52 protein-coding genes (1 of these 52 running past the window's edge) are annotated in these 56198 nt (G+C 68.2%); 28 read left to right on the forward strand and 24 right to left on the reverse strand.

Annotation, left to right across the window (positions count from 1 at the left end):
* The 4 genes from purL to V6M56_RS03315 form a co-directional block, all read right to left on the reverse strand.
* Nucleotides 1-1922, reverse strand: a 1922-nt coding sequence (purL, locus tag V6M56_RS03300; protein WP_332681191.1) for a phosphoribosylformylglycinamidine synthase subunit PurL, incomplete at its 3' end; no start/stop codon positions are given.
* Between the two features lie 95 nt (nt 1923-2017).
* On the reverse strand, nt 2018-2455 hold the full coding sequence (locus V6M56_RS03305; protein WP_332681192.1) for an acyl-CoA thioesterase: 438 nt from the start codon (nt 2453-2455) through the stop codon (nt 2018-2020).
* Nucleotides 2452-3366 carry a methyltransferase domain-containing protein gene (locus V6M56_RS03310; RefSeq protein ID WP_332681194.1) on the reverse strand — a complete coding sequence of 305 codons (915 nt, stop codon included), beginning with the start codon at nt 3364-3366 and terminating at the stop codon, nt 2452-2454. Before V6M56_RS03310 ends, V6M56_RS03305 begins: the two co-directional genes overlap by 4 nt.
* 16 nt (nt 3367-3382) lie before the next feature.
* On the reverse strand, nt 3383-5239 hold the full coding sequence (locus V6M56_RS03315; protein ID WP_332681195.1) for a M3 family oligoendopeptidase: 1857 nt from the start codon (nt 5237-5239) through the stop codon (nt 3383-3385).
* 238 nt (nt 5240-5477) lie between these two features.
* On the opposite strand from V6M56_RS03315, the gene V6M56_RS03320 reads away from it, so the two are divergent.
* The 5 genes from V6M56_RS03320 to V6M56_RS03340 all read left to right on the forward strand — a co-directional run bounded on the left by V6M56_RS03320 (nt 5478) and on the right by V6M56_RS03340 (nt 15427).
* Nucleotides 5478-6968 (forward strand): sigma-54-dependent transcriptional regulator, encoded by a 1491-nt coding sequence (locus V6M56_RS03320; protein ID WP_332681197.1) that lies wholly within the window; start codon nt 5478-5480, stop codon nt 6966-6968.
* A gap of 136 nt (nt 6969-7104) precedes the next feature.
* Nucleotides 7105-9003 (forward strand): L,D-transpeptidase scaffold domain-containing protein, encoded by a 1899-nt coding sequence (locus tag V6M56_RS03325; protein ID WP_332681199.1) that lies wholly within the window; start codon nt 7105-7107, stop codon nt 9001-9003.
* A 181-nt stretch (nt 9004-9184) separates the two neighbouring features.
* Nucleotides 9185-10972, forward strand: a complete 1788-nt coding sequence (locus tag V6M56_RS03330; protein WP_332681201.1) for a peptidoglycan L,D-endopeptidase MepK — start codon at nt 9185-9187, stop codon at nt 10970-10972.
* A gap of 141 nt (nt 10973-11113) precedes the next feature.
* Nucleotides 11114-12274: an efflux RND transporter periplasmic adaptor subunit gene (locus V6M56_RS03335; RefSeq protein WP_442881069.1), complete on the forward strand. Its 1161-nt coding sequence runs from the start codon at nt 11114-11116 to the stop codon at nt 12272-12274.
* A gap of 3 nt (nt 12275-12277) precedes the next feature.
* Complete coding sequence (locus V6M56_RS03340) at nt 12278-15427, forward strand: efflux RND transporter permease subunit (protein ID WP_332681205.1); 3150 nt, start codon at nt 12278-12280, stop codon at nt 15425-15427.
* An 84-nt stretch (nt 15428-15511) separates the two neighbouring features.
* Here V6M56_RS03340 and V6M56_RS03345 read toward each other — a convergent pair whose 3' ends face one another.
* Nucleotides 15512-16120 (reverse strand): glutathione S-transferase family protein, encoded by a 609-nt coding sequence (locus V6M56_RS03345; protein ID WP_332681207.1) that lies wholly within the window; start codon nt 16118-16120, stop codon nt 15512-15514.
* A 137-nt stretch (nt 16121-16257) separates the two neighbouring features.
* Nucleotides 16258-17247: a LysR family transcriptional regulator gene (locus V6M56_RS03350; RefSeq protein ID WP_332681209.1), complete on the reverse strand. Its 990-nt coding sequence runs from the start codon at nt 17245-17247 to the stop codon at nt 16258-16260.
* A 113-nt stretch (nt 17248-17360) separates the two neighbouring features.
* Between V6M56_RS03350 and V6M56_RS03355 the strand changes: the two genes are divergently transcribed.
* The gene (locus V6M56_RS03355) at nt 17361-17966 is read left to right on the forward strand and encodes an FMN-dependent NADH-azoreductase (RefSeq protein ID WP_332681210.1); all 606 of its coding nucleotides are present in this window, start codon (nt 17361-17363) and stop codon (nt 17964-17966) included.
* Between the two features lie 82 nt (nt 17967-18048).
* Here V6M56_RS03355 and V6M56_RS03360 read toward each other — a convergent pair whose 3' ends face one another.
* Entirely contained in the window at nt 18049-18291 is a 243-nt protein-coding gene (locus V6M56_RS03360) for a DUF2312 domain-containing protein (protein WP_152011935.1), read from the reverse strand.
* Nucleotides 18292-18370: 79 nt separating this feature from the next.
* A complete protein-coding gene (locus tag V6M56_RS03365; RefSeq protein ID WP_332681220.1) occupies nt 18371-19144 on the reverse strand; it encodes an N-formylglutamate amidohydrolase in 774 nt (257 codons plus the stop codon).
* A gap of 164 nt (nt 19145-19308) precedes the next feature.
* On the opposite strand from V6M56_RS03365, the gene V6M56_RS03370 reads away from it, so the two are divergent.
* From V6M56_RS03370 to V6M56_RS03390, 5 genes are all read left to right on the forward strand, one after another.
* Complete coding sequence (locus V6M56_RS03370) at nt 19309-20592, forward strand: glycerate kinase type-2 family protein (RefSeq protein ID WP_442881070.1); 1284 nt, start codon at nt 19309-19311, stop codon at nt 20590-20592.
* A gap of 13 nt (nt 20593-20605) precedes the next feature.
* The gene (locus V6M56_RS03375; protein WP_332681222.1) at nt 20606-21058 is read left to right on the forward strand and encodes a DUF1036 domain-containing protein; all 453 of its coding nucleotides are present in this window, start codon (nt 20606-20608) and stop codon (nt 21056-21058) included.
* A 129-nt stretch (nt 21059-21187) separates the two neighbouring features.
* The gene (gene pyk / locus V6M56_RS03380; RefSeq protein ID WP_332681224.1) at nt 21188-22627 is read left to right on the forward strand and encodes a pyruvate kinase; all 1440 of its coding nucleotides are present in this window, start codon (nt 21188-21190) and stop codon (nt 22625-22627) included.
* Nucleotides 22628-22799: 172 nt separating this feature from the next.
* Nucleotides 22800-24104 (forward strand): nicotinate phosphoribosyltransferase, encoded by a 1305-nt coding sequence (gene pncB, locus V6M56_RS03385; protein ID WP_332681226.1) that lies wholly within the window; start codon nt 22800-22802, stop codon nt 24102-24104.
* A gap of 36 nt (nt 24105-24140) precedes the next feature.
* The gene (locus V6M56_RS03390; protein WP_332681228.1) at nt 24141-24677 is read left to right on the forward strand and encodes a hypothetical protein; all 537 of its coding nucleotides are present in this window, start codon (nt 24141-24143) and stop codon (nt 24675-24677) included.
* A 142-nt stretch (nt 24678-24819) separates the two neighbouring features.
* Here the strand turns inward: V6M56_RS03390 and V6M56_RS03395 are convergent, their stop codons facing one another.
* The 5 genes from V6M56_RS03395 to ykgO form a co-directional block, all read right to left on the reverse strand.
* Nucleotides 24820-25548: an RES family NAD+ phosphorylase gene (locus V6M56_RS03395; RefSeq protein ID WP_442881071.1), complete on the reverse strand. Its 729-nt coding sequence runs from the start codon at nt 25546-25548 to the stop codon at nt 24820-24822.
* Complete coding sequence (locus V6M56_RS03400; protein WP_332681233.1) at nt 25542-25955, reverse strand: MbcA/ParS/Xre antitoxin family protein; 414 nt, start codon at nt 25953-25955, stop codon at nt 25542-25544. The genes V6M56_RS03395 and V6M56_RS03400 overlap by 7 nt, the downstream gene beginning before the upstream one ends.
* 73 nt (nt 25956-26028) lie before the next feature.
* Nucleotides 26029-26985, reverse strand: coding sequence for an alpha/beta fold hydrolase (locus V6M56_RS03405; RefSeq protein WP_332681234.1), 957 nt, complete (start codon nt 26983-26985; stop codon nt 26029-26031).
* 48 nt (nt 26986-27033) lie between these two features.
* The gene (locus tag V6M56_RS03410) at nt 27034-27681 is read right to left on the reverse strand and encodes a tetratricopeptide repeat protein (RefSeq protein ID WP_332681235.1); all 648 of its coding nucleotides are present in this window, start codon (nt 27679-27681) and stop codon (nt 27034-27036) included.
* Nucleotides 27682-27847: 166 nt separating this feature from the next.
* Nucleotides 27848-27973 carry a type B 50S ribosomal protein L36 gene (ykgO, locus tag V6M56_RS03415; RefSeq protein WP_038363015.1) on the reverse strand — a complete coding sequence of 42 codons (126 nt, stop codon included), beginning with the start codon at nt 27971-27973 and terminating at the stop codon, nt 27848-27850.
* A 414-nt stretch (nt 27974-28387) separates the two neighbouring features.
* Here ykgO and V6M56_RS03420 point away from each other — a divergent pair, with 414 nt between their 5' ends.
* Both V6M56_RS03420 and V6M56_RS03425 read left to right on the forward strand, forming a co-directional pair.
* Nucleotides 28388-29308, forward strand: a complete 921-nt coding sequence (locus V6M56_RS03420) for a tellurite resistance TerB family protein (RefSeq protein ID WP_332681260.1) — start codon at nt 28388-28390, stop codon at nt 29306-29308.
* Between the two features lie 150 nt (nt 29309-29458).
* The gene (locus tag V6M56_RS03425; RefSeq protein ID WP_332681309.1) at nt 29459-30691 is read left to right on the forward strand and encodes an MFS transporter; all 1233 of its coding nucleotides are present in this window, start codon (nt 29459-29461) and stop codon (nt 30689-30691) included.
* Here V6M56_RS03425 and V6M56_RS03430 read toward each other — a convergent pair.
* Nucleotides 30675-31016: an NIPSNAP family protein gene (locus tag V6M56_RS03430; protein WP_332681261.1), complete on the reverse strand. Its 342-nt coding sequence runs from the start codon at nt 31014-31016 to the stop codon at nt 30675-30677. The genes V6M56_RS03425 and V6M56_RS03430 overlap by 17 nt on opposite strands.
* The gene (locus V6M56_RS03435; RefSeq protein WP_332681262.1) at nt 31013-32197 is read right to left on the reverse strand and encodes a pyridoxal phosphate-dependent aminotransferase; all 1185 of its coding nucleotides are present in this window, start codon (nt 32195-32197) and stop codon (nt 31013-31015) included. Before V6M56_RS03435 ends, V6M56_RS03430 begins: the two co-directional genes overlap by 4 nt.
* Before the next feature lie 362 nt (nt 32198-32559).
* On the opposite strand from V6M56_RS03435, the gene V6M56_RS03440 reads away from it, so the two are divergent.
* The 8 genes from V6M56_RS03440 (at nt 32560) to denD (V6M56_RS03475) (ending at nt 39966) form a co-directional block, all read left to right on the forward strand.
* Complete coding sequence (locus tag V6M56_RS03440; RefSeq protein ID WP_332681264.1) at nt 32560-34440, forward strand: IlvD/Edd family dehydratase; 1881 nt, start codon at nt 32560-32562, stop codon at nt 34438-34440.
* 334 nt (nt 34441-34774) lie between these two features.
* The gene (locus V6M56_RS03445) at nt 34775-35614 is read left to right on the forward strand and encodes an isocitrate lyase/PEP mutase family protein (RefSeq protein WP_332681266.1); all 840 of its coding nucleotides are present in this window, start codon (nt 34775-34777) and stop codon (nt 35612-35614) included.
* Complete coding sequence (locus tag V6M56_RS03450) at nt 35611-35937, forward strand: hypothetical protein (RefSeq protein ID WP_332681267.1); 327 nt, start codon at nt 35611-35613, stop codon at nt 35935-35937. The genes V6M56_RS03445 and V6M56_RS03450 overlap by 4 nt, the downstream gene beginning before the upstream one ends.
* Nucleotides 35934-36611 carry a GNAT family N-acetyltransferase gene (locus V6M56_RS03455; protein ID WP_332681270.1) on the forward strand — a complete coding sequence of 226 codons (678 nt, stop codon included), beginning with the start codon at nt 35934-35936 and terminating at the stop codon, nt 36609-36611. The genes V6M56_RS03450 and V6M56_RS03455 overlap by 4 nt, the downstream gene beginning before the upstream one ends.
* Nucleotide 36612: 1 nt before the next feature.
* Nucleotides 36613-37059, forward strand: coding sequence for a GNAT family N-acetyltransferase (locus V6M56_RS03460; protein ID WP_332681272.1), 447 nt, complete (start codon nt 36613-36615; stop codon nt 37057-37059).
* Nucleotides 37060-37087: 28 nt separating this feature from the next.
* Entirely contained in the window at nt 37088-37834 is a 747-nt protein-coding gene (locus tag V6M56_RS03465; RefSeq protein WP_332681275.1) for an SDR family oxidoreductase, read from the forward strand.
* Between the two features lie 129 nt (nt 37835-37963).
* Nucleotides 37964-38956 carry a D-erythronate dehydrogenase gene (gene denD / locus V6M56_RS03470; protein WP_332681277.1) on the forward strand — a complete coding sequence of 331 codons (993 nt, stop codon included), beginning with the start codon at nt 37964-37966 and terminating at the stop codon, nt 38954-38956.
* 26 nt (nt 38957-38982) lie between these two features.
* Entirely contained in the window at nt 38983-39966 is a 984-nt protein-coding gene (gene denD / locus V6M56_RS03475) for a D-erythronate dehydrogenase (RefSeq protein ID WP_332681279.1), read from the forward strand.
* Nucleotides 39967-40122: 156 nt separating this feature from the next.
* On the opposite strand, the gene V6M56_RS03480 is transcribed toward denD (V6M56_RS03475), so the two are convergent.
* From V6M56_RS03480 to V6M56_RS03490, 3 genes are all read right to left on the reverse strand, one after another.
* Nucleotides 40123-40920 carry an AprI/Inh family metalloprotease inhibitor gene (locus V6M56_RS03480; protein ID WP_332681281.1) on the reverse strand — a complete coding sequence of 266 codons (798 nt, stop codon included), beginning with the start codon at nt 40918-40920 and terminating at the stop codon, nt 40123-40125.
* Between the two features lie 20 nt (nt 40921-40940).
* On the reverse strand, nt 40941-41915 hold the full coding sequence (locus tag V6M56_RS03485; RefSeq protein WP_332681283.1) for a 2-hydroxyacid dehydrogenase: 975 nt from the start codon (nt 41913-41915) through the stop codon (nt 40941-40943).
* Between the two features lie 210 nt (nt 41916-42125).
* Nucleotides 42126-42848, reverse strand: coding sequence for a FadR/GntR family transcriptional regulator (locus tag V6M56_RS03490; protein ID WP_332681284.1), 723 nt, complete (start codon nt 42846-42848; stop codon nt 42126-42128).
* Between the two features lie 281 nt (nt 42849-43129).
* Between V6M56_RS03490 and V6M56_RS03495 the strand changes: the two genes are divergently transcribed.
* From V6M56_RS03495 to V6M56_RS03515, 5 genes are all read left to right on the forward strand, one after another.
* Nucleotides 43130-44182: an ABC transporter ATP-binding protein gene (locus tag V6M56_RS03495; protein ID WP_332681286.1), complete on the forward strand. Its 1053-nt coding sequence runs from the start codon at nt 43130-43132 to the stop codon at nt 44180-44182.
* Nucleotides 44183-44285: 103 nt separating this feature from the next.
* Entirely contained in the window at nt 44286-45593 is a 1308-nt protein-coding gene (locus V6M56_RS03500) for an ABC transporter substrate-binding protein (RefSeq protein WP_332681287.1), read from the forward strand.
* A 58-nt stretch (nt 45594-45651) separates the two neighbouring features.
* Nucleotides 45652-46605 carry a carbohydrate ABC transporter permease gene (locus V6M56_RS03505; RefSeq protein ID WP_332681289.1) on the forward strand — a complete coding sequence of 318 codons (954 nt, stop codon included), beginning with the start codon at nt 45652-45654 and terminating at the stop codon, nt 46603-46605.
* Nucleotides 46598-47500: a carbohydrate ABC transporter permease gene (locus V6M56_RS03510; RefSeq protein ID WP_332681290.1), complete on the forward strand. Its 903-nt coding sequence runs from the start codon at nt 46598-46600 to the stop codon at nt 47498-47500. The genes V6M56_RS03505 and V6M56_RS03510 overlap by 8 nt, the downstream gene beginning before the upstream one ends.
* Nucleotides 47501-47555: 55 nt before the next feature.
* Nucleotides 47556-48446, forward strand: coding sequence for an NAD(P)-dependent oxidoreductase (locus V6M56_RS03515; RefSeq protein ID WP_332681291.1), 891 nt, complete (start codon nt 47556-47558; stop codon nt 48444-48446).
* Between the two features lie 7 nt (nt 48447-48453).
* Here the strand turns inward: V6M56_RS03515 and V6M56_RS03520 are convergent, their stop codons facing one another.
* Nucleotides 48454-49455, reverse strand: a complete 1002-nt coding sequence (locus V6M56_RS03520) for a LacI family DNA-binding transcriptional regulator (protein WP_332681292.1) — start codon at nt 49453-49455, stop codon at nt 48454-48456.
* Between the two features lie 197 nt (nt 49456-49652).
* Between V6M56_RS03520 and V6M56_RS03525 the strand changes: the two genes are divergently transcribed.
* Entirely contained in the window at nt 49653-50564 is a 912-nt protein-coding gene (locus V6M56_RS03525; protein WP_332681294.1) for an NAD(P)-dependent oxidoreductase, read from the forward strand.
* 26 nt (nt 50565-50590) lie between these two features.
* Here the strand turns inward: V6M56_RS03525 and V6M56_RS03530 are convergent, their stop codons facing one another.
* From V6M56_RS03530 to V6M56_RS03550, 5 genes are all read right to left on the reverse strand, one after another.
* Complete coding sequence (locus V6M56_RS03530; protein ID WP_332681295.1) at nt 50591-51451, reverse strand: DMT family transporter; 861 nt, start codon at nt 51449-51451, stop codon at nt 50591-50593.
* Between the two features lie 213 nt (nt 51452-51664).
* A complete protein-coding gene (locus tag V6M56_RS03535) occupies nt 51665-52138 on the reverse strand; it encodes a MarR family winged helix-turn-helix transcriptional regulator (protein ID WP_332681297.1) in 474 nt (157 codons plus the stop codon).
* Nucleotides 52139-52231: 93 nt separating this feature from the next.
* Complete coding sequence (locus V6M56_RS03540; RefSeq protein ID WP_332681299.1) at nt 52232-52813, reverse strand: NAD(P)H-dependent oxidoreductase; 582 nt, start codon at nt 52811-52813, stop codon at nt 52232-52234.
* A 2-nt stretch (nt 52814-52815) separates the two neighbouring features.
* Entirely contained in the window at nt 52816-54240 is a 1425-nt protein-coding gene (locus V6M56_RS03545; RefSeq protein WP_332681300.1) for an FAD-binding oxidoreductase, read from the reverse strand.
* Nucleotides 54237-55565 carry a cytosine deaminase gene (locus tag V6M56_RS03550; RefSeq protein ID WP_332681303.1) on the reverse strand — a complete coding sequence of 443 codons (1329 nt, stop codon included), beginning with the start codon at nt 55563-55565 and terminating at the stop codon, nt 54237-54239. Before V6M56_RS03550 ends, V6M56_RS03545 begins: the two co-directional genes overlap by 4 nt.
* Before the next feature lie 168 nt (nt 55566-55733).
* Here V6M56_RS03550 and folD point away from each other — a divergent pair, with 168 nt between their 5' ends.
* A protein-coding gene (gene folD / locus V6M56_RS03555) for a bifunctional methylenetetrahydrofolate dehydrogenase/methenyltetrahydrofolate cyclohydrolase FolD (protein ID WP_332681304.1) crosses the window boundary here: on the forward strand, nt 55734-56198 show its 5' portion. Its footprint extends 396 nt past the window's final position; 465 of the gene's 861 nt are visible here — the first part of the coding sequence; its start codon is at nt 55734-55736; its stop codon lies off the right edge, out of view.

A 56198-nucleotide genomic window follows, 5' to 3' on the forward strand; every position in this document is an offset into this window, starting at 1 on the left:
TCGGCCAGCGCCACGGCCAGCCCGCCATCGGAAAGATCGTGGCAGGCTGAAACCCGCCCGGCCGTGATCAGGCCGCGCACGAACTCGCCATTGCGGCGCTCGACGGCAAGATCGACCGGCGGCGGCGCGCCCTCCTCGCGGCCGCAGATCGTCGCGAGATAGGCGCTCTGGCCGAGCCAGCCGGCCGTCGCGCCGATCAGGACGATCGCCTCGCCCTCGGCCTTGAAGCCGATCGTCGCGTGCTTGGTCACATCGGCGAGCACGCCGACGCCGCCGATGGTCGGGGTCGGCAGGATCGAGACGCCGTTGGTCTCGTTGTAGAGCGAGACATTGCCGGAGACGACGGGGAAGTCGAGCGCCCGGCAGGCCTCGCCGATGCCCTGGATGCAGCCGACGAGCTGGCCCATCACCTCGGGCCGCTCCGGATTGCCGAAGTTCAGGTTGTCGGTGACGGCGAGCGGCAATGCCCCGACCGCGGAAAGGTTGCGCCAGGCTTCGGCGACGGCCTGCTTGCCGCCCTCGAAGGGATCGGCCTCGCAATAGCGCGGGTTGACGTCGGCGGTCATGGCGAGGCCCTTCGGCCCGTCCTCGATGCGCACGATGCCGGCATCGCCACCCGGCGTCACCGCCGAATTGCCGAGGATCAGGGTGTCATACTGCTCCCAGATCCAGCGCTTCGAGCAGAGATCGGGCGAGCCGACCAGCTTGAGCAGGGCCTCGCCATTCGGCATCGGCTGGGTCACGCTTGCCGCAGCGAGCACCGGCCGCGCCGGCGTCTCGATCCAGGGCCGGTCATATTCGGGAGCCTCGTCACCGAGCTCCTTGATCGGCAGATCAGCCATCGTCTCGCCCTGGTGCTTGACGACGAATCGCAGGCTGTCGGTGGTCTTGCCGACCACGGCGAAGTCGAGCCCCCATTTCCTGAAGATCGCCTCGGCCGGCTCCTCATGGCCGGGCTTGATCACCATGAGCATGCGCTCCTGGCTCTCCGAGAGCATCATCTCATAGGCGCTCATCTGCTCCTCGCGGCAGGGCACCGCGTCGAGATCGAGCTCGACGCCGAGATCGCCCTTGGCGCCCATCTCGACCGCCGAGCAGGTCAGGCCGGCTGCGCCCATGTCCTGGATCGCATCGACATGGCCGGCGGCCATGATCTCGAGGCAGGCCTCGAGCAGCAGCTTCTCGGCGAAGGGGTCGCCGACCTGCACGGTCGGGCGCCGCTCCTCGCCGCCTTCGCCGAAGGCGGCCGAGGCCATGGTCGCGCCATGGATGCCATCGCGGCCGGTCTTGGAGCCGAGATAGACGATCGCCTTCCCGACGCCCGAGGCCTTGGCGTAGAAGATCTCGTCGGTGCGGGCGAGGCCGACGGCCATAGCGTTGACCAGGTTGTTGCCGTCATAGCGCCGGTGGAAGCCGGTGGCGCCGCCGACATTGGGCACGCCGAAGGAATTGCCGTAGCCGCCGATGCCGGCGACGACGCCAGAGACCAGATGGCGGGTCTTGGGATGGCTCGGATCCCCGAAACGCAGCGCGTCGAGCACCGCGATCGGCCGCGCCCCCATGGTGAAGACGTCGCGCAGGATGCCGCCGACCCCGGTGGTCGCGCCCTGATAGGGCTCGATGAAGGACGGGTGGTTGTGGCTCTCCATCTTGAAGACCACCGCGAGCCCGTCGCCGATGTCGATCACGCCGGCATTCTCGCCGGGCCCCTGGATCACCCAGGGCGCCTTGGTCGGCAGCGTCTTCAGATGAATCTTGGAGGATTTGTACGAGCAGTGCTCGTTCCACATCGCCGAGACGATGCCGAGCTCGGTGACCGTCGGCTCGCGCCCGATCAGATGCAGGAAGCGCTGGTACTCGTCGGGCTTGAGCCCGTGCTCGGCGACCAGTTGGGGGGTGATCTTGATGTCGTTGGGAATCACGCGACCTGTTCCTGACGGAAGGGGCGAGCGGAGCGCTCATTCAGGGCGGGGCATAGCCCGAAGCCGGCGGAGAGACAACGTTTGCAGCCGAGCTTTCAGAGTTGGAGCGCCGCCATCGCCGCGCGCAGCCCCTCGGGGATCGGCACCGGCTTCTGCGCGCCGCGCTCGACATAGACATGGGTGAACAGCCCCTGCGCCGCCGTCGCCTCGCAGCCCTGCCTGAAGATGCCGATCCGGTAGGTCACCGAGGAGCGGCCGAGCCTTTCGACCGCCAGCGCGCCCTCGACGACTTCAGGGAAGGCGACGCTCTCGAAATAATCGCAACGCGTGCCGACCACGAGGCCGACGATCCGGCTTTCGGCGATATCGAGGAAACCCTGCTCGATCAGCCAGGCGTTCACCACCGTGTCGAACCAGTTGTAATAGATCACATTGTTGACGTGACCGAAGACGTCGTTGTCGGCCCAGCGCGTCGGGATCGCCCGGAAGCGCCGGAAATCGGCCCGCCGCAAGCGTACCGGCTTGTCGCTCATCGCTCCCCCTCCCCGCCCGTCTTTTCGCCGCCCGGCTTCTCGCCGGTGCCGATCTCCGGCACGCCGAGCGCATCCGCCAGCCTGGCCTTGGCCGAGCCCGGCCGCAGCGGCTTCTGCTGGCTCTCATGCGGCGCCCAGCCCGAGAGCCAGACGATCTCGAAGGTCGCCCGCAGGCGTCCATCCGGATCGGAAAAGCGCTCGGCATAGAGTTCGGCGGCACGCAGCAGCACCGAACGCCGCAGCGGCTTGCGGCTGCGCTCCAGCAGCGCATTCGCCCAGCCCATGGCGCGCAGGTCGCGCAGGAGCGCGAAGAGATCGCCATAGCGCACCGTCACGCTCTCGCTGTCGACGACCGGCAAGGCGAAGCCGGCCCGCTGCAGCAGGCTGCCGAGATCGCGCAGATCGGCGAAGGGCGCGACGCGCGGGCTTGCGCCGCCGGTCGCCTCGACCTCGGCGGAAAGCAGCACCTGGCGCAGCTCGGTCAGGCTCTGCCCGGCGAGCAGGCAGCCGATGAAGAGCCCGTCCGGCCGCAGGCTGCGCCGGATCTGGACGAGCGCGCCCGGCAGGTCGTTGACCGCGTGCAGGCTGAGCAGCGAGGCGGCGAGATCGAGGGAAGCGGCCGCGAATGGCAGGGCTTCGAGATCGCCGATGAGATCGGCCGCCGAGCCGCCTCCTGCATCCGGGTTCTCGGCGAGGCGCAGCACGGCCTCTGCCTTGCCCCGCAGCGCCGGCGCCGCCAGCGGCAGGGCCGAGCCGAGATCGGCCGCCAGCCCGAAGCGCCGCAGCACCGCCGAAAGCCGCTCCTCGAGATCGCCGGCGCAGCGCGCCAGCAGGAAATCGGGATAGCCCGCCGCGAGCGCCCGGCCGAGGCGACGGCGATAGAGTGCGCGGTCGAAGACGAGAGAGCTCATCCGCGCGCTCCTGGCTCTATTCCATCCCTTCGAGCTCGACGATCAGCCCTTCGATCATCCGGAGGCCGATCTGCCAGAAAGCCGGGTCGCGGGCGTCGAGCCCGAAGGGCTTCAGCAGCTCGGAATGGTGCTTGGTGCCGCCGGCCGAGAGCAACGCGAAATAGCGCTCCTGAAAGCCCTGCGCCGAGTTCTGGTAGACGCCGTAGAGCGAGTTCACCAGGCAGTCGCCGAAGGCATAGGCGTAGACGTAGAAGGGCGAGTGGATGAAGTGCGGGATATAGCTCCAGAAGGTCTCGTAGCCCGGCCCGAGCCTGATCGCCGGCCCGAGGCTCTCGGTCTGGACGCTCATCCAGAGCTCGCACAGGTCCTCCGCCGTCAGTTCGCCCGAGCGACGCGCCTCATGGACCTTGCGCTCGAAGGAGTAGAAGGCGATCTGGCGCACGACCGTGTTGATCATGTCCTCGACCTTGGCGGCGAGCATCGCCTTGCGCTGCTTGCGATCGACCGTCCCGTTCAGCAGCTTGCGGAAGGTCAGCATCTCGCCGAAGACGCTCGCGGTCTCCGCCAGCGTCAGCGGCGTCGGCGCCATCAGCGCCCCGTTTGGCCCGGCCAGCACCTGATGGACGCCATGGCCGAGCTCATGGGCGAGGGTCATCACGTCACGCGGCTTGCCCTGATAGTTGACCAGCACATAAGGGTGCGCGGAAGGCACGGTGGGATGAGCAAACGCGCCCGGCGCCTTGCCCGGCCGCGCCGGCGCGTCGATCCATTGCTCGTCGAAGAAGCGCCTGGCGATGCCGGCCATCTCCGGCGAGAAGTCGCCATAGGCACCGAGCACCGTGTCGCGCGCCTCGCTCCAGGGAATCGTCCGCTGCTCGACCTGCGGCAGCGGCGCGTTGCGGTCCCAGTAGTCCAGCACCTCCTGGCCGAACCAGCGCGCCTTCAGCCGGTAATAGCGATGCGACAGGCGCGGATAGGCCTCGCGCACCGCCGCCACCAGCGCATCGACCACCTCGCGCTCGACCCGGTTCGCCAGGTGCCGCGAATCGGCGACATCCTCGAACTTGCGCCAGCGGTCGGAGATCTCCTTGTCCTTGGCGAGCGTGTTGGTGATCAGGCCGAAGGTGCGCAGATGCTGGCGGAACACCGTCCCCAGCGCCTCCGCCGCCTGCTGGCGAACGGCACCGTCGGCATCCTGCAGCTTGTTCAGCGTCAGCTCGAGCGTCAACTCCTCGCCGCCGACCTGAAAGCGCAGCGAGGCGATGGTCTCGTCGAAGAGCCGGTTCCAGGCGCCGTGCCCGGTCACCGACTTCTCATGGAACAGCTCCTCGATCCGGTCCTCGAGCTGGTGCGGCTTGTCCTTGGCCAGATCCTCGATCCAGGGCTTCCAATGGCTGAGCGGCGGCTGCGCCGCAGCGGCGGCCAGTACCGCCGCGTCGATCCGATTGAGCTCGAGGCCGAAGAACAGCAGCTCCGTCGAGATCGCCGTGACGCGGTCCTGCGTGTCGCCATAGAACTTGGCGCGCTGCGGGTCGGTGGTGTCGCCGGAATAGACGAGGCCGGCATAGGACATGATCTTGCCGACCAGGTCCTCGAGCTTCTCATAGGCCGCGACCGCCTCGGCCAGCACGACGCTGGCGTCGCCGCGCTCGGCGAGCGCCGCGAGCTTGCCGCGATAGAGCGCCGCGAAACCGCGCGCCTCGGCCAGCGCCCGCTCCAGATCGGCGGCGAACTCGGCTGAATCCGTCGCCGGATAGAGATGCGCCAGGTTCCACTCCGGCAGCGCGCCGAGCGCCTTGTCGGCCTTGGCGGCGCTGCCGGCAGCGCTCCTTGCGACCCTGGCGGCGATCGTCCCGTCGAGAGCGGTCGTCATGTCAAAGGCACCTTTCTGGCGAAACCGTTCCACCCCATATGCGCGGACAAGGCCGCGCGATCAACGCCGCGTCGGCAAAGCGGAGCCTGCCGGCACGGAATTGCGCGGCCATGACGGCGCCGCAGCTCTGCACCGCGCCGGCCGCCTTAAGCGCGGCTTAACCCTTGTCCCCGACAGTGACCCGAAACGGAACAGTGCTTCCGTTCAATTGCTCAACTGCCTGGCCTGCCGAGGGTTCATGTCCGCCACCATCCTCGTCGTCGACGACGATCCCGTACAGCGCCGGCTGCTCGACGCGATGCTCAAGCGCTTCGGCTACGAGGTGCTGACCGCCGAGGGCGGTGAGCAGGCGCTCGCTCTGCTCGGCGACGAATCGCAGCGCGTCGACTGCCTGGTGCTCGATCTGGTGATGCCGGGCCGCGACGGCATGGCGGTGCTCGCCGCCCTGCGCGAGCGCGGCGTCGCGACGCCGGTGATCGTGCAGACCGCGAACGGCTCGATCGAGACCGTGGTTTCGGCGATGCGGGCCGGTGCCGTCGATTTCGTGGTCAAGCCGGTCGGCGCCGAGCGCCTGCAGGTCTCGCTCAAGAATGCGCTGAAGCTCGGCGCGCTCGAGCACGAGATCCGCTACATGAAGCGGCGCTCGGCCGGCCAGCTCGGCTTCCGCGACCTCGCCAGCAAGAGCCCCGATATGGGCCGTGTCGTGCGCCTGGCCGAACGTGCCGCCAAATCGAACATTCCCGTCCTGGTGGAAGGCGAATCCGGCGTCGGCAAGGAGGTGCTCGCCCGTGCCATCCAGGGTTCGAGCGACCGCCGCGGCAAGCCCTTCGTCACCGTCAATTGCGGCGCGATCCCGCACAACCTCGTCGAATCGATCCTGTTCGGCCATGAGAAGGGCGCCTTCACCGGCGCGACCGAGCGCCATATCGGCAAGTTCGTCGAGGCCAATGGCGGCACGCTCTTTCTCGACGAGGTCGGCGAATTGCCGCTCGATGCCCAGGTCAAGCTGCTGCGCGCCCTCCAGGAGGGCGAGGTCGATCCCGTCGGCGGCAGGAAATCGGTCCGCGTCGACATCCGCATCATCTCGGCGACCAACAAGAGCCTGCTGGATCAGGTCAAGCAGGGCGAGTTCCGCGAGGACCTGTATTACCGGCTCAACGTCTTCCCGATCACGCTGCCGCCATTGCGCCAGCGCCGCGAGGACGTCGCCGACCTCGCCCGCGGCTTCCTCGCCCGCTTCGCCGCCGAGGAAGGCAAGAAGCTGCGCGGCATCGGCGCCGAGGCGCTCGGCCTGCTCGGCGACTATGACTGGCCGGGCAATGTCCGCCAGCTCGAGAACGCCATGTTCCGCGCCGTGGTGCTCGCCGATGGCGACGAACTCACCGTCGCCGAATTCCCGCAGATCGCCGCACAGATGGATGGCTTCGACGTCCGCATCCCGCCGGCCCCGGCCCCGCTTTCCGGCGAGCGGCGCGAGGAGGCGCCGCCGCGCATCGTCCAGGTGCCGGTGCGCGATCCCAACGCGCTCGACCTCGTCGCCGGCTCCGACATGCGCACGCTCGACGAGCTCGAACGCGAGATCATCAAGTTCGCGCTCGCCCATTACCGCGGCCACATGTCCGAAATCTCGCGCAAGCTCGGCATCGGCCGCTCGACGCTCTACCGCAAGCTCAAGGATTACGGGCTGATCGACGGCGACAACGATTCCGCCGGGGCGGACGCCGCCTAATCGGCTGACCGGCAAATCCCGCTCTGGAGCCGACATGTCAGGGCGAATGGAAGCCGCTGTTGCAGGGCGGCACTAGTCGAAGCAGACCGGCTCGCGCAGTGATCGGCGTGATCCGGCAGGGATACGGGGAATCAGTATGCGCCTTCGTCGCCTGGCGGAATCCGTCTCCGCCGCCGTACTGGGCCTTGCGCTCGGTGTCGCTACCGCGCTTGCACAAGGCCCAGGCAACGAGGCCGCGACGCTCGGCCTGCCGCTGCCTGAGGCGCCGGCGCTGCGCATCCTGGCCGGCGATGTCGGCCCGCCGCAGCTCGACATCCCCGCCCCGCCCGAGCTCGTCCTCGACCTGCGCCCGGCGGGTTCCGCACCCGAGCTCGCCGCCCCGCTCGAAGCCGCCGAGATCGTCACCGGAGCGATTTCCGTGACGCCGCGGCCGGCGGATCAGGAGTTCGAGCTCGACGTCCCTCTTCCCGAGATGCCGCCGGTCGATCCGGCGCTCGCGGCGAAGCCCGCGCCGAAAACGCAGCCGCAGCTGGCCCGCCCGGCCGAGCCGCTGATCGCCCCGCCTGCCCTGCCCGAGGTCGTGGTGGCGCTGCCGCCGGGGCTCGAGCTCTCCGGCCGCATCGCCGAGCGGGCCGAGGAGGCGCTTTCCGTGCCGCGGCTCGCCCAGCGCGAGCGCGCCGACATCCTTGCCGCCTACGCCGCCAACGAGAACCACCCCTTCTGGATCGACGGCAAGGGCTGGAGCGCCGCCGGCAGGCTGCTCGCCGCCCAGCTCGGCCGCGCCGGCCAGGACGGCTTGCGCCCGGCCGACTATGCCCTGCCGGCTTTCGAGGCGAGCGACAAGGACCGCCTCGCCGAGGCCGATGTCCGGCTCTCGGCGCTGGCCGTGCTCTATGCCCGCGACGCCCGCGGCGGCCGCATCGACCCGCGCCGCCTGTCGAAGCTGCTGACCCCGGAACTCGATTTGCCTTCGGCGACCGAGGTGCTCTCGGAGCTTGCCGGTGCCGGCGACCCCGGCGCGGTGCTCGCCGCCTACAATCCCCCGCATGAGGGCTATCGCCGGCTCAAGGCCAAGCTCGCCGATCTGCGCGCCGACAAGGAAGAGATCCCGGCGGTCCGCATGCCGGCCGGCCCGCCGCTCAGGCTCGGCATGCGCGACGAGCGCGTGCCGCTGGTGCGCGCCCGGCTCGGGCTCGGCGCCAGCGAGGAGCCGATCTTCGACCGCTCGACCGCGATCGCGCTGGCCGAGTTCCAGAAGCAGGCCGGCCTGCGCGCCGACGGCGTGCTCGGCAGCCAGACGCTGGCCGCGCTCGGCTCGCCGCCGGCGGCGGGCCTGGAGAACGACATCGTCGCGCAGATGGAGCGCTGGCGCTGGCTGCCGGCCGATCTCGGCGCCAGCCACGTCGTCGTCAACGTGCCGGAATTCAAGATGCGCATGCTGCGCGACGGCAAGCTCCTGCACGAGAGCCGCGTCATCGTCGGCAAGCCCGGATCGGCGACGCCGATCTTCTCGCACAAGATGGAATACGTCGTCGTCAACCCGTCCTGGTACGTGCCGCCCTCGATCCTGAAGAAGGAATTCCTGCCGGGGCTCGCCGCCGATCCGGACTATGCCGCCAAGCGCGGCTATGTCGTGACCCGGCGCGGCAAGTCGATCTCGGTGCGCCAGCCGCCCGGCGAGCGCAATGCGCTCGGCTGGATCAAGTTCATGTTCCCGAACGACCATGCGGTCTACCTGCACGACACGCCGAACCGCCGCCTTTTCGCCAGCAACCGGCGCGCCTTCAGCCATGGCTGCGTGCGCGTCGAGAACCCGTTCGCGCTGGCCGATCTGGTGCTCGGCCCGGAATGGACGAGCGAGCGGCTGAAGCGGCTGATCGGCTCCGGCGAGCGCACCATCAGGCTGCCGCAGCCGCTGCCGATCCATCTGGTCTACGACACGCTCGTGGTCGACGGGGCCGGCCGGATTTCGACCTTTGACGATCTCTACGGCGTCCACCGGCTGGTCCGGAACGCCCTCGAGCAGCGCTCCTGAGACCCGCGCCCGGGCGCCGGGCACGGTTTTGCCATGATCTGTGGGTAGCCAGCAGCGCGCTTGCCGAAATTCCGGCGGGACGGTTGTGCCGCCGGTAACCTGTCGTTAAGCCTTCTCGGCAACTGTTCCTTCACGTTTACCGCTCCGGCTCGCCGGCGCTTCGAGACGGGTCAGGTAGAGAGTGAGCTGGTCGAAAGCCGAGACGAAGAAACGGCTGCCGCGCCCCTCCGGGCGGGCTGCGCATGCCGGCGCCGTCCTCGCGACAAGCGCGCTCGCCCTCTGCATCGGTGTTCGCGGCACGCAGGACGCCGTCGCCAATGGCGACACCCGCACCATCACCATCAAGCACATGCACACCAAGGAGGAGACGACCGTCACCTTCAAGCGTGACGGCCGCTACGACTCCGCGGCGCTGGAGAAGCTGAACTGGGCGATGCGCGACTGGCGCATCGACGAGCCGATCCGCATGGACCCGCGCTTGTTCGACCTTGCCTGGGAAGTCCACCGCAAGGTCGGCTCCGAGCAGCCTTTCCACGTCGTCTCGGCCTACCGCTCGCCCGGCACCAACTCGATGCTGCGCCGGCGCTCGCGCGGCGTCGCCAAGCACAGCCAGCACACGCTCGGCAAGGCGATGGACTTCTACCTGCCCGACACGCCGACGGCGAAGATCCGCGAAGTCGGCATGCGGCTGCAGCGCGGCGGCGTCGGCTTCTACCCCGGCGCCCATACGCCCTTCGTCCATCTCGACGCCGGCTCGGTGCGCTCCTGGCCACGCATGACGCGCAGCCAGCTTGTCCGTCTGTTCCCGGATGAGAAGACCGTGCACCTGCCGGCCGATGGCAAGCCGCTCAGCGGCTACGAGGTCGCCAAGGCCGAGATCATGGCCGGCGGCGGCGCGGTGATGGGCTATGCCGCCGCCGACCTCGACGAGGGCGCGATCATCGCCTCGGGCGGCAAGGGCTTCTGGGCAGCGCTGTTCGGCGGCGACGACGAGGAGGCGGATGCCCGTCCGACCCGCGGCCGCGCCGCGGCCCGGCGCGCGCCGACGCCGCAGCCCACCGTGATGGCCTATGCCGGCGACAGCAACAGCGGCGATGGCGGCCGCTTCGCCGTCTTCAACCAATCCGCCCAGCCCGAGGCGACCGGCCGCACCCTGCTGCGCGAGCGCTCGGACCGGGCGACGACGACCGCGCCGGCAGCACCCGCAGTTGCACCGGCGCCGGCCGAGACGCAGGTCGCGGCGCTTCCTCCGCAACCGGCCGAGCCGCCGAAGCCCAGCCCGATTTCCACCGCATTCCCGGTCGCGCGCCCCAATGGCCTGACGCCGCCGCCGCCGGCCGCACCCGCCGGCTCGACGCAGCTGGCGGCGCTGGCCGCCGAGGCAGCGGCACTGCCGCTGCCCGCCACCGAGCAGAAGCTGATCCTGGCCTCGCTGCCGCCGCGCCGGCCGGGCGACCTGCCGGCCCCGGTCCTCGACAACATCGTCGCCGGCCGTCCGGTTGCGGCGCCGCTGCCGCCGACACGCCCCGTCGTCCTCGCCAGCCTGGCGCCGGAAGCCCTGCGCCCGGGCACCGAGACGGAGAGTGCAGCCATTCCCGCCGGCGCCCGCTTCGTCAACGTCTCGCATCCGTCGCCGCCGATCCGGCCCCGCGCCCCGGGCGAGCCGCAGCGGCGCGCCGTCGAACCGGCCGCGGCCGAGGCGCGCACGCCGATCGCCGCCGAATACGATGCCGACCGGGCCGGCCTCGACACGCTCTTCGCCACCGCCGCCCTGCCTTCCGCGCCGGCCCGCCGGACCGGCGTCGCCACGGCCAAGGCCAAGGTCACCGACCTGCAGGCCAAGGGCTGGGTCGCCGGGCCGAGCCCGGCCGCCGCGCTCGGCTTCACCGCCGCCCCGAACGACCTCAAGACCAGCAGCTTCAGCGGCCCGGCCGTGCGCGCGCTGCCGACCACCTTCGTGCAGAACTGAGGCGCTCTCGGCCGGCTTGCCCGCCGGCGCCGAATTTCCTAACCCTGCGGCATGGCGCCGCCCGGCGATTTCGCGCAGGATGCCTCTGCCGCGATCGTGGCGGGTGATGCCGGTGCCTATGCCTACGGGAAGGGGACTTTCATGCGGAACGGGCTGGTTGCGAGATTCCTGCGTTCCAGGTCTCTGCCCCGACTGGGCATTTTGCTGATCTCGGGCCTCGCCGTGCTCGCCCCCGCAGCCGCGCCCCTCGCCCAGCCGGCGCAGCCGGCGGCCATCCCCGTCGGCACCACGCCCGCGGAAAAGCGCGCGATCGAGCGCACCGCCGATTTCGTCGGCCGCATCGAGGCGATCAACCGGGTCGAGATCAGGGCCCGCGTCACCGGCTTTCTCGAGAAGGTCCTGTTCCGCGACGGAGATTCGGTGAAGGAAGGCGCGCCGCTCTTCCAGATCGAGAAGCCGCCCTTCGAGGCCGCCGTCGATCAGGCTCGCGGCGCGCTGGAGAGTGCCCAGGGCACGCTGCAGAACGCCACCACCCAGCGCCAGCGCGCCGAGGACCTGCTGCGCACCAATGCCGGCTCGGTCGCGGTGCGCGACCAGCGCGTCGCCGACGAGACGGCCGCGCAGGGCTCGGCCACCACTGCCGCCGCCAATCTGAAGATCGCGGAGATCAATCTCGGCTATACCGAGATCACCTCGCCCATCGCCGGACGGATCGGCCGCACCAAGCTGACCAAGGGCAACGTCGTCTCGCCCGATAGCGGCGCGCTGGCGCTGATCGTCAGCGAAGACCCGATGTACGTGAATTTCCCGGTCAGCCAGCGCGAATTCGTCAGCTTCGGCCATAATCGCGTCGATGCCGGCACGACCGGGCCGAAGGTCACGCTGCGCTTTTCCGACGGCTCGACCTATGAGCAGCAGGGCACGATCGACTTCGTAGACGTCTCGGTCGACCGCGCCACCGACACGGTGCTGGTCAGGGCGGTCGTACCCAACCCCAAGGGCAGGCTGATCGACGGAACCCTGGTCAATGTCGCCGTCCATGCCGAAAAGCCCGTCGACAAGGTCCTGGTGCCGCAGGCAGCACTGATCGCCGACCAGCAGGGCGCCTATGTCTTCGTGGTCGAGGATGGCAAGGCCGTGGTCAAGCGCCTGAAAGTCGGCGCCGAGGCCGGCGCCTATGTCGTGGTCAACGAGGGCCTGAATGGGGGCGAGCAGATCGTGGTCCAGGGGCTCCAGGGCCTGCGGCCCGGCACCCCGGTCCTCGCCTCCCCCGTTGCGCCGCCGCCGGCCGGCCGGAGCTGAGGCATGTTCACCTCCGTCTTCGTCGACCGGCCGCGCCTGGCCATCGTCATCGCGGTCGTCACGGTCATCGCCGGCCTGCTCTCGCTTTTCGCGATTCCGGTCGCGCAATACCCTGACATCGTGCCGCCGCAGGTTTCGGTGACGACCTCCTACCCCGGCGCCTCGGCCGCCGTGGTCGAGGCGACAGTCGCGCAGCCCCTGGAGGCGCAGATCGTCGGTACCGACAAGATGATCTACATGAAGAGCGTCAGCGGCAATGACGGCAGCTATTCGCTCAAGATCTCGTTCGAGCTCGGCACCAACCCCGACATCAACACCGTCAACGTCAACAACCGCGTCCAGATCGCGCTGTCGAAGCTGCCCGAGGAGGTCAAGCGCTCGGGCGTCACGGTAAAGAAGCAATCCTCCGCGCTGCTCGGCGTCATCGCCGTCTATTCGCCGAAGAAGACCTACGACAACCTGTTCGTCTCGAACTACACCACGATCAACCTGCTTGACTCGATCCGCTCGACCCCCGGCGTCGGCGACGCCTCGCTCTTCGGCGCCCAGGACTACTCGATGCGCGCCTGGGTCCGCACCGACGCCCTGACCGGGCTCGGCCTGACCACCGGCGACATCATCAACGCGATCCAGTCGCAGAACACCCAGGCCGCGGTCGGCCGCATTGGCGCGCGCCCGATCTCCGACGACCAGCAGCTCCAGCTCAACATCCAGACCAAGGGCCGGCTGAGCTCGCCGCAGGAATTCGAGAAGATCGTGGTGCGCACGAACCCCGACGGTTCGGTGCTGCGTCTTTCCGATGTCGCGCGCATCGAGCTCGGCGCCGCCAATCTCGACCGCGAAACCCGCCTCAACGGCGGCCCCGCCGTGCTGATCGGCATCTACCAGTCGCCCGGCGCAAATGCCATCGCCGCCCTCGACGCGGTCAAGAAGACGGTGGGCGATCTCGCCCGCAACTTCCCGGACGACCTCGCCTGGAAGGTCACCTACGATCCGACCGCCTTCGTCACCGCGACGATCGAGGAGGTCCAGAAGACCCTGATCGAGGCCTTCATCCTCGTCATCGTCGTCGTCTTCCTGTTCCTCGGCAGCTTCCGCGCCACCCTGATCCCGACCTTCGCCGTCCCGGTCAGCCTTGTCGGCACCTTCATCGTCCTCAACGCCATCGGCTATTCCGCCAACACGGTCTCGTTGCTGGCGATCGTGCTCGCCATCGGCATCGTCGTCGACGACGCGATCGTCGTCGTCGAGAACGTCGAGCGCGTGATGGAGGAGCGTCCCGAGCTCTCGCCGGCCGAGGCGACCAAGCTCGCAATGGGCGAGATCGTCGCGCCGATCATCGCGATCACCCTGGTCCTGCTCTCGGTCTTCGTGCCTGTCGCCTTCATCCCCGGTATTTCCGGCGAGCTCTTCCGCCAGTTCGCCGTCACGGTCGCGGTCGCGATGCTGATCTCTGCGATCAACGCGCTGACCCTGTCGCCAGCGCTTTGCGGCGTGCTGCTCAAGCGGCATCAAGGCCCGCGCCGCGGCCCGCTCGGCCATGTCATGCGCGGCATCGACTGGACGCGCGACCGCTATGGCGACACCGTCGCCCGGCTGGTGCGCATCTCCATGATCAGCCTGGTGCTGACCGCAGCCTTCGGCGCCGCGATCTACGCCATGGGGCGGATCACCCCGACCGGCTTCCTGCCGGAGGACGATCAGGGCGCCTTCTTCGTCGTCGCGCAATTGCCCGACGGCGCCTCGGTCGGCCGCACCGCGGCCGTCGCCGCCGAGGTCGAGGCCATCCTCAAGGCCGAGCCCACGGTCGAGGATTATTCGACGATCGTCGGCCTGAACTTCATCGACGGTAATTCCCAGTCCAATTCCGGTTTCTTCCTCGTCTCGCTGAAGCCCTTCGCCGACCGCAAGGGCGCCGACCAGAGCGCCGACGCGGTCATCGCCCGCCTCTCCCAGAAGCTGCGGGCGGTGCGCGGCGGGGCTGTCGTGCCGATCGCGCCGCCGCCGATCGTCGGCCTCGGCACCGGCGGCGGTTTCACCTATGTGCTGCAGGACATGGGCGGCTCCGACCCCAAGGCGCTGGCGCGCACCCTGCGCGGGCTGACGATCGCCGCTAACCAGGACCCGCAGCTGCGCCGGGTCTTCTCGACCTTCTCGGATTCGACGCCCTCGATCTTCCTCGACATCGACCGCGACAAGGTCCAGATCCTCGGCGTCGAGCTCAGCGCGCTGTTCCAGTCGCTGCAGGCCTCGCTCGGCGGATATTATGTCAACGACATCAACCTGTTCGGCCGCACCTGGCAGGTCCAGGTCCAGGCCGAGGGTGTCGACCGCGCCTCGGTCGACGACATCTACCGCATCAATGTCCGCAGCCGCGACGGCAGCATGATTCCGCTCCGCAGCCTGCTCGAGGTCCGCATGGTCGTCGGCCCGCAGGCGCTGATCCGCTACAACAACCGCCTCGCGGTCACCATCCAGGGCACGCCGGCTCCCGGCGTCTCCTCCGGCCAGGCCCTGGCGGCCATGGAGCAGGTCGCGGCGAAGACGCTTCCCGCCGGCTATCGCGGCGACTGGACGGACGTCTCCTTCCAGGAGAAGCGGGCCGAGGGCCAGACCGGGATGATCCTCGCCTTCGCCCTGCTCTTCGCCTACCTCTTCCTGGTCGCGCTCTATGAGAGCTGGACGATCCCCGTGCCCGTCCTGCTCTCGGTCGCGGTCGGCGTGCTCGGCGCCTTCATCGGCATCGTGCTCGGCGGCCTGACGCTCGATCTCTATGCCCAGATCGGCATCGTCGTGCTGATCGGCCTCGCCGCCAAGAACGGCATCCTGATCGTCGAGTTCGCCAAGGAACAGCGCGAGAAGGGGCTGCCGCTGCTCGAGGCGGCGACGCTGGGCGCGCGCCTGCGCTTCCGGCCGGTGATGATGACCTCGCTCGCCTTCATCCTCGGCCTGCTGCCGCTCGTCATCGCCGAGGGGCCGTCGCGCCTGGCCAGGCGCAATGTCGGCACGCCGGTCTTCGGTGGCATGATCGCCTCTGCGGTGATCGGCGTCTTCCTGATCCCGGTGCTCTATGTCGTCTTCCAGGCGCTGCGCGAGCGGCTGCGGCCCTCGACGAAACCGGTCGAGAAGCCGGCAGCGGCATCGGGAGAATAGGTCCTTCCGATTTTCGGCAGAACCGCCGCGTCATTCCGGGGCGGCCCGTGAGGGCCGAGCCCGGAACGACGGCAGCCGCTGCGCTCACTCCCGGTCGATCGGCCAGGCCTTGAACACCTCCAGCGCCTCGCAGGCCCTCGCCTGCGCGGCGAGCGCCGGCCAGCGACCCTCCTCGACGAATTCGGGGATGACGAAGCGGCAGAAGCCCCAGGCGATCGCCGCCGCGATGTCGCCGGGCGCGAGCGCCGGCCCGGCGCCGAGTTCGCCGCGCTTCGCCGCCTGGTCGAGCAGGTCGAGCGCGGTGTGGAGCTGAGACAGGATGCGCTCCTGCCAGTTGGCGTAGCGCCGTTCCTCCGGCCGCTTGCGCTCGTACTCGACGCCGACGGCCTTGTCGGCGGCGACGATGCCGATGCCGGTCAGGCTGAGATCGCGGACCCGCGCCGCCGGCTCGGCCGGGCGCAGGGAACGCCCGGCGACATCCTCGAAATGCTGGATGATCAGCAGCGATTCGCTGATCACCGTGCCGTCATCGGCGACCAGGGTCGGCGCCTTGATCAGCGGGTTGATCGCCCTGAACTCGGGCATGTGCCGGAACACCGAGACCGAGCGATGCTCGAATGCGAGCCCCAGCAGGCTCCCGGTGATCGCGGCGCGCCGCACATAGGGGCTGTCGAGCATTCCAACCAGCAGCATCGCGATCTCCGGCTTGAGGTGCGCGAAGACTGCCGCTCGCTGCGGGATTTGCCACGCGAATTCGCGTGATTTCAGACATCACGGGGACTGATGCGACCTGGCCGGTCTTTGCGGTGTCCGCTCGGTGAAGTGGCAGCTCACGCCGCTTGATGCTCGCCGTGCGCGGCTTCGTCCGCGCCGGCGCCGCCTTCCGGGTGGGCGGCCTCATGGGCATCGAGCGCCACCTGGCACGGGTCCCAGACCGGCGTGCCGCTGAAGTGCTCGGCGAGCAGATCGGTCAGCACCCGGACCTTGCCCGGCACATAGGCGCCGGGCGGGCGCACCACATAAAGCCCGCTTTCCGGCAGCGGATATTCCCACAAGACATGCTGCAGCCGGCCGGTGCGGATCGCCTCGCCGGAAATGAAGGTCGGCAGCGCCGCGAGCCCGAGCCCGGCCTCCGCCCATTGCAGCAGCGTATCGCCGCTGTCGGAGCGCAGCCGCCCGTTCGGCCGGATCGAGACCAGGCGCCGGTTCACCCGGAAATTCCAGTCCGGCATCGCGTTGCCGGTGTAGATCAGGCAGTCATGGCCGGCGAGGTCCGCCGGGGTCCCCGGGCGGCCATGACGGGCGAAATAGTCGGGGCTGCCGACGACCGCGCCACGCACCGCCGCGATCTTGCGCGCGACCAGGCTCGAATCCTTGAGCACGCCGATCCGGATCGCCATGTCGAAGCGCTCGCCGATCAGGTCGACCTGGCGATCGCTGGCCTCGACATCGATCTCGAGGCGCGGATGGCGCTGCGCCAGCACGGCGAGCACCGGCGCGACATGGTGGATGCCGAAGGTGAGCGGCATCGTCAGCCGCAGCCTCCCGGTGACGCCGCCGGCCTGCAGCGCCACCGCCTCGCGCGCTTCGCTCAGTTCGGCGAGGATGCGCTCGCCGCGCGCCTTGAACTCGAGCCCGGCCTCGGTCGGGCTGACTCCCCGCGTCGTCCGGCTCAGGAGCCGCGTGCCGAGATCGGCCTCGAGCCGTGCGACCCGCCGGCTGACGATCGATTTGGACAGGCCGAGACTGCGGCCCGCCCGACCGAAGCCGCCGGCGTCGACCACGGCGACGAAGCTGCGGATATCGTCGAGCTCGGACATGGAGGCGTTCCTGTTCTGGCAACAGCGTGGTGCTGATTATGCGCATTCTGGTGCGCTGGGTGAACCGCTATCTTGCGGTCATCGTTTTCCGTTCCAGCCCCAGGATGGCATCCATGTCGACCGTTCTCGTTCTCAACAGCAGCGCTCTCGGCGCCGCTTCCGTCTCCCGGCAGCTGATCGACGCCACCGTCGCCCGCCTGCGCGCGCAGGATCCGGGCCTCAAGCTCGTCGAGCGCGACCTCGGCGCCAGCCCGGTTCCGCATCTGACCCTCGACGCCGCCACCGCGATCCGCGGCGGCGAGCCGGCCAATGCCGCGCAGCAGCAGGCCAGGGCGCTGTCCGATGAGCTGCTCGAGGAGCTGAAGGCGGCCGACATCGTCGTCATCGGCGCGCCGATGTATAATTTCGGCATCCCCTCGACGCTGAAGGCCTGGTTCGACTACGTGCTGCGCGCCGGCATCGCCTTCCGCTACACCGAGGCCGGCCCGGAAGGCCTGCTCACCGGCAAGCGCGCCATCATCGTCGAGAGCCGCGGCGGCTTCTACAGCAGCGGCCCGGCCCAGCCGATGGATTCCCAGGAGCCGCATCTGCGCACCCTGCTCGGCTTCGTCGGCATCACCGACGTGACCTTCATTCGCGCCGAGAAGCTCGCCTTCGGCCCCGAGGCCCGCGAGCAGTCGATCAGCGCCGCCCAGGCCGAGCTCAAGCTGGTCGCCTGAAGCAGAGCGGCTTCGCCGCCATAAAAAAGCGCCGGCCTCGGAATGTCCGAGGCCGGCGCTTTCATTTCGCGGATAGTGTGGCTCAGGCGCTCTCGCCGACAGCCTGCAGATAGAGGTCGAGGATCGCCTCCTCCTCCTTGCGCTCGTCGAGGTCGCGCTTGCGCAGCGCGATCACCTTGCGCAGCACCTTGACGTCGTAGCCATTGGCCTTGGCCTCGGAATAGACCTCCTTGATATCGTCGGAGATCGTCTTCTTCTCTTCCTCGAGCCGCTCGATGCGCTGCACGATGCTCTTGAGCTGATCGCCTGCAACCGGATCGTCCATTCTCAAAACCCTTCTTCGGAAATTGGTCGCAGGGGTTCGCCCGGATGGCCGGCAAGGTCAAGCGGCAAGCGCCCGAAGTTCACATTTCTCGCGCCGCGGCGAGGCTGCCGGGCAGCAGCCGCGCCAGCCGCCGGCCCCAGGCGCGGGCAGCGTGCGGCTCGCCGATCAGGTCCTGCCGGATCTCGACCAGCGCATCGAGCAGGCCGCGCCGGGTGGCGTGGCGGTCGATGGTGTCGCCGGGCAGGCCGCCATTATAGGGCTCGTTGTCGCCGACGATCAGGTCGCCCTCCGCCTGCAGCGCCGCGATCAGCGCCTGCGCCAGCCGGCCTTCCCGGTCCCAGAGCACGCCGGCATGCCAGGGCCGCGGCACGCCCTTCCAGAACGGCGTGAAGGAATGCAGCGAGACGATCGCCGGTGGCTGCCCGGCCGCCAGCGCCGCCGCGACCGCCGCGTCGATGGCGGCGTCATAGGGCGCGTAATAGCGCATGATCCGCTCGGCGATGCCGGCCTCGTCGATCCGGGCATTGCCCGGCACGATGGCTCCGTCGGAGACGCGCATCACCAAGGTCGGGTCGTCGCGTCCGCGATTGGGGTCGATCAGCAGCCGGGAGAAGTTGCTCAGCACCGCCGGCGCGCCGAGCGCGGCCGCCATGGCGCGGGTCATCTCGGCCGCGCCGATGTCGTAGGCGATATGGCGTTCGAGTTGCTGTGGCGGCAGGCCGAGCGCAGCGAGCTCCGGCGGGATCGCGTTGCTGGCGTGGTCGCAGAGCAGCAGGACACCGGTCGCCGGGTCGCCCGGGATGATCTCGACCTCGCCGGGCCGCAGCGAGGGAGCACCGTTCGGCAAGGCCATGTCCGCACCCATCCCGCCCTCGGAATCGATCAGCAAATCGCGGGTGACGCCCGCGCGTCAGCGACATAGAAGGGGCTGGGGCGAAAGTCGATTGGTACCACGGGATTCGCGGGAAGGCGGACGATTTGCAACAGCCTGGCGATGCAATCGGACAACGACGCAAGGTGGCGCGGGCGATCTTCGACGCCGCCGTGGCGCGTGCCCATCCCGCCTCCTGGCTAGCCGGGCATCTGCCGGCGCCGCCTGAGAGCGGGCGGCTGATCCTGCTTGCGGCGGGCAAGGCGGCCGGCAGCATGACGGCGCTCGCCGAGGCGCATTATCTCGACACGCTGGGCTTGGCCGCCGAGCGCCTGCTCGGCCACGCCGTCGCCCGCCATGGCTACGAGACGGCGACCCGGCATGTGCCGATGCTCGCGGCCGGCCATCCGGTGCCCGACGAGGGCAGCATCGCCAGCGCCGAGCGCGCGCTCGCGCTCGCCGATGGCGCCACCGCCGACGATCTCGTCCTCGTCCTGCTCTCCGGCGGCGGCTCGGCCAACTGGGTCGCGCCGGCCGGCGCGCTGACGCTGGCCGAGAAGCAGGCGGTCAACAAGGCGCTGCTGCGCTCGGGCGCGCCGATCGGCGAGATGAACATCGTCCGCAAGCGGCTCTCGCGCATCAAGGGCGGCCGGCTGGCGCTGGCCGCGGCCCCTGCCCGCCTGCTGACGCTCGCGGTTTCCGACGTGCCGCATGACGATCCCGCGGCCATCGCGTCCGGACCGACCGTGCCGGATCCGAGCACGATGGCGGACGCCCGTGCCATCGTCGCGCGCTACGGGCTGAAGCTGCCGCCGGCGGCGCAGGCCTTGCTCGCCGACGACGCCAGCGAGACGCCCAAGCCCGGCCACCCCGCCTTCGCGCGGAGCGACTACCGCATCGTGGCCCGCCCGGCCGACGCCATCGCCGCAGCCGTGGCGGCCGCCCGCGCCGCCGGCTACGAGCCGGTCGATCTCGGCCCCGATCTCGAAGGCGAGGCGCGCGAGGTCGCGCAGGCGCAGGCGGCGCGCGCCCTGGAACTGAAGGCCGCCGGCCGGCGCGCGGCGCTGATCTCCGGCGGCGAGCTCACCGTCACCATCGCCGGCGCCGGCCGCGGCGGGCCGAACCAGGAATACGCGCTGGCACTCGCCATCGCTCTCGCCGGCGAGCCGGGGATCGTCGCGCTCGCCGGCGACACCGACGGCACCGATGGCGGCGGCGGCGAGGCGAGCGACCCGGCCGGCGCCATCGTCGACGAGACGACGCTGGCCCGCGCCCGCGATCTTGGCCTCGATCCCGCCTTTTGCCTGCGCGACAACGATTCGACCGGCTTCTTCTCTGGTCTCGGCGACCTGCTGCGAACCGGCCCGACCCTGACCAATGTCAACGATTGCCGCGTGATCCTGATCGACCCGACCTTGACCTCCCCATGACCTTGACCTCCCCATGACCTTGAGCGCACGCCTCATCCGATCCGTGCCGCGCCTCGCCTTGCCGGCCATCCTGCTGCTCGCCGGGGCCGTGCCGGCGCTCGCCGACCTGCGCATGTGCAACACCACCGGCAGCCGCGTCGGCGTCGCCATCGGCTATCGCGACTCGCAAGGCTGGGTCACCGAGGGCTGGTGGAACATCGCGCCGCGCGCCTGCGAGACGCTGCTGCGCGGCACGCTGGCGGCGCGCTTCTACTATGTCCACGCCGTCGACTACGACAAGGGCGGCGAATGGACCGGCAAGTCGATCATGTGCACGCGCAACAAGGAATTCACCATCCGCGGCATCGAGGATTGCCTGTCGCGCGGCTATGAGCGCTCTGGCTTCTTCGAGGTCGACACCGGCGAGCAGAAGGGTTGGACGATCCAGCTCACCGATACGCCGGGCGCCGCGCCGCCGCGCCCTTGAACGGCGAGAGCACCCCAGACCCCGGCAAGGGCTGGCATCCGGTCGCGAGCTTGCTCCGCGGCCGCGAATAAGCGACGGAACGAGATGGGGCGCGGAGCTGGCCGCGCCACCACGAGGAAGGGCGACGCGATGAGGCGGGAACGACGGATCAAGATCATCGCGACATTGGGGCCGGCCTCGGCCAGCGTCGAGATGTGCGCCACGCTGTTCCAGGCCGGCGTCGATGTCTTCCGCATCAATATGAGCCATACCCAGCGCGAAAACCTGCCCGAGAGGGTCGCGATGCTGCGCGGCCTGGAGGCGCAGTTCCGCCGCCCGGTCGGCATCCTCGTCGACCTGCAGGGGCCGAAGCTGCGCGTCGGCCAGTTCGGTGGCGATGGCGGCGTGATGCTGGAGAAGGGCGCGCGCTTCGTCCTCGATTCCGATCCGGCACCCGGCACGGTCAAGCGCGTGCATCTGCCCCATCCCGAGATCCTCACGGCGCTGGAGCCCGGCCACAACCTGATCCTCGACGACGGCAAGATCCGGCTCGTGGTCGAGAAGGCCTCGCCGAAGCAGGCGGTGACCAGGGTGACCGTCGCCGGCCGGCTTTCCTCGCGCAAGGGCGTCAGCCTGCCCGACACCACGATCCCGGTCTCGGCGATGACCGACAAGGACCGCTCCGATGCCGAGGCCGCCGCCGAGGCGAACGTCGACTGGATCGCACTCTCCTTCGTGCAGCGGCCGGAGGACATGGCGGACCTGCGCAAGATCGTGCGCGGCCGCGCCTTGGCGATGGCCAAGATCGAGAAGCCGCAGGCCCTGCTGCGGCTGGAGGAGATCATCGAGGCCTCCGACGCGATCATGGTCGCGCGCGGCGATCTCGGCGTCGAGATGCCGCTGGAGAAGGTCCCCGGCACGCAAAAGCGCATCACCCGCCTGGCCAGGCGGATGGGCACGCCGGTCGTGGTCGCGACCCAGATGCTCGAGAGCATGATCACCGCCCCGGTGCCGACCCGCGCCGAGGTCTCCGACGTCGCGACCGCCGTGTTCGAAGGCGCCGATGCGGTGATGCTCTCGGCCGAGAGCGCCGCCGGCCAGTATCCGGTCGAGGCCGTGGCGATGATGAATCGCATCGCCGAGGAGGTCGAGAACGACTCGACCTATCGCTCGATCCTCGAGGCGCAGCGCGCCGAACCGGAGGCGACCGGCGCCGACGCCATCGCCAAGGCCGCCCATGAAATCGCCGACACGCTGCATCTCAAGGCGATCACGGCCTGGACCTCCTCGGGCTCGACCGCCTTCCGCCTCGCGCGCGAGCGGCCGAACTCGACGGTGATCGCCCTGACGCCCAACCGCGCCACGGCGCGCCGGCTGACCCTGGTCTGGGGCGTGCACGCGGTCGTCACCAAGGATGCCAGCGACATCGACGACATGGCCTCGCGCGCCTGCAAGTTCTCCGTCCGTGAAGGCTATGCCGCGCTCGGCGACCGGATCATCGTCGTCGCCGGCGTCCCCTTCGGCACGCCGGGCGCAACCAACATGGTCCGCATCGCCTTCGTGGCGAAGGAGCATGTCGACCAGGCTTGAGCTGCTCCCGTCATTGCGAGCGTAAGCGAAGCAATCCAGGAGGGCTCGCCCTGCCGCTCTGGATTGCTTCGTCGCTTGCGCTCCTCGCAATGACGGAGCCCGCCCCGGCATTCCCCTGCGGCCGCCCCTGCTCTACTGCTTGACCCATCAGTCCCCGCAGCCCGCGACCGCCATGGCCATCACCGACATCGCCTCACGGACCTACAACCACAGCTGGCGGCTCGACCCGATCGTGCGCAGCCTGCTCGACACCGATTTCTACAAGCTCCTGATGCTGCAGATGATCCGGAGCTTCCATCCGGAGGTCGAGGTCACCTTCGGGCTGATCAACCGCACCAAGGAAATCCGGCTCGCCGAGGTGATCGACGAAGCGGAGCTGCGCGCCCAGCTCGACCATGCCCGCGGGCTGCGCTTCACCAAGAAGGAGCTGATCTGGCTCGCCGGCAACAGCTTCTACGGCAAGACCCAGATGTTCTCGGCCGATTTCATCGCCTGGCTCGCCGAGTTCCGCCTGCCCGAATACGAATTGCGCAAGGTCGACGGCCAGTACGAGCTCAGCTTCGCCGGGCCGTGGACGCAGAGCATGATGTGGGAGATCCCGGCGCTCGCCATCGTCAACGAGCTGCGCTCGCGCACGGCCCTGCGCGGCCATGGCCGCTTCGCGCTCGACGTGCTCTACGCCCGCGCCAAGGCCAAGCTCTGGGGGAAGGTCGAGCGGCTGAAGCGCCTGCCCGATCTGCGCATCTCCGATTTCGGCACGCGCCGGCGCCATGGCCATCTCTGGCAGCGCTGGTGCGTCGAGGCGCTGAAGGAAGGTCTCGGCCCGACCTTCACCGGTACCTCCAACGTCCTGCTCGCCATGGAGAACGATCTCGAGGCCATCGGCACCAACGCCCATGAGCTGCCGATGGTGCTGGCGGCGCTCGCCAGGAGCGACGACGAACTGCGCGCAGCGCCCTATCGCGTGCTCGACGAATGGCGCCAGGTCTATGCCGGCAACCTCCTGATCGTGCTGCCCGACGCCTTCGGCACCACCGCCTTCCTCGACAACGCCCCCGCCTGGCTGGCGGACTGGACCGGCTTTCGCCCCGACAGCGCCCCGCCGATCGAGGCGGGCGAGCAGATCATCGCCTGGTGGCGCGCTAAAGGCCGCGATCCGAAGAGCAAGCTTTTGATCTTCTCCGACGGCATGGACATCGACTCGATCGAGGAGGCCTATCATCATTTCCACGGCCGGGTCCGCACCAGCTTCGGCTGGGGCACCAACCTGACCAACGACTTCGTCGGCTGCTCGCCCGACGATGCGCCGGGCCTCGACCCGATCTCGCTGGTCTGCAAGGTCGTCAGCGTCAATGGCCGCCCGGCGGTGAAGCTCTCCGACAACCCCAACAAGGCGACCGGCGACCGGGCCGAGATCGAGCGTTATCTGCGGGTATTCGGCGGCGCCGACCGCAAGGCGACGGCGGTGCGGGTGTAGCTTGTGGCCCCGTAGACGGGACCAACGGTGCGATCGATGCGGGCGTCGATCGACGGGCAGGCAAATGCCTGCGAGGGGCGACGGGCAAGCACATTCCTGCCGCGACATGGTCACGAAATGGCCCGATCGGTTTCAGCCTCTGAACCCATTCACCGGGTCAAATTGCCCCTTCATCCGCAACTGATGGAAGGAAACTCCATGCGTATGGTCATGCTCGCAGCCGTCGGTGCTGCATCCGTCCTGGCTGGCTCCGTGCTCGCACAGGCCCCCGCGCCAGAACGAGCGCCGGCCTCGCCACCCGCATCGTCGCCGCAGACCCCGTCGACCGCGCCCGCGATCAAGTCAGTCAGCGTCATCGAGCTGGACGAACTCCCCGAGGCCACCAAGACGCAGGTGAATGAGCTCGTGGCGACGCGCACCGCCGACGAGGCCCAGCGACTTCGAAACGCCATCGACAAATCGCCGGCTGTGAAATCGGCCATCGAGGCGAAGGGGTTTTCGTCTCACGACGTGCTGGTCGCCCAGATGGACGACAAGGGCACGCTGACGATTATCGCCAGGAAGGCGGGCTGATCCAACACTTGCCGGCCGCCCTGATTTGCGTCCGGCAGCTGCGCCCAACGGCAGTCAGCAGCTGGTGCGCAGGCCGGCCGTGACGCGTGCGTATAGGCGTTCGCGGCGCGGATCGCCTTGGGCCCCGACGCATTGCGGCCGTCTACGCGCTCCCGGCCGCGCCGATGCGGAAGACCTTGCCGGTCGCGGCCTCGCGATAGAGGTCCACGCGCTTGCCGTCCCAGTGATAATCGAGATGCCGGCCCTGCACCGGATCGGCGGCGAGATCCGGCCAGAGCAGCCCGGCGCATTCGCCGCCGGCCCGGCGCACGCTCGGATAGACCACGCCCTCCGAGCCGCCCCCGCGCAATCGCGCACCGAGCGCCTGCCCCGCCGCATAGTCGTCGGGCTGGAGCAATTCGCTTTCGCGCACGGCCTCGCCGCGCAGGTCGTGCAGCGAGCCCTCTACCGAAAGCACGATCTCGCGGAACTGCGAGCTCCAGCCGGCCGGCTCGCGCGTCTTCGCCATGAAGCGGGCATGGTGGTGGACGGTCTCGAACAGCGCGGTCTCGAACGCGTCGCCGACATACAGCACGCCGAAGGAGCCGTCGCTGAAGCGGCTTTGCCGGTCGCGGCTGACATGGGTGAAGGGCGCCATCAGCAGGCTCGCGCCGGGCCCGGAGACGCGGCGGGCGGGCGGCACCAGATCGAGATTGCCGATCGTCTCCATCAGCCGCGGGTTGGTCTTCATCTCGGCATTGATCAGCAGCGGCCAGTCGGCCGGGTCGGCGATGTCCTCGAACAGGTCGATCGGCGGGAAGGCGCTGCGGATGATCCGGACCGCCGCCGGCCAGCGCAAGGCTGCGACCGGGAAGCCGGAGCCGCTCACCAGAGGCCGCGCTCGGCGTCGAGATAGCGCCGCACCCGCATCAGATCGGTCAATTCGCCGCCCAGCATCACCGCAAGCGCCGAGCGGCCGCCGAAAGCCTCGTTGCCCGCCTTGATCCAGGCATAGCCGCGTTGCGGCCCGCGGAAGATCAGGCGCAGCGCCTTGTGGATGCCCATCAGATTGGACAGGCGGGCCGCGGCATCCCGGTCGATACGGCCGATCTCGCCCGCCTTCCAGCGCCGGTAGCTGCGCACCGGCTGGTCGAGCAGGACAGCGGCCTCCTCATCGGTGACGCCCCAGAGCCTAAACAGGTTGATCGCGGCCCGGAACATCGCCGCCGCCTCGGCCTGGCTGATCGCGGCAGGGGCGAACGGCGCAGCGGCGGTATCGACGGGTGAGAGCGCAGTCATGGCAAAACCTCCATATGGCATCATATGGTATATTTACTGCCATTTGGCAATGATCATCTGACGGCTGGTCAGTTCAGGATCGGTCGCGAGCCGCGCCGACGATCTCGTCGATGGCCTCGCCGATCATCTCCGGCGCTGCGTGGTGCGGCAGGTGGCCCACACCCGGCAGCAGCACCAGGCGGCCCTGCGGCGCCTCGCGCGCAATCGCGGCCGAATGGATCGTCGGCGAAACGATGGTGTCGCCGTCCCCGGCGATCGCCAGCACCGGCACCTTGAGGTCGCGATAGCGCGGCGCCTGCGCGCTGACGAAGTCGAGGGCCGCAGCCATGTCCTGCCCGTTGAACTGGAAGATTTCGGGACGCAGCAGCAGGCGAACCTCGCCGGTCTGGCTGGAGCAAGCTGTTTGCAGAGCAGGCTCGGACCCCGAACGAGCCCCGTCGCCAAGCCGGTAGCGCGCCAGCGGCACGGCGACGACCCGGCTGAACAACGGCCCGATCAAGGGCGCAGCGGCGATGCGTTGGGACCAGGCGATGCCGCCCGGCCAGGGATGGCTTACGCCGCCGAGCAGCACGAGCCCATGCAGCCGTTCGGGCCGCTCAAGTGCGATCCGGGTCGAGAGCGCGCCGGCAAGCGAATGGGCCACGATCACGAAGCGCTCCGGGGCGAGTTGGTCGAGCGCCTGCATCAGCGCCTGCGCCTGCCGGCCGGGATCGGCCATCGCCTGCCCGGCCAATCGGTCGCTCCAGCCATGGCCAGGACGATCCAGCGCGATGACGCGGTACTGCGAGAGCTTCGGCCCCAGCGCCGCCAGCAGGTCGGCATGGTTGGAAGAGGCGCCATGGATCAGCACCACGGTGCCGCGCGGCTGCCCTTCCGGCCGACACTCGCGATAATGCAGCCGCCCGCCTTCGACGGCGATGAAGGCGCCCCGCGGCGGGTGGCGAGCCTCGACCTCGGCACGGGTGACCTCGCTGAAGATGGCGAGCCCGAGCATGACGAGCAGGAGGACGATCAGGACGAGGCGCAACATCGCCGATGCATCTCGGGCAACGGAATTCGGTTCTGACGCAAGCGCCGCTCAGGCGTCGCGGCCGTCGACCTCGATCTTCAAGGCCTCGACGGCTTCCTTGACCGCCTCGAGCTCGGGATAGATCGCCAGCGCCTGCCGGTAGGCGACCATCGCGCGCTTGTCGTCGCCCTGCTGGCGCAGGATCGAGCCGAGCCCCATCATCGCGCCGAAATGGCGCGGTTCGCGCTTCAGTGCCTCGCCGATGTCGAGCATCGAGCGAATCGGGTCGCCGAGCAGGAAGAGCGCGTTGGCGCGCTGGTTCCAGCCCTCTGCCCAGCCGGGCTCCAGCGAGATCACCCGGTCGAGCAGTTCGACCGCCAGCGGCAGTTCCTGCGCCTTCAGCGCCTGCTGCGCCCGGCTCATCAGGAGATCGGCGGTATCGGAGCCCGAGCGGGCCCAGCGGCGCTGGATCAGGTTCGCGATGCCCTTGGCCTCCTCCGGGGATTTGGCGGCGCCGAGGCGTTCGAACAGCCTGTCGAGCGTCGCGGCCGGGCTGCGCGGCGCCGGCACCTCGGGCAGATTGGGCTTGTCGTCGAGATCGATAGACGGCACCGGGCCGTCGCGCAGCGGCGCCGGCTGGGCCCAGCCGGCCGACGGCGCGGCCAGGGCGAGCAAGGCCGGCGCCAGCGCGAAGCGGAGGAAACGAGCGAACCTCATGCCCTTGAATGTAAGCGGCATCCTGCCGGCGTCAATTCACGGGACGGCGAGATCGCCGCCGGCCCTGCCCGACCCATGCCAAAAAAGCGGGCCGCACCGAGGTGCAGCCCGCCTTTTTTCGGATGTGACAAGGCGCTGATCGACGCGGCCGGAGCCGCGCCGGAACTCAGCCCTGACGCGCCTTGAAGCGCTTCTGGACCTTGTTGATGATGTAGACGCGGCCCTTGCGGCGCACGAGCTGGTTGTCGCGATGGCGAGCGCGCAGCGACTTGAGCGAATTGCGGATCTTCATGGTCCGGACTCCCATCGGCTCGCCTCGCGACGAAACCGGTCAAAAATTCTGGCGCGACGCGAACCGTTGCCGGTCCTCATCGAACAAACGACAGCGCGCCTGATGCGATGGCGGCTGTATAAGGATTTTGTCGCGGAAGGCAAGGGCAAAGGCACAAAGAGATCGCCTTTCCCGCGCGATCGGCCGCTGTCATCCTGCCGCCGTTTTTGCATGACCCGTCTAGAGCCGGATGCTTTCAGATGGAATCGCGAAGCGCTTCCATCTGAAATCTGAATCCGTCTCTTATCAAAAGCTTAGAGCAGGATTCATGCGAAAAACCGGTTCCCACTTTTTCGCATCCTGCTCTAGCCGCCCCGGGACGCGGTGCCTAGAGTGCGCCGCCGACCCGCTTGTGCCGTCCGCAGGAGCCTTTCGATGTTCAACGCCAAATCCCTTCTCGATGCGCTCGTCAGCGCCGGCAGCCAGATCGGCGCCCAGGGCGGACAGCCGGGCGCTCAGCGGGGTGCCCAGCCCGGCACCGGCGGGCTCGGCGGCATGCTCGGCAACCTCGCCCAGCAGGTCCAGCAGGGCGGCGCCGGCGGCCTCACCGGCAAGGCCGGCCAGATCTTCGGCCAGGCGACGCAAGGGGTGCAGGACGCAGCGCAGCGGACCGGTGTCCAGCAGGGCGCGACCGATCTCGTCGGCCAGCTCTCCGGCGGCAAGACGCCGGAACAGCTGATCGCCCAGGCCAAGGGCATGCTCGGCAACAACCAGCTCGCCGCAGGCGCCCTGCTCGGCGGCCTCGGCGCGCTGGTCTTCGGCACCTCGGCCGGGCGCTCGCTCGCCGGCTCGGCCGTCAAGATCGGCGGCCTCGCTCTGGTCGGCGGCCTCGCCTACAAGGCCTATCAGAACTACCAGGCCGGCAAGCCGCTGATCGGCGCCGAGCAGCAGGCGCTGCTGCCGGCCCCGACCGGTTCGGGTTTCGAGCCGGAAGCTGCCAGTGATGCCAGCGCGCTGATCTTCATCCGCGCCATGATCGCCGCCTCTGCTTCCGACGGTCATATCGACGACGCGGAGCGTGGTGCCATCCTCGGCGGCCTGCGCGAGGCCGGCTTCGATCCGGAGGCCAATGCCTGGCTCAGCCAGGAGATGGCCAAGCCGGCCTCGGTCGACGAACTGGTCGAGGGCGCGGAATCGCCGGAGCTCGCGGCGCAGATCTATACGGCCGCCCGCATCGCCATCAATCCCGACAAGCCGGCGGAGAAGGACTTCCTGGCCGGCCTCGCCGGCTCGCTCGGCCTCGATGCCGAGCTGGTGGCGAATATCGACGCGGCGGCCAGCGCCGCGAAGGTCTGACCGCTGACGCAAGGCCGGAGTGCGTGGGCGCGGATTGACCACCCGGCGCACCCGGCCGACGGATAGGGGGTGCAATCATCATCCCCACATTGGTCGGCGCGCCTGCCGTTCTATTATGGCTGGATCGTCATCGGCGTCGCCTTCGTCACCATGGCGATCGCCGTCAGCGCGCGCACGGCCTTCTCGTTGCTGCTGCCGCCGCTGATCGACGAATTCGGCTGGGATCGCGGGCTCGCATCGGGCGCCTTCTCCTTCGGCTTCTTGCTCTCGGCCGTGACCAGCACCTTCGTCGGTCGCGTCATGGACAGGCACGGCCCACGCGTCGTCATCGAGGTCGGCGTGGCGATGCTGGCGGCAGGCCTGCTGATCGCGCCCGCCATCGGCGCGGCCTGGCATCTCTACCTGACGCTCGGCGTCCTCGTCGGCTGCGGCGCCAATCTGATGAGCTTCTCGGCGCAGTCGCTGTTCCTGCCGAACTGGTTCGTGCGCCGCCGGGCCTTCGCGATCAGCATCGCCTTCTCCGGCGTCGGCGTCGGGGCGCTGCTGTTCCTGCCCTGGCTGCAATCGATCATCAGCCGGGATGGCTGGCGCGCCGCCTGCTGGATCATGGGCCTGCTCGTGCTCTTCCTGCTCGGCCCGCTCAACCTGCTGGTCCGCCGCAGGCCGCAGGATCTCGGCCTGCTCCCGGACGGCGAGACCGGCCCGGCCGGCATCAGCGCTGCGCAGCGCAAGGCGGCCGTGGTCGATCCGGCCTGGGTCGCGATCGAATGGACGCTGGCGCGGGCGCTGCGCACGGCGCGCTTCTGGTGGATCATGATCGGCTATTTCTGCGCGCTGATCGCCTGGTATGCCGTGCAGGTCCACCAGACCAAATACCTGATCGAGGTCGGCTTTTCCCCGCTCGCGGCCGCCTGGGCGCTCGGCCTGGTCAGCGCCGTCGCCATTCCCGGCCAGATCGCTCTCGGCGCCCTGTCGGATCGCATCGGCCGCGAATGGATCTGGATGGTCGGCTGCCTGGGCTTCGCCATCTGCTATGCCGCGCTGATCGCGCTGGAGCACACGCCCTCGCCCGCGCTGCTCTATGTGATGGTGATCGCGCAGGGCTTCCTGGGCTATGCGATCACCTCGGTGATGGGTGCGATCGTCTTCGAGATTTTCGAGGGGCCGCATTTCGGCGCGATCTTCGGAACGGTCACGGTGGCGCTGCTCGGCGGCGGCGCGGCCGGCCCCTGGCTGGCCGGCGTGATCCACGATGCGACCGGCAGCTATCGCCTGGCCTTCCTGCTGGTCATTGCCTGCTGCCTCGTCTCGGCGACAGCGATTTGGCTCGCCGCACCACGCAAGGTCCGCCTCGTGCCGGGACGAGTCAGGGCGCGCGCTTGACGCCCTGATCGTCCTCGAACACCGGCCGGAAGAAGCTGCGCTCATAGCTGATGATGAAGCGATGCTTGTCGTTCTCGGCGACCACGGCAAGGCATTCCGCATCCCTGAACGAGGCCTCGCGATAGGTCTCGTACGCGGCGAAGGACGGGAAGCTGAACATCGCCAGTGCCACGTTGGATGTGCCTTCCGACGGCATGAAATAGCCGTGATGCTTGCCACCGAACCGCTCGACCAGGCGAATCCAGGCCTTGCCATAGGCCTCGAAGGCCGGGAGCTGGTAGGGATCGACGACGTAACGCAGATGGCAGGTGATCGTCATCGTCATGCCGCCTTGGCGCTCTTGAGGAACTCGCCCATGCGCCCGAGGGCCCGCTCGATGTTCTCGAGCGAATTGGCATAGGACAGGCGGATATAGCCCTCGCCATGCACGCCGAAATCCGGTCCGCCGATCGTGGCGACGCCGGCCTCGTCGAGCAGCGCCGCAGCCAGCTTCTTCGCCTTCCAGCCGGTGTTCGAGACGTTCGGGAAAGCGTAGAAGGCACCCTTCGGCTCGATGCAGGAGACGCCGGGCAGGCCGTTCAGCCCGGCGACGACAGCCTTCCGGCGCCGGTCGAACTCGGCGAGCATCGCATGCACCGCGTCCTGCGGGCCGGTCAGCGCCGCCAGCCCGGCCCATTGTGCCGGCGCGTTGACGCAGGAATGCGAATTGACCGCGAGCTTGCGGGCATTCTCGTAGAGCGGCTTCGGCCAGACCGAGAAGCCCATGCGCCAGCCGGTCATCGCATAGGTCTTCGACCAGCCATTGAGCAGGATCAGCCGGTCGCGGATCTCGGGATAGCTCAGCAGGCAGACATGCTTCTCGCCGTCATAGAGCATCTGGTCGTAGATCTCGTCCGACATCACCGCGACATCGGGGAACTTCGCCAGCCCGGCGACGAGCTTGTCGACCTCGCTCTTCGGTGTGACGCCGCCGGTCGGGTTCGCCGGCGAGTTGACGATCAGCAGCCGCGTCTTCGGCGTGATCAGCGACAGCGTCTCCTCGGCCGAGAAGGCAAAGCCGTTCTCCTCGCGGATCGGCACCGGGATCGGCGTCGCCCCGGTATACTCGATCATCGAGCGATAGATCGGGAAGCCGGGATCGGGATAGAGGATCTCGGCGCCGGGCTCGCCGAACATCAGGATCGCCATGAACATGGTGACCTTGCCGCCGGGCACGATCATCACCTCCTCCGGCGAAACCTCGACGGCAAAGCGCTTGTGCAGATCGGCGGCGACCGCCTCGCGCAAGGGCAGGATGCCGTTCGCCGGCGTGTAGCCATGATGGCCGTCGCGCAACGCCTTCACCGCCGCCTCGACGATATGCTCCGGCGTCGGGAAGTCGGGCTGGCCGATACCGAGATTGATGATGTCCTTGCCCTGGCGCTGCAATTCGGTCGCCCGCGCCAGCACGGCGAAAGCGTTCTCCTCGCCGATCCGGGCGAAGGATGGGACGACCTTGAGCGTCATGGCGGTTTCCTCTCGCGACTGATTTTCCATCCGGCCTGCAGGCTGGACTTGGCCTTGCTGACGCTGTCTTGGCCGCAAAGCCGCGCCCGATGCAAGTGCCGTTCAGCGCCCGGCATCTGCGCTCCTCGCCGGGCTGGGCCGCATTTGGAACACTTGCAAACTGCGCCGCCGCGACCTTTGCTGGTTTCGGGCGCGCATTGGCGATTGGCAGGCCGCTCCAAGCTGCTGTATGCAGAATACAGTGCGGCAGGCAGGTCAACTGCCGCCTTGTCGCGACCGGCTGACGGGCTGGTCAAATCGATTTAAAGACCATGGCGAAGCGGCGCGAAGGCTGCGAGCCGCCGCGAGAGGGAATGACGGGAATGGCCAAGACGCCGACCAGCAAGACGCCGACCAGCAAGACATCTGCCAGCAAGACATCTGCCGGCGCACCGCCGGCACGCAAGCCGGCCCGCCGGATCAAGCCGGCGCAGCTGCGCTCCAAGGCCTGGTTCGACAATCCCGCCAATGCCGACATGACCGCGCTCTATATCGAGCGCACCATGAATTTCGGCCTGTCGCGCGAGGAGCTGCAGTCGGGTCGGCCGATCATCGGCATCGCCCAGACCGGCTCCGACATCGCGCCCTGCAACCGCCATCACCTCGAGCTCGCCCACCGCGTCCGCGACGGCATCCGCGAGATGGGCGGCGTGCCCTTCGAGTTCCCGATCCATCCGATCCAGGAAACCTGCAAGCGGCCGACCGCGAGCCTCGACCGCAACCTGCAATATCTTTCCCTCGTCGAGATCCTCTACGGCTATCCGATCGACGGCGTCGTGCTGACCACCGGCTGCGACAAGACCACCCCGGCGCAGATCATGGCGGCGGCGACCGTCGACATCCCGGCGATCGCGCTGCCCGGCGGGCCGATGCTGAACGGTTCCTTCCGCGGCGAGCGCACCGGCTCGGGCACCATCGTCTGGAAGGCGCGCCAGATGATGGCCGCCGGCGAGATCGACTATCGCGGCTTCGTCGATCTGGTCGCTTCGTCGGCGCCGTCAGCCGGCCACTGCAACACCATGGGCACCGCCTCGACGATGAACTCGCTGGCCGAGGCGATGGGCATGACCCTGCCCGGCGCCGCCGCCATCCCCGCCCCTTACCGCGACCGCTACGAGATGGCCTATCTCACCGGCCGCCGCATCGTCGACATGGTCTGGGAGAACCTCGTTCCCTCGAAGATCCTGACGCGCGAAGCCTTCGAGAACACCATCGTCATCAATTCGGCGATCGGCGGCTCGACCAACGCGCCGATCCACGTCAACGCCATCGCCAAGCACATCGGTGTGCCGCTCGACAACGAGGACTGGACCAAGATCGGCTACGAGATCCCGCTGCTGGTCAACCTGCAGCCGGCCGGCGAATATCTCGGCGAGGACTATTATCGCGCCGGCGGCCTGCCCGCCGTGATCGCCGAGCTCGTCGCCAAGGGCAAGCTCAAGCCGGCGATCACCGCCAATGGCAAGACCCTGCAGGAGAACTGCGAGGGCTTCTTCTCGGACGACCGCAAGGTCATCAAGACCTATGACGAGCCGATGAAGGCGCAGTCGGGCTTCCTCAACCTCTCCGGCAACCTGTTCGACTCGGCGATCATGAAGACCAGCGTGATCACGCCGGAATTCCGCCAGCGCTATCTCGAGAACCCGAAGGACCCGATGGCCTTCGAGGGCAAGGCCGTCGTCTTCGACGGGCCGGAGGACTATCACCACCGCATCGACGACCCGGCGCTCAAGATCGACGAGCACAGCGTGCTCTTCATCCGCGGCGTCGGGCCGATCGGCTATCCCGGCGCGGCGGAGGTCGTGAACATGCGGCCGCCGGATTACCTCATCAAGAAGGGCGTCACCGCGCTCGCCTGCGTCGGCGACGGCCGCCAGTCCGGCACCTCGGGCTCGCCCTCGATCCTCAACGCCTCGCCGGAAGCGGCGACCGGCGGCGGACTGGCACTGCTGAAGACCGGCGACAAGGTCCGCATCGACCTGAAGAAGCGCACCGCCAACATCCTGATCTCCGACAACGAGCTCGAGGAGCGTCGCGTCGCCCTGAAGGCCGCCGGCGGCTACAAGTATCCGAAGAGCCAGACGCCCTGGCAGGAAATCCAGCGCAAGATCGTCGGCGAGCTCTCCGAGGGCATGGTCCTGAAGCCGGCGGTCAAGTACCAGAAGATCCACAAGAAGTTCGGCGTGCCGCGCGACAATCACTGAGCGGCGCCCTTATCGGAAGATCGTGCGGGATCCCCTCCCCCTTGCGGGGAGGGGCGGGGGCGGAAAGTCGAAGCCCCCCGGCCCGACCCGCTGTTACAGGCAACCACGAGCCCGGTCGTTCGCCCCCCTCCCATACCCTTCCCACAAGGGGGAAGGGAGGCGCCCACCTCGCCTACGCAGAGGAATCGTCAGGGGATATCGCGCCGGTCCGACAGCTGTGCGGGGCATGAAGCCCGCGCATTGGCGCTACTCCCGAGATGCGCGCCAGCAGGGCTGACAAAGCCGTTCAATCCGGACAATATGGCAGCCCTGAGCTCATTTGAAACGATTTAAAATGGCTTACAGCCCGCAGGTCGAAACCTTCCGCAAGCTCCATGAAGCTGGTTGCTTCGTTATGCCGAACCCTTGGGACGAGGGCTCGGCCCGCTGGCTGCGTGGCCAGGGCTTCAAGGCGCTGGCCTCGACCAGCGCCGGCTTCGCCTTCACCAAGGCCCGCGCCGACCAGGACGTGCCGCGCGACATGATGCTGGCCCATCTTTCCGAACTGGTGAAGGCGGTGCCCGACCTGCCGATCAATGCCGATTACGAGAATGGCTATGCCGACACGCCCGACGGCGTCGCCGCCAACGTCAAGCTCTGCGTCGCGACCGGCGTCGCCGGCCTCTCGATCGAGGATGCGACCGGCCGCAGCGAGGACCCGCTCTATCCCTTCGAGCTGGCGGTCGAGCGCATCAAGGCTGCCCGCCGCGCCGTCGACGAAACCGGCTCCGGCGTGCTGCTGACCGCCCGGGCCGAATGCTTCCTGACCGGCCATCCCGACGCGCTGAACGAGTCGGTGCGGCGCATCAGGGCCTATGCCGAGGCCGGGGCCGACGTGCTCTATGCCCCCGGCCCGAAGACGGTCGCCGATATCGGAGCCATCGTCGCCGCGGCCGGCGGCAAGCCGGTCAATGCGCTGGTCTATAGCGATTTCGGCCTGACCGTCGGCGATATCGCGGCAGCCGGCGCCCGCCGCATCTCGATCGGCGGGGCGCTCGCCCGCGCCGCCTGGGCCGCCTTCATCGAGGCGACCCGCCTGATCAAGGAAGAGGGCAGCTTCAAGGGCTTTGCCGGCAACGGCGCCTCGAGCCCGCTCAACCCGTTCTTCCACGACGATCTCAAGGGCCGCTCGTGAGCGAAAGCCTGGTCATCGCGCCGGAATGGCTCGGCCGCAGCGGCCTCTGGCTGCTCGACGCCAAGGGCAAGCGCAAGCCGGTCGACGCCGAGGATGTCGGCCTCTCGGAGGCGCTCGCCGACCGGCTGGAAGCCTGGATGGACTCCTTCGACGCGATCTATGACGAGGCGAACGAGGCGGCTTCCGATTTCGGCAGCGAGGCCGAACGGCTCGGCTGGGAAGCCGAGGGCGCCGCACTGGCGGACGCCATTGCCAGCGAACTCGGCCCCGAATGGGAAATCTCCCTGGACCTGAACGGCTGGCGCGGGAAGGTGTCGTCATGAACCCGATACTGGACTGGACGCCGCCGCCTTTTCCGCCGGCAAAAGTGCTGGAAGGCCGCTATTGCCGGCTCGAGCCGATCGATCCGGCGCGCCATCTCGACGACATCTGGGCGGCGATGGCCGGCCATGACGCCCTCTGGGACTGGATGCCGGCGCATCCGCCCAAGGACAAGGCGGCCTATGGCGAGTTGCTGGCGACGATGGCGGCCAAGCCCGGCATCGTACCCTTCGCCGTGATCGACAAGGCCGACGGCAAGGCCAAGGGCCATCTCTGGCTGATGGAGATCCGGCCCGAGCAGGGGGTCTTCGAGGTCGGCTACATCACCTATTCGCCCTCCCTGCAGCGCACGCGGGTGGCGACCGAGGCGATCCATCTCTGCGGCGCCTATGGCTTCTCGCTCGGCTATCGCCGCTATGAGTGGAAGTGCAACAACCTCAACGAACCCTCCAAGCGTGCGGCGCTGCGCTTCGGCTTCCAGTATGAGGGGCTCTTCCGCCAGCACATGGTGGTCAAGGGCCGCAACCGCGACACCGCCTGGTTCTCGATCACCGATGGCGAGTGGCCGCAGCGGGCTGAAGCCTTCGAGTGTTGGCTGGCGCCGGAGAACTTTGACGCGCAGGGCCGGCAGAAGACCTCGCTGGCGGATTTCATGAAGCATGCGGGAGCCGCCTGACGTGCCCCTGCGCCGCGCCTCGACGGACGATATCCCGGCGATCGTCGCGCTGACCGAGGCCGCCTATCTGCCGAATGAGAGCATCATCGGCGTGCCCTCGCTGCCGCGCATCGCCGATTACGGCAAGGTGCTGGCGGAGCATGAGGTCTGGCTTGCCGAGACCGATGGCGGCCTGGACGGGGTGCTGGTTCTCGAAGAGGAACCGGCGAAGTTCACGCTCTGGAGCATCGCGGTGGCGCCGGCCGCCAGCGGCCGCAAGGTCGGCTCGACGCTGATGAATTTCGCCGAGGAACGGGCCCGGGCGCTCGGTCACGACGCGATTCACCTCTATACCCATGCCAGGCTTGCCGACCGTATCGGCTGGTATGAACGGCTGGGCTACCAGGCCACCCACTTTGAGGATCTGCCGGACCGCCGGCTGATCCATATGCGCAAGAACCTCCGATAGTCGGAAAAAAGTGTAAGGAAGAAGCGAAATGGCAGGGCGTTTGAAGGGCAAGGTCGCGGTCGTCACCGCGGCGGGACAGGGCATCGGCCGCGCGATCGCCGAGGCCTTCGTCGCCGAGGGCGCGACCGTCTGGGCGACCGACAAGGACGTCGCCCTGCTCGAGGGCATCCCGAAAGCCAAGAAGCGCAAGCTCGACGTGCTCTCGACCAAGGCCGTCGACGCCTTCGCCGAAAAGGTCGGCCCCATCGACATCCTCGTCAACGCCGCCGGCTTCGTCCATCACGGCACCGTGCTCGAATGCGACGACAAGGCCTGGGACTTCTCCTTCGACCTCAACGTCAAGTCGATGCACCGCACGGTCAAGGCCTTCCTGCCGGGGATGCTGGCCAAGGGCTCGGGCTCGATCCTCAACATCGCCTCCGGTGCCGGCTCGGTGCGCGGCATCCCGAACCGCTATGTCTACGGCGCCAGCAAGGCGGCGGTGATCGGCCTGACCAAGGCGGTCGCGGCCGACTACATCAAGAAGGGCATCCGCTCGAACGCGATCTGCCCGGGCACGATCCAGTCGCCCTCGCTCGACCAGCGCATCATCGAGCTCGCCAAGGTGACCAAGACGAGCGAGGCCCAGGCGCGCCAGGCCTTCGTCGACCGTCAACCCATGGGCCGGCTCGGCACCGCCGAGGAGATCGCCTGGCTCGCCGTCTATCTCGGCTCCGACGAGGCAAGCTACACCACCGGCCAGATCCATCTCGCCGATGGCGGCTTCGCGCTCTAGCGCGCTTTCCGCTCGGCTGGAATCAGTCGAGCGAAAAGAATTCGCGCAAAATCAAATGGTTGAGCATGTTCTTATCGCAAAAGTGGCATCCACTTTTGCGGAACATGCTCTAGCGACGGGAGCGACGCCATGCATGTCCTGATCACCGGTGCCGGCGGCATGATCGGCCAGCGCCTTGCCGCGCGGCTGGCGCGCGAAGGCACCTGCAATGATCGGCCGATCTCGCGCCTGACGCTGACGGATGTCGTCGCTCCACCCCGGCCGGCGGGCTTTGCCGGGCCGATCGACACCCGCACCGAGGATGCCGGCGACGTCGCAGTCGCCGGAGCCCTCGCCGCCCTGCGACCTGACATCGTCTTCCACCTCGCCGCGATCATCTCCGGCGAGGCGGAACGCGATTTCGACAAGGGTTACCGCATCAATCTCGACGGCATGCGCAACCTGCTGGAGGCGATCCGGCAGGAAGGCATCCGCAACGGCCCCTATGTGCCGAAGCTGGTCTTCTCCTCGTCGAGCGGCATCTTCGGCGCGCCCTTCCCGGCGGCGATCTCCGACGAGTTCCATGTCACGCCGCTGACCAGCTACGGCGCGCAGAAGGCGATCGGCGAATTGCTGCTCGCCGATTATTCGCGGCGCGGCTTCGTCGAGGGCGTCGGCGTGCGCTTCCCCTCGATCGTGATCCGGCCCGGCAAGCCCAACGCCTCGGCCGGCGGCTTCTTCTCCGGCATCGTCCGCGAGCCGCTGCAGGGGCTGGAAGCCCTGCTCCCGGTCGAGGACGATGTGCTCTTCACCCATGCCAGCCCGCGCTCGGCGGTCGGCTTCCTGATCCATGCCGCCGGCCTGGACCGGCGGGCGCTCGGCCCGCGCGTCAATCTGAGCATGCCGGGCGTCTGCGTCACGGTCGGCGAGCAGATCGAGGCGCTGCGCCGCATCGCCGGCGACAAGGCGGTGAAGCTGATCCGGCGGGCGCCTGACAAGGCGGCTTCCGACATCGTCAAGGGCTGGCCGACCCGCTTCGACGCCGCCCGTGCCACCGCGCTCGGCTTCAGGGCCGAGAAGGATTTCGACGAGATCATCCGCATCCATATCGAGGACGATCTCGGCGGCCACCTGCCGAGCTAGCTCACATCACCGATCGGAAAGACGACATGCACATCCTCATCCTTGGCGGCGCCGGCATGGTCGGCCGCAAGTTCATCGAGCGGCTGGCCCGCGACGGCCAGCTCGGCGGCAAGGCGATCGACAAGATCACGGCGCAGGACATCTTCCCGGCGAGCCCGCCGGCGAACGCGCCCTTCGCCTTCGAGGCGCTGACCTCCGACCTGTCGCAGCCCGGCGAGGCGGAGAAGCTGATCGCCTCGCGGCCGGAGCTGATCGTCCATCTCGCGGCGGTGGTCTCCGGCGAGGCCGAGGCCGATTTCGACAAGGGCTACCGCATCAACCTCGACGGCACGCGCTATCTCTTCGACGCGATCCGCCTTGCCGGCGACGGCTACAAGCCGCGCCTCGTCTTCACCTCCTCGGTCGCCGTCTTCGGCGCACCCTTCCACGACAAGATCGAGGACGAGTTCTTCACCACGCCGCTGACCAGCTACGGCACCCAGAAGGCGATCGGCGAGCTCCTGCTCTGCGACTACAGCCGCCGCGGCTTCTTCGACGGCGTCGGCATCCGCCTGCCGACGATCTGCGTCCGGCCGGGCACGCCCAACAAGGCCGCCTCGGGCTTCTTCTCGAACATCATCCGCGAGCCGCTGAACGGCCAGGAGGCGGTGCTCCCCGTCTCCGACGAGGTCCGCCACTGGCACGCCTCGCCGCGCTCGGCCGTCGGCTTCCTGGTCCATGCCGCGACCATGGACACGAGCGCCATCGGCCCGCGCCGCGCTTTGACCATGCCGGGCTATTCCTGCACCGTCGCCGAGCAGATCGAGACGCTGCGCAAGGTCGCCGGCGAGAACGTCGTCAAGCGGATCCGGCGCGAGATCGATCCGGTGATCGACAAGATCGTCGCCGGCTGGCCGCGCAATTTCGATGCGCAGCGCGCGACCGCGCTCGGCTTCAAGTCCGAGGCGAATTTCGAGGAGATCATCCGCGTCCATATCGAGGACGAGCTCGGCGGCAAATTCGTCGCCTGACACGCATGTCTTTCCGGGGCGCCGCAAAGCGGCGAGCCCGGAACCCATGAACACGACCTGCGGTCAAACACGACCTGCGGTCAGTTCGCGATGTCTTGTGTGCATGGATTCCGGGCTCGGGCCTTCGGCCCGCCCCGGAATGACGGCTCGTAGTCCTTACGGCAGCTTCTTCAGCATCAACGGCGCGCCGACCGCCGGGTCCTTACGCCAATGCCCGTCCTCGAAGACGAGCTCGACCTTGTGGCCCTTGCGGGCGATCAGCACGAGCCGGCCGGCCTGGTAGCGCCAGGCGACGGGGGAGAAGATCGTCAGGCCGGTATCGGCGCAGTTGCCGTCGAAGCTGGCGACCGTAGCGCCCGCCGCCGAAGCCGGCGCGGTCGTCAGCGCCAGCTTGCAGACCTCCCGGCCGCGCTGGCGCATCACCGCATAGCGTCCCGGCACCGTCTCGGCCGCCGGCGCCTGTGCCGGATCGACCGCCGTGCGCCGGTTGGCCGCGGTCGCCGCGAGCTCGGCGGCGCTCGGCACCCGCTGCGCCGCGGCGCGGACATGCCCTTTCGGATCGAGGCCATATTGGCTGCCGTCGCCGCCCTTGCCGCGGCGGCCCGGCTCGGCCTTCTCGTCGAAGCTGACGACCGGCTTGCCGGCACCGTCGAGCAAGCGCGGCGCGCCTGCCGGCGACACATCCCAGGCGACGACGTCGTCGAGGATCGGCAGCGCGCGCCGGCAGGTCGCCGGGAAGCGCAGCTGCCGCCCCTGCCCCGCCGCTTCCGCACCGAAGGTCAAGGTGCATTTGCGCGAGGCGCCGATCTTCTCGATATCCCAGGCGCCGATGAAGGGCCGCAGCGCCGCGGGCGCCTGTTCGGCGCCGCGCGGCAGCGGCTGGGTCTGCGCCTGCGCCGGCCATGCCGGCAGAAGCGACAGCAGCGCCGCAGCGATCAGGACCGGCGACCGCATGCCGCGGGCTCCGGCGAAGTTCAGGCCTTCTTCCATGGCGTCTCGACAACCGGCGTCAGCGGACCCTTGCCATCGAACCATGACAGCAGGTTGTCGACCAGGAGCTGGCCCATCTGCTCGCGCGTATGCACCGATGCCGAGCCGACATGGGGCAGCAGCACGACATGGTCGATCGCGATCAGCTCGGCCGGCACGCGCGGCTCGTCCTCGAACACGTCGAGGCCGGCCGACAGGATGGTCTTGTCCTGCAGCGCCTTGATCAGCGCCGGCTCGTCGATCACCGTGCCGCGGCCGACATTGACGACGATGCCGTTCGGGCCGAGCGCCTTCAGCACCTCGGCATTGATCATGTGGTAGGTCGAATCGCCACCCGGCGCCACCGAGACGAGGGTGTCGACATCGGCCGCCATCTCGACCAGCGAGGGATAATAGCGATAGGCGACATCGGGCTGGCGCGAGCGGCCGTGATAGGCGATCGGCACGCCGAAGGCCTCGAGCCGATGCGCCACCGCCTTGCCGATCCGGCCGAGCCCGACGATGCCGATCTTGCGCTTGCGCAGCGAGGTCGTCAGCGGATAGGCGCCCGAGAGCCACTTGCCCTCGCGCAGATAGCGGTCGACCTGCGGCAATTGCCTGACCGTCGCGAGCAGCAGGCCGATCGCCAGATCGGCGACCTCGTCGGAGAGCACGTCGGGCGTGTTGGTGACGAGGAGCCCGCGCTTTCCGGCCTCGGCCGCGTCGACATTGTCGTAGCCGACGCCGAAATTCGAGATGATCTCGAGCTTCGGCAGGGCATCGAACAGGGCGCCGTCGATCCTGATATGGGCACCGCCGCCGGCGACGCCGCGCACCCGGTCCTTCAGCGCCGCGAGCGCGGCCGCCTTGTCTGGCGCCTTCCAGAGCTCGTGCACGGTGAAGCGTGCCTTGAGCTGGTCGGCGGCATAGGCCATCAGCGGCCCGGTCATGATGATCTCGATCTTGTTCTGCGCGGTCATGGCTGTGCTCTCGTGGACGTGAACGGATACGCGTATCCGGCTTGATTTCAAAATATTAAAACGATTAGATGAACCGTAGAGGCTCAGGCTCGCTCCGGAAATCCGAGACAGCGCATTGCCGGGTCGTCCGCCAAGCAGGGAACCGGCCCGCCGCGCTGCCCGCCTGCGGACCGGGGTCGTGCCCTTTTATAGTATGACTTAATCACGCATTCAGCTCGCATTCGCCGGTGCCCGGCTGGCGAGCAGGCGCAAAGTGCTGTTCAGGCTGTCGATCACCAGCCCGCTCATCCGGGCTGCCGCGAGATCGCCGTCGCGCTGGCTGATCGCGTCCAGCACCCGCTCGTGGTCGACCAGCGAGGCAGTGAAGAAGAAGCGGTCGTCGGGCGCCTTCAGGAACAGCGACCACTGGATCGTGGCGCAGACCGCCGGCGCCAGGCATTGCAGCGGCGGGTTGCGCGTCGCCTCGAAGATCGCCTCGTGGAAGGCGAGGTCGGCCTGCACCGTCGGCTCCGCATAGGGCGGGTTCACGGTCATGCCGCGATAGGCGGCCTCGATCCGCGCCAGGTCGTCGCCGCTGCGCCGCTGCGCCGCCAGGCGCGCCGCGCTCGGCTCGACGAAAAGCCGTAACTCGAAGAGATCGCGAATGAATTTCTCGTTCGGATCGGCCTCGAAATGCCAGGCGAGAACATCGGGATCGAGCAGGTTCCAAGAGTCCCGGGGCGCGACACGGGTGCCGCTTTTCGGCCGCGCCTCGACCAGTCCCTTGCCGGTCAGGAACTTCACCGCCTCGCGATAGGCCGTGCGCGACACCGAGATCTCGCTGCGGATGTCCGCCTCGTTCGGCAGCAGTTCGCCGGCGGGCGAGACGCCCCTGATGATGCCGACCGCCAGCTTGTGGGCGACCTGCCCGAAGAGCCGGTCGGGGCTCAGCATCCTCGCCCGCGAAATGTCGCGTATCCGCATCCGGCTTCGGCTTTCCTCCGTGCCGGCTGCTTCGCGGCAGGGCGGCGCTCATCTGGCGGGGCGCTTGACACGCCCGTTCGTATCGTATGACTTTATCCGGGAACGGGGGCGACGCAACAGGCTGAAGATCGCCTGGAATGCGTCGTGCCATGACGGCCGGTCGAAAGAAGCCGGCGCCAGTGGGATTGCGGCCACGCCGCCGGGGTGCGATCACTCGTCCCCGAGGAAACGAACGACCGGGAGAAGGCAGGATGGCCTCAGTCCAGATCGCGGATGTGCGCAAGGCCTATGGCTCGACGCAGGTCATCCATGGCGTCGACATCGACATCGACGACGGCGAATTCGTCATCCTGGTCGGTCCCTCGGGCTGCGGGAAGTCGACGCTGCTGCGCATGATCGCCGGGCTGGAGAACATTTCCGGCGGCGAGATCCGCATCGGCCCGCGCGTCGTCAACGACGTGCCGCCGAAAGAGCGCGACATCGCCATGGTGTTCCAGAATTACGCGCTCTACCCGCATATGACGGTCGCCGACAACATGGCCTTCTCGATGAAGCTGCGGAAGGCGCCGAAGGCCGAGATCGACGAGCGCGTCAACAAGGCCGCCGGCATCCTCGGCCTCGACAAGCTGCTCGACCGCTATCCGCGCCAGCTCTCGGGCGGCCAGCGCCAGCGCGTCGCCATGGGCCGCGCCATCGTCCGCGACCCGCAGGTCTTCCTGTTCGACGAGCCGCTCTCCAATCTCGACGCCAAGCTGCGCGTCCAGATGCGCACCGAGATCAAGGAGCTGCACCAGCGCCTCAAGACCACGACGGTCTACGTCACCCACGACCAGATCGAGGCCATGACCATGGCCGACAAGATCGTCGTGATGCATGACGGCATCGTCGAGCAGATGGGCGCGCCGCTCGATCTCTACGACAATCCCGCGAACCTCTTCGTCGCCGCCTTCATCGGCTCGCCCTCGATGAACCTGCTGAAGGGCACGATCCGCGCCAACGGCTTCGAGACCGAAGGCGGCGTGATCTGGCCGATCGGCCAGCACCCGGCCGATTCGAACGATCGGGCCGCCGTGTTCGGCATCCGCCCGGAGCATTTCCAGCTCGATCCCAGCGGCCTGCCGGCCGAGGTCGTGGTCATCGAGCCGATGGGCTCGGAGACCCAGGTCATCGTCCGCTGCAGCGGCCAGGACCTGACCTGCATCTTCCGCGAGCGCATCACCGCCAAGCCCGGCGAGAACATCCATATCCGGCCCGACACCTCGGTCACGCATCTCTTCGACGCGGCCACGGGCAAGCGCATCTGATTTCCGCCGGTCCGCCAGCCGGGCTGGCGCCGCGAATCCGCAGACGACAAACCCTGACGAGGCTCCCATGCAGGGCCTCGCGGCCAAACGGAGGAGCTGACCCATGACGATTTCAAGAAGAGACGTATTGATCGGCGGCGCGGGCCTCGCGGCCGGCGCAACGCTGCCTGCACCATCGATTGCCCAGACGGCGAATATCGAGAAGGGTGCGACGCTGCGCGTCCTGCGCCCGACCAAGTTCGTCGATCCCGACCAGGCGATCTTCGACGAGAACACCGCCGCCTTCACCAAGGCCACCGGCGTCCAGGTCCGCGTCGACTATGCGAGCTGGGAGGATCTGCGCCCGCAGACCGCCGTCACCGCCAACACCGGCGCCGGCCCCGACATCGTCGTCGGCTGGGCCGACGATCCGCACATCTTCGCCGACAAGCTGCTCGACCTGACGGCGGTCGCCGAGGACCTCGGCAAGAAATATGGCGGCTGGTATCCGGTCGCCCAGAAATACGGCAAGAAGGACAAGACCGACACCTGGATCTCGATCCCGATGGGCGGCTCCGGCGGCCCGGCGGTCTATCGCGAATCCTGGGTCAAGGAAGCCGGCTTCGACACCTTCCCGAAGGATCACGCCGGATTCCTCGATCTCTGCCGCAAGCTCAAGGCCAAGGGCCACCCTGCCGGCTTCGCGCTCGGCAACGCCGTCGGTGACGGCAACGCCTTCTGCAACTGGCTGGTCTGGTCGCATGGCGGCTACATGGTCGATGAGAACAACAAGGTCGCGATCAACAGCAAGGAGACGATCGAGGCGCTGAAATACGCCAAGGCGCTCTACGAGACCTTCATCCCGGGCACGCTCTCCTGGCTCGACATCAGCAACAACAAGGCGCTGACCGCCGGCGAAATCGGCCTGACCCAGAACGGCGTCTCGCTCTACTTCTCGATCAAGAACTCGAAGGACGAGAAGATCACGGCGGTCGCCAAGGACCTCAACCATGCGCAGATGCCGGTCGGCGCCGGCGTCGGCCGGCCGACGGAGACGGCGCTGGTGATCAACGCCATGGTGTTCAAGCACACCAAGTTCCCGAACGCGGCCAAGGAATATCTCCGCTTCATGATGGAGAAGGAGCAGTACGACAAGTGGCTGACCGGCTGCTTCGGCTACTGGACGCAGCCGCTCAAGGGCTATGCCCAGAGCAAGGTCTGGGAGTCCGATCCCAAGATCCTGGTCTACCGCGACACCTGGGAACGGGCGCTGTGGAGCGGCTACAAGGGCGCGATCACCGAGGCCGCCGGCACCGTCAACGCCGAATATGTCATGGTTCAGATGGTCGCCTCCGTCTGCGCCGGACAGGCGACGCCGGAAGAGGCGGCGACCGAAGCCGAGCGCCGCGCCAAGCGCTACTATCGCACCTGATCGTTACGACCGCGCCGCCGGACCTCCGGTGGCGCGGCTGTTTTATGGAAAGAGCGCCATGACGATCGCCGCGGAAGCCAGGACCATCCACCAGCTGCCGCAGAACTGGCTGGTCCGCCTGCTCGACAACAAGTCTGTCCTGATCTTCCTCTGCCTCCTGCCGGCGGCCGCCCTGCTGCTGATCTTCCTGACCTATCCGCTCGGCCTCGGCATCTGGCTCGCCTTCACCGACACCAAGATCGGACGTTCCGGCCATTTCATCGGCCTCGAGAACTTCGTCTCGCTGATGCAGGACCGGGTCTTCATCACCTCGGTCTGGAACACGCTGCTCTATACCGGCGTCGCGACGGTGGGGAAGTTCGCGCTCGGTCTCTGGCTGGCGCTGCTGCTCAACAATCACCTGCCCTTCAAATCGCTGCTGCGGGCGCTGATCCTGGTGCCCTGGATCGTGCCGACGGTGCTCTCGGCCATCGCCTTCTGGTGGATCTACGATCCGCAGTTCTCGATCATCTCCTATGTGCTGGTCGACGTGCTCGGCTGGCGCGACACCTATATCGACTTCCTCGGCGAGCCCTGGGCGGCGCGCTGGTCGCTGATCGCGGCCAATATCTGGCGCGGCATCCCCTTCGTCGCGATCAGTTTGCTCGCCGGGCTGCAGACGATCTCGCCGGCGCTCTACGAGGCGGCGATGCTCGACGGCGCCAATGCCTGGCAGCGCTTCCGCCACGTCACCTTCCCCATGCTGATGCCGATTCTGGCGGTGGTGCTGACCTTCTCGGTGCTGTTCACCTTCACCGACTTCCAGCTCGTCTACGCCATCACCCGCGGCGGGCCGATCAACTCGACCCATCTGATGGCGACGCTCGCCTTCCAGCGCGGCATTCCCGGCGGCCAGCTCGGCGAAGGCGCGGCGATCGCGGTCGCGATGATCCCCTTCCTCGTGCTGGCCACCCTGTTCAGCTACTTCGCGCTCGCCCGCCGCAAATGGCAGCAGGGAGAAGACAATGACTGATCACGCTGCCGCGGAGCGCCCGCACCTCGTCGAGAAGGAGCAGACCGGCGTCATCAACTGGTCCTCGGGCCCGCGCCGCTTCATCACTATCTATCTGCCGCTGTCGATCTTCGTGATCGTGCTGCTCTTCCCGTTCTACTGGATGGCGATCACCGCCATCAAACCGAACGCCGAGCTCTACGATTACAAGACCTACAACCCGTTCTGGGTGCAGTCGCCGACGCTGGAGAACATCAACCGACTGCTGTTCCAGACCGATTACCCGCAATGGCTGCTGACGACGATGACGGTCGCGACCGTCGCGACCGTGCTCTCTCTATTCTCCAGCGTGCTCGCCGCCTATGCGATCCAGCGCCTCAAGTTCAAGGGCGCGAGCTATGTCGGCCTGGCGATCTACCTCGCCTATCTGGTGCCGCCCTCGATCCTGTTCATCCCCATGGCGACGCTGATCTTCCAGCTCGGTCTGTTCGACTCGCAATGGGCCTTGATCCTCACCTACCCGACCTTCCTGATCCCGTTCTGCACCTGGCTGCTGATCGGCTATTTCAAGTCGATCCCGTTCGAGCTCGAGGAATGCGCCATGATCGACGGCGCGACCCGTTTGCAGACCTTGTGGAAGATCACCTTGCCGCTGGCCCTGCCCGGCCTGATCTCGGCCGGCATCTTCGCCTTCACTTTGTCCTGGAACGAGTTCATCTACGCGCTCGCCTTCATCCAGTCGGCTGAGAAGAAGACCGTGCCGGTCGCGGTGCTGACCCAACTCGTCGAAGGCGACGTCTACCATTGGGGTTCGCTGATGGCCGGCGCCCTGCTCGGTTCGATCCCGGTTGCCCTGCTCTATTCCTTCTTCGTCGACTACTACGTCGCCTCCCTCACCGGAGCGGTGAAGGAATGAGCGTCCGCCGGGCCCGTCCAGCGACGGGCCCGAAAACAGCATAGAGGCCACAGCATTGACTTCGATCGCCTTCGTCGGGCTGGGCGCGATGGGCGCGCCCATGGCCGAGAACCTGCTCAAGCGCCAGTTCCGCGTCACCGGTTTCGACATGCGCCAGGAAGCCCGCGCGGCGCTTGCCGCGGCTGGAGGCCATGCCGCTGCCAGCGCGCGCGAGGCGGCGCAGGGTGCCGAAGCGCTGGTGCTGATGGTCGTCAATGCGGCGCAGGCCCGCGCCGTGCTGTTCGAGGGTGATGCGCTGTCGGCGCTGGCGGCCGGAGCCGTCGTCGTGCTGATGGCGACCTGCCCGCCCGGCGAGGTCGAGGCGATCGCCGCCGAGGTCGAGAAGAGCGGCCGCCGTTTCGTCGACGCTCCGGTCTCCGGCGGCGTCACTGGCGCGCGCGGCGGCACGCTGACCATCATGGCTGGTGCGGCACCCGAGAGCTTCGCGGCGGCCAAGCCCCTGCTCGACGCGATGGGCGACAAGGTCTTCCATGTCGGCGAGAGGCCCGGGCAGGGCGCGACGGTGAAGACGGTCAATCAATTGCTCTGCGGCGTCCATATCGCGGTCGCGGCCGAGGCCCTGTCGCTGGCGCAGAAGGCCGGCATCGACGGCAAGCTGCTGTTCGAGATCATGGGCGGCTCGGCCGCCTCATCCTGGATGCTGAAGGATCGCGGCCCGCGCATGCTCGACGACGAGCCGCCGGTCGCCAGCGCCGTCGACATCTTCGTCAAGGATCTCGGAATCGTCCTCGATGCCGGCCGGGCCGCAAGGGCCGCGCTGCCGCTCGCCGCGGCGGCGCATCAGATGTTTCTCGCCGCCTCGGGTCTCGGCCATGGCGGGCGCGACGACTCGCAGGTGGTGCGTGCCTATCGGGCGCTGAACCCCCGGGCCGCCAACGATGCCTGAACCACGATCACCGCTTCCTCGGCGGGGCCGTGGTGCCGCGGATGACGAGTTCGGGCTTCAGCACGATCCGCCGGGCGGGCGCTCCCGGCTCGGCGATGCGGCGCAGCAGCAGTTCGGCGGATTTGCGGCCCATATCGTCCTGGAAGTTCTTGATCGTCGTCAGCGCCGGGTACCATTGCGCCGCTTCCTGCACGTCGTCGCAGCCGATCAGCGAGAAGGCCTCGCCTGCCTCCAGCCCGCAATGGCGCAGGCCGAGCATGGCGCCGAACGCCGTGAGGTCGTTGAAGCAGACCGCCGCCGTCGGCGGATCATCGGCCCGGAGCACTGTCTGGATGCCCTTCAGCCCGCTCTCGCGGGTCCCCCAGGCGGAGTAGACGAGGGCGGGGTCGAGCGGCAGGCCGTGCTTGGCGAGCGTCTCGCAATAGCCGGCATAGCGGTTGCGGCTGGTCGAGATCAGCTGGCTCTCGCCGAGGAAGGCGATACGGCGATGGCCGAGGCCGAGCAGATGCTCCATCGCGAGCACCGCGCCATGGCGGTCGTCCGAGCCGACGAAGTCGAGCCCGATGCCGGCGATCTCGCGCGAAAGCTGGACCAGCGGCACCTGCGCCGCCATCAGATGCGCCAGCGTCTCCGCCGTGGTGCCGCCGGCCGGGCAGATGATCATGCCGTCCGGCCGGTATTCCTTCAGCGTGTTGAGGACGCGGTCCTGGCGCTCGAGGTTCTCGGCATAGGTGCCGAGCAGGATCGAGCGGCCATTAGCGGTCGCCGTCTCCTCGATCGCCGCCAGAAGCTCGGCGAAATACGGGTTGGTGATGTCGTGGAAGCCGACGCCGAGGATATTGGTCCGGTCGGTCCGGAGCGAGGCGGCGCTGCGATTATAGCTGTAGCCCATCTCGCGTGCGATCTGCTGCACCCGCTGCCTGGTCGCATCGGCGACGAGCGGGCTGCCGCGCAGCGCCAGTGAAACGGTCGCCGTCGAAACGTCGAGATGGTCGGCGATGATCTGCAAGGTAACGCGCCCGCGCCCACCTAAGCGTTCACGAGGCATTGCTCCGCTCTTTCCGAGCGAGGCAGGGTCGCGCAAGTTTCCATCATCCGCCATCAAACGCTTCTCCTGAAGCGGGGCAATCGCAGCCTTCAACCAGTTCTTGGTCAAATCGTTCCGCATGTTCACCGTCCATCTCATATAATTCGGAGAAACTGAAGATGACCACTTCCAAAGAATCAATCGGCTTCATCGGCGTCGGCTTCATGGGTCAAGGCATGGCCTCGTGCATCCTCGCCAAGGGTTTCCCCTTGACCGTCATGGGCCACAGGAACCGCAAACCTGTCGAAGAGCTCAAGGCAGCCGGCGCCCAGGAGGCCATGACGCCGAAGGAACTGGCCGAGAAAGCTTCGATCATCTTTCTCTGCGTCACCGGCTCGCCGCAGGTCGAGGCGGTGGTCAACGGCCCCGACGGCATCGCGGCGGGCGCCAGGCCCGGCACGATCATCGTCGACTGCTCGACCTCCGATCCCGGTTCGACGGTCAGGTTGGCAGCACAACTCGCAGCCATCGGACTCCACCTCTGCGATGCCCCGCTCGGCGGCACCCCCGCCCAAGCGGCGCTCGGCAAGCTCTCGACCATGATTGGGGCCGACAGCGAGGTTTTCGCGCGCATCAAGCCGGCCTGCGACGCCTGGGCCCAGAAGGTGGTGCATCTCGGCCCCGTCGGCGACGGCCACAAGATGAAGCTTCTCAACAACTTCCTGTCGATGGGCTATGGCGCGATCTATGCCGAGGCGCTGACACTGGCGCAGAAGATCGGCATCACGCCGCAGACCTTCAACAGCGTCATCTCCGGCAGCCGGATGGATTGCGGCTTCTACCAGACCTTCATGCAATACGTGCTGGAGCGCAACCGCGACGCCCACAAGTTCACCCTGTCGAACGCGCTGAAGGATGTGCGCTATCTGGAGGGCGTCGCCAATGATGCCGGCGTCCCCAACCCTGTCGGCAATGCCGTGAAGAACGTCTATGCCCAGGCGGTCGCCGCCGGGAAGGGCGAGGATTTCGTGCCGATGCTCTCCGACTGGGTCGCCTCGCAGAGCCGCATCTCGCTCGCCGACAAGGGCTGAACCTCCCAGCGCCCCCCGCGCCAGCCTCAATCCAGCCGGGCCGAGCCTTCGGGCACGGCCCGGACCCGCTCGCGATAGAGCAGGTAAAGGCCCGAGGCGATGACGATGGCGGCACCGAGCAGGGTGTAGCGGTCGGGGATCTGCCCGAACACCAGCCAGCCGAGCCCGACCATCCAGATGATCTGCGAATAGATGAAGGGCGACAGCACGGTCGCCGGCGCGCGCCGATGCGCCAGGATCAGGAGCCAGTGCCCGATCGTACCAAAAACGCCGGTGCAGATCAGCAGCAGCCAGCTCAGCCCATCGGTCGGCCAGGACCAGAACAGCGGCAGCAGCGGCAGCATCACCACGACGCCGACGATGCCCGAATAGAACATCGTCGTCTCGGATGAATCGCTGGCGGCCAGCATCCGCGTCGACAGGCTGTAGAAGGCATAGCAGAAGGCGCCGCAGACGCTGAGCAGCGCCGCCGGGTGCAGGCCCCCCAGCCCCGGGCGCGTCACCACCAGCACGCCGAGGAAGCCGACCGCGATCGCCGCCATCCGGCGCGGCCCGGCCCATTCGCCGAGCAGCGGCCCCGCCAGCAACGCGACGAGAAAGGGCGTCGCGAACATGATCGAGATGGTCTCGGCCAGTTGCAGATAGTTCAGCGCGAAGAAGTTCAGTGCCGTCGAGACGAGCAGCAGCAGCGAGCGAAATCCCTGCAGCCAGGGCCGGCGCGTCCGGGCGATGCCCGGCCGTGTCCAGGGATTGAGCACGATGGAGACCAGCGCCACGCTGACGACATAGCGGGCCGTGACCACCTGCATCGCCTGCATCGAGCTGCCGAGCCATTTCGCCGCGGCATCGAGCAGCGAAAAGCACACCACCGCCGCGCACATCATCATGATGGCGGTCAGGCGCGTCCGGCTTGTGTCCGGGGGCGGAGCGGGGGCAGCGGACAAACCGAGCGTCTCGTCATGCTCTGGGGGAATGGCCGGAGATCAATGAACCGATTTAACCGGCGAGACCAGCCCGCTGGCGCATGCGCGTCATGTTGCGGCTGAGCAGCCTGGAGGTGGATCCGGTCAGATCGCACAGCAACCCGATCGGCGCCTGCTCTAGGCGGCTTCGTCCGCTTCCTCATCGGAGTCGTCGAGCTCGGCACCGGCCCGAGACAGCCCCTTGGCAACCTTGCGCAGCAGCTTGCGCAATTGCTTGCGCTCCTTGGAGTCGAGCTTCTCGAGCAGCTCGTCCTCGACCTGGTTCCAGACCGCATCGAGCGCCGCCGCCGTCTTCTGGCCATGCTCGGTGAGCGCGACCTGCACCAGCCTGCCGTCGCGGCCGCCGCCCTCGCGGCTGACGAGGCCCTGCAGCGAGAGCCGGCCGATCGTCTTGGAAACCGTCGGCGGCTTGACGCGAAGCAGGGCGGCGAGCTCGCCCATTGTCATAGGCGCGCCCTGCAGCGACTTCAGCGCCTGCTCCTGGCCGGGAAAGAGGCCGAGTGCGTTGAGTCGTTCGCCCATCCGGGCCCGGTGCAGCCGGGCGGCGACCAGTAGGGCGCGGCCGACGCTTTTCTCGATCGTCTTGGTCATGAGCCGGCCCTCGGACAGGTTTGCCGAAACTTTTCGCCGGCTCTGCAATCGCTTGCGATCATGACAGGCTGATGACGGTGATTCGACAGTGGTCTAAAATCTCGCGGTCAACGCCGCGATCTTGCGCAGAAAGCGCGCGCGGCTCTCCGGCGTCGAGCGGTTCATGTCGTAATGCGCCTGGTAGGACAGCCGCGCGGCCGGATGGCAGACCGCGCGCAGCGAGCGAGAAACCAGCTTGCGCGGCGGGTCGCCCATCAGCAGCGCGCGCCAGCGCGTGCCGCCATAGGTCGTCACGGCGGCGAGCCGGCGAATGTTCCAGAGACTGGGCTGCGCCGCGCCCTCGACCAGCTTGAACGAGACGCCGGGCAGGAAGACCCGGTCGAAATAGCCCTTGAGCATCGCCGGATAGCCGTAGTTCCAGACCGGAAAGCAGAGCACCAGCGCCTCGGCGGCGCGCAGGCGTTCGACATAGCCGGCAACCGATCGCCCGTTCCTGGCCGGATCGAGATAGTCGAGGCGCTCCTCCCGGCTCAGCACCGGGTCGAACCCTTCGGCATAGAGATCGCAATCGTCGACCTCATGGCCATGCCGGCGCAGCCCGGCGACGACCGTCTCGTGCAGCGCCGCGCCGTAGCTCTCGGGGTTGGGATGGGCGTAGAGGACCAGGACGCGCATGCTCAGCCGCCGGCCGCTTCGCCCAGGCTGCGGAACAGGAAGGTCTTGCCGGCGCGGAAATCATAGGCCGGATCCTCCCAGGCCACCATTTTGCCGGGGTTGAGCAGGCCCTGCGGATCGGCCTCGCGCTTGAAGGCGAGCTGGACCTCGTCGGTCTGCTTCATGCCGCCCTCCTCCAGCGTGTAGCGGTGCGGGTTGAAGATCGGCGCGCCCATTTCCTCATGGATCGCCATGATCTCCTCCAGCCGCGCCTCCGTGGTGAAGCGCACCAGCGGCAGGCCGAAGCAGGTGATCTTGCCGTCGAAGCGGACGAATTCGAGATGGCAGATCATCTCGTCGCCGAAGCGGGCATGGATACGTTCCACCAGATCGACCTGGTTGGGGAAGGGATAGAGCACCTGCAGATAGGTGATCGAAGGGTCGACCCGGAGCGCCCGCAGCGTGGTGTGGTTCCACCCCAGCTCGAAAGCCGGCGGCAGGCCCTTCGCCTCCTCCGGCGTCAGCTTGTCCGAGCGCATCAGCAGTTCGGCGCCGCGGAAGCGCCGGGCAAAGGCCAGCGTCGATTCGACCGCGAAATCCGCGACCATGGCGATGACGCAATGGCTGTCGCGCGGCAGGAACTTGCGGTGGCGCAGGAAATAATCGTGCGGCGCCGGCGCGGCGACCACCGCAAGCTGCTTCAGCGCCAGCCCGTCCTGCTCGCCGAGCGCATTGGCGAATTCGGTGGCGCCGCGCAGGCTGTCGAAGCCGATGATGACGTCGACCCAGCGATAGGCCGGCCCGAGCGGCATCTCGACCTCGGTGATGATGCCGTTGGTGCCATAGGCATGCGCGACCTTGTGCAGGTCCTCGCCCTGCAATTCGAGGATGCGCGGCGTGGCCTCCATGGTCGCGACCTTGAGGCGGATGATGTTGCCCCAGTCGCGCAGGCCCCCCCATTTGATCGAGCCGACCCCGCCGGAGCCGCCGGCGATGAAGCCGCCGATCGAGGCGGTGTGATAGGTCGAGGGGTGCAGGCGGATCTCCTGGCGCGAATGCGCCCGGGTCTCCTCGTCGATCCGCGACAGGATCGCGCCCGGCTCGGCGACATAGCGGCCGGGCTCGATCGCCTTGACCTTGTTGAAGCCGGAAAGATCGAGCACCACCCCGCCGGAAAGCGGCATGGCCTGGCCGTAATTGCCGGTGCCGGTGCCGCGCGGCGTCACCGGGATGCTGAGCGCATGGGCGGCCGCCAGCGTCGCCAGCACGTCCGCCTCGGTGGTGGGCGAGACGATGATGTCGCCGCTGACCTGGTCGAGCTGGCGCTTCAGCGTCGGCGAATACCAGAAGAAGTCGCGGCTCTTCTGCTTCACCAGAGCGGGGTTGTCCTCGCTGCGGATGCCACCGAGGCGGGCCTTCAGGGCGGCGATGTCGTAACGTGTGCTCATGCGTCGGGGCTCATCAGAGGGTCGAGTTCGCGATAATCGGGCAATGTCCGGTCGATCGCCTTGCCGCCGACCAGCACGGTGCGGTCGGCCTGAGGCCGGGCGAAGAATTCCGTCCAATCGCGCGCCCGGGTCAGGATCAGGTCGGCCGGACCGCCGGTGCGGAGCCGACCATGGCCGGGCAGGCCCATGAGATCGGCGGGCGTCGTGGCGATGGCCTTCGCCCAGTCCGGGCCGGAATGGTCGAACTGGAGGATGCGCGTACCTTCGCGCAGCACCTCGACGAGGTCGAGGTCGCCATAGGCATAGAACGGGTCGCGGGTGTTGTCGGAGGCGATCATCACCGGCACGCTCGCCGCCTTCAATTCATGCAGCGCGGTGACGCCGCGCCAGCGCGGCGTGCGCGCGGCCTGCCGGTCCTGCAGATACAGGTTGCACATCGGCAGCGAGACCACGGCGATACCGGCCTCCTTGACCTTGGCGACGATGCGCGCCTCGTCCTGCGGCGCCTGCAGGGCCAGCGAGCAGCAATGGCCGGCGAGGATCTTGCCGGCGAAGCGGTGGCGCAGGGCCGCATTCGCGATGTGCTCCAGCGAACGTGCCGCCGGGTCGTTAGCCTCGTCGACGTGGAAGTCGAGGTCGAAGCCGTTGTCGATCGCGGTGCGGAAGATCTTGTCGAGCGCCGCGTCGAGCTCCGGGATCATATAGGTGACGCAGCCGAGAAGCCCGTCGCCATGCGCCCTCACCGCTTGCGTCACGGCCTGCATATGGGCCGCGTCCGCGACCGCCTCGATCCCGAACAGCGGCGAGCCTTGCAGGGCGATGCGCCCGGCCCATTCCGCCCGCAGCTCGGCCAGCACCGGCCAGGAGATGCCGATCTGCTTGCCCAGCGAATCGATATGGCTGCGGATCGCCGCCGTGCCATGGGCGAAGGCGCAGCGCAGGCCGAATTCCATGCGCGCCCGGACATCCTGCGCCGTCCAGTTGGCCTCGCGATCGGCAGCGACACTGGTCAAGGCGCCCATGAAGCTGCCGTCCGGATTGCGCCGCCGCGGCCAGATATGGCCCTTGTCGAGATGGGTGTGCACGTCGACCAGTCGCGGCAGCACGATGCCGCCATCGAGATCGAAAATCGGCTGTTCCTCGAACGGCGCGAGGCCAGCCGACAGGATCGATTCGATGACGCCATCGTCGATCGCGATGTCGACCAGGGCCAGCCCGTCGCGATCCGAAGCTAGGCTCGCCGCCTCGACGAGGCAGGCGGGCACACGGGCATTGGCGAGGCGACAGGTAGCGGTATTGGGCAGCGCGGCGAAGCCGGTGGTCACGTCGTCGGTCTCCGGCTTTGGTCGCCTTTGCAAGGGGCGCCACCATGGGGGGCACGCCGCTCGCGATCAAGCGTCGCGGCGACGCGGTGCCCGGCATTCCGTATCGCGCTTGCCCGCGCGCCGGCGATCGCGCATGAAGCCGGCTCGCGAGAACTGAGGACGAGAACCATGCCGGAACAGGCGCGCATCATCGACGGCAAGGCGGCTGCGGCAGAGCTGCGGGCCGGCATCGGCCGCGAGGTCGCGGCGATCAAGGCGGCGCGCGGCCTCGTCCCCGGCCTGCATGTCGTGCTCGTCGGCGACGATCCGGCGAGCCGGGTCTATGTCGCCTCCAAGGAGAAGCTCGCCGCCGAGACCGGGATGAACTCCGTCGCCCACCGCCTGCCGGAGCAGACGACAGAGGCCGAGCTCCTGGCCAAGGTCGAGGCGCTGAACGCCGACGATGCGGTCGACGGCATCCTGGTCCAGCTGCCCTTGCCGAAGCATATCGACACCGGCCGCATCATCGACGCGATCGATCCCGCCAAGGATGTCGACGGGCTGCACCCGATCAATGCCGGCCGCCTCGCCGGCGGCAAGGAGGGCCTCGTGCCCTGCACCCCGCTCGGCTGCATGCTGCTGCTGCGCCGGGCG

It is taken from the genome of Allobosea sp. (assembly GCF_036675845.1).
Classification (GTDB): Bacteria; Pseudomonadota; Alphaproteobacteria; order Rhizobiales; family Beijerinckiaceae; genus Allobosea.

Excerpts from the sequence above, each read along its gene's own strand:
- V6M56_RS03305 (WP_332681192.1), bottom strand. The coding sequence starts at position 2,455 with ATGAGCGACAAGCCGGTACGCTTGCGGCGGGCCGATTTCCGGCGCTTC.
- V6M56_RS03310 (WP_332681194.1), bottom strand. The coding sequence starts at position 3,366 with ATGAGCTCTCTCGTCTTCGACCGCGCACTCTATCGCCGTCGCCTCGGC.
- V6M56_RS03315 (WP_332681195.1), bottom strand. The coding sequence starts at position 5,239 with ATGACGACCGCTCTCGACGGGACGATCGCCGCCAGGGTCGCAAGGAGC.
- V6M56_RS03320 (WP_332681197.1), top strand. The coding sequence starts at position 5,478 with ATGTCCGCCACCATCCTCGTCGTCGACGACGATCCCGTACAGCGCCGG.
- V6M56_RS03325 (WP_332681199.1), top strand. The coding sequence starts at position 7,105 with ATGCGCCTTCGTCGCCTGGCGGAATCCGTCTCCGCCGCCGTACTGGGC.
- V6M56_RS03335 (WP_442881069.1), top strand. The coding sequence starts at position 11,114 with ATGCGGAACGGGCTGGTTGCGAGATTCCTGCGTTCCAGGTCTCTGCCC.
- V6M56_RS03340 (WP_332681205.1), top strand. The coding sequence starts at position 12,278 with ATGTTCACCTCCGTCTTCGTCGACCGGCCGCGCCTGGCCATCGTCATC.
- V6M56_RS03345 (WP_332681207.1), bottom strand. The coding sequence starts at position 16,120 with ATGCTGCTGGTTGGAATGCTCGACAGCCCCTATGTGCGGCGCGCCGCG.
- V6M56_RS03350 (WP_332681209.1), bottom strand. The coding sequence starts at position 17,247 with ATGTCCGAGCTCGACGATATCCGCAGCTTCGTCGCCGTGGTCGACGCC.
- V6M56_RS03355 (WP_332681210.1), top strand. The coding sequence starts at position 17,361 with ATGTCGACCGTTCTCGTTCTCAACAGCAGCGCTCTCGGCGCCGCTTCC.
- V6M56_RS03360 (WP_152011935.1), bottom strand. The coding sequence starts at position 18,291 with ATGGACGATCCGGTTGCAGGCGATCAGCTCAAGAGCATCGTGCAGCGC.
- V6M56_RS03365 (WP_332681220.1), bottom strand. The coding sequence starts at position 19,144 with ATGGCCTTGCCGAACGGTGCTCCCTCGCTGCGGCCCGGCGAGGTCGAG.
- V6M56_RS03375 (WP_332681222.1), top strand. The coding sequence starts at position 20,606 with ATGACCTTGAGCGCACGCCTCATCCGATCCGTGCCGCGCCTCGCCTTG.
- pyk (WP_332681224.1), top strand. The coding sequence starts at position 21,188 with ATGAGGCGGGAACGACGGATCAAGATCATCGCGACATTGGGGCCGGCC.
- pncB (WP_332681226.1), top strand. The coding sequence starts at position 22,800 with ATGGCCATCACCGACATCGCCTCACGGACCTACAACCACAGCTGGCGG.
- V6M56_RS03390 (WP_332681228.1), top strand. The coding sequence starts at position 24,141 with ATGCGGGCGTCGATCGACGGGCAGGCAAATGCCTGCGAGGGGCGACGG.
- V6M56_RS03400 (WP_332681233.1), bottom strand. The coding sequence starts at position 25,955 with ATGACTGCGCTCTCACCCGTCGATACCGCCGCTGCGCCGTTCGCCCCT.
- V6M56_RS03405 (WP_332681234.1), bottom strand. The coding sequence starts at position 26,985 with ATGTTGCGCCTCGTCCTGATCGTCCTCCTGCTCGTCATGCTCGGGCTC.
- V6M56_RS03410 (WP_332681235.1), bottom strand. The coding sequence starts at position 27,681 with ATGAGGTTCGCTCGTTTCCTCCGCTTCGCGCTGGCGCCGGCCTTGCTC.
- ykgO (WP_038363015.1), bottom strand. The coding sequence starts at position 27,973 with ATGAAGATCCGCAATTCGCTCAAGTCGCTGCGCGCTCGCCATCGCGAC.
- V6M56_RS03420 (WP_332681260.1), top strand. The coding sequence starts at position 28,388 with ATGTTCAACGCCAAATCCCTTCTCGATGCGCTCGTCAGCGCCGGCAGC.
- V6M56_RS03425 (WP_332681309.1), top strand. The coding sequence starts at position 29,459 with ATGGCGATCGCCGTCAGCGCGCGCACGGCCTTCTCGTTGCTGCTGCCG.
- V6M56_RS03430 (WP_332681261.1), bottom strand. The coding sequence starts at position 31,016 with ATGACGATGACGATCACCTGCCATCTGCGTTACGTCGTCGATCCCTAC.
- V6M56_RS03435 (WP_332681262.1), bottom strand. The coding sequence starts at position 32,197 with ATGACGCTCAAGGTCGTCCCATCCTTCGCCCGGATCGGCGAGGAGAAC.
- V6M56_RS03440 (WP_332681264.1), top strand. The coding sequence starts at position 32,560 with ATGGCCAAGACGCCGACCAGCAAGACGCCGACCAGCAAGACATCTGCC.
- V6M56_RS03445 (WP_332681266.1), top strand. The coding sequence starts at position 34,775 with ATGGCTTACAGCCCGCAGGTCGAAACCTTCCGCAAGCTCCATGAAGCT.
- V6M56_RS03455 (WP_332681270.1), top strand. The coding sequence starts at position 35,934 with ATGAACCCGATACTGGACTGGACGCCGCCGCCTTTTCCGCCGGCAAAA.
- V6M56_RS03465 (WP_332681275.1), top strand. The coding sequence starts at position 37,088 with ATGGCAGGGCGTTTGAAGGGCAAGGTCGCGGTCGTCACCGCGGCGGGA.
- denD (WP_332681277.1), top strand. The coding sequence starts at position 37,964 with ATGCATGTCCTGATCACCGGTGCCGGCGGCATGATCGGCCAGCGCCTT.
- denD (WP_332681279.1), top strand. The coding sequence starts at position 38,983 with ATGCACATCCTCATCCTTGGCGGCGCCGGCATGGTCGGCCGCAAGTTC.
- V6M56_RS03480 (WP_332681281.1), bottom strand. The coding sequence starts at position 40,920 with ATGCGGTCGCCGGTCCTGATCGCTGCGGCGCTGCTGTCGCTTCTGCCG.
- V6M56_RS03485 (WP_332681283.1), bottom strand. The coding sequence starts at position 41,915 with ATGACCGCGCAGAACAAGATCGAGATCATCATGACCGGGCCGCTGATG.
- V6M56_RS03490 (WP_332681284.1), bottom strand. The coding sequence starts at position 42,848 with ATGCTGAGCCCCGACCGGCTCTTCGGGCAGGTCGCCCACAAGCTGGCG.
- V6M56_RS03495 (WP_332681286.1), top strand. The coding sequence starts at position 43,130 with ATGGCCTCAGTCCAGATCGCGGATGTGCGCAAGGCCTATGGCTCGACG.
- V6M56_RS03500 (WP_332681287.1), top strand. The coding sequence starts at position 44,286 with ATGACGATTTCAAGAAGAGACGTATTGATCGGCGGCGCGGGCCTCGCG.
- V6M56_RS03505 (WP_332681289.1), top strand. The coding sequence starts at position 45,652 with ATGACGATCGCCGCGGAAGCCAGGACCATCCACCAGCTGCCGCAGAAC.
- V6M56_RS03510 (WP_332681290.1), top strand. The coding sequence starts at position 46,598 with ATGACTGATCACGCTGCCGCGGAGCGCCCGCACCTCGTCGAGAAGGAG.
- V6M56_RS03525 (WP_332681294.1), top strand. The coding sequence starts at position 49,653 with ATGACCACTTCCAAAGAATCAATCGGCTTCATCGGCGTCGGCTTCATG.
- V6M56_RS03530 (WP_332681295.1), bottom strand. The coding sequence starts at position 51,451 with ATGATGATGTGCGCGGCGGTGGTGTGCTTTTCGCTGCTCGATGCCGCG.
- V6M56_RS03535 (WP_332681297.1), bottom strand. The coding sequence starts at position 52,138 with ATGACCAAGACGATCGAGAAAAGCGTCGGCCGCGCCCTACTGGTCGCC.
- V6M56_RS03540 (WP_332681299.1), bottom strand. The coding sequence starts at position 52,813 with ATGCGCGTCCTGGTCCTCTACGCCCATCCCAACCCCGAGAGCTACGGC.
- V6M56_RS03545 (WP_332681300.1), bottom strand. The coding sequence starts at position 54,240 with ATGAGCACACGTTACGACATCGCCGCCCTGAAGGCCCGCCTCGGTGGC.